The 57,671-nt window shown below is 58.5% G+C and carries 53 protein-coding genes (1 of these 53 running past the window's edge); 27 read left to right on the forward strand and 26 right to left on the reverse strand.

The features are described from left to right. Positions 1–28: 28 nt before the first annotated feature. The 5 genes from miaB to lnt all read left to right on the forward strand — a co-directional run bounded on the left by miaB (position 29) and on the right by lnt (position 5,436). On the forward strand, positions 29–1,357 hold the full coding sequence (gene miaB, locus Q1W15_RS14055) for a tRNA (N6-isopentenyl adenosine(37)-C2)-methylthiotransferase MiaB (RefSeq protein ID WP_300729531.1): 1,329 nt from the start codon (positions 29–31) through the stop codon (positions 1,355–1,357). A 182-nt stretch (positions 1,358–1,539) separates the two neighbouring features. Then, the gene (locus tag Q1W15_RS14060) at positions 1,540–2,559 is read left to right on the forward strand and encodes a PhoH family protein (RefSeq protein ID WP_300729533.1); all 1,020 of its coding nucleotides are present in this window, start codon (positions 1,540–1,542) and stop codon (positions 2,557–2,559) included. Beyond that, complete coding sequence (ybeY, locus tag Q1W15_RS14065) at positions 2,552–3,013, forward strand: rRNA maturation RNase YbeY (RefSeq protein WP_300729535.1); 462 nt, start codon at positions 2,552–2,554, stop codon at positions 3,011–3,013. Before Q1W15_RS14060 ends, ybeY begins: the two co-directional genes overlap by 8 nt. 38 nt (positions 3,014–3,051) lie before the next feature. Further along, positions 3,052–3,891 carry an HlyC/CorC family transporter gene (locus tag Q1W15_RS14070; RefSeq protein ID WP_300729537.1) on the forward strand — a complete coding sequence of 280 codons (840 nt, stop codon included), beginning with the start codon at positions 3,052–3,054 and terminating at the stop codon, positions 3,889–3,891. A 21-nt stretch (positions 3,892–3,912) separates the two neighbouring features. After that, the gene (gene lnt, locus Q1W15_RS14075) at positions 3,913–5,436 is read left to right on the forward strand and encodes an apolipoprotein N-acyltransferase (protein WP_300729539.1); all 1,524 of its coding nucleotides are present in this window, start codon (positions 3,913–3,915) and stop codon (positions 5,434–5,436) included. 44 nt (positions 5,437–5,480) lie between these two features. On the opposite strand, the gene Q1W15_RS14080 is transcribed toward lnt, so the two are convergent. After that, positions 5,481–6,242 (reverse strand): YdcF family protein, encoded by a 762-nt coding sequence (locus tag Q1W15_RS14080; protein WP_300729542.1) that lies wholly within the window; start codon positions 6,240–6,242, stop codon positions 5,481–5,483. A gap of 117 nt (positions 6,243–6,359) precedes the next feature. Next, positions 6,360–6,644 (reverse strand): hypothetical protein, encoded by a 285-nt coding sequence (locus Q1W15_RS14085; protein WP_300729544.1) that lies wholly within the window; start codon positions 6,642–6,644, stop codon positions 6,360–6,362. A gap of 234 nt (positions 6,645–6,878) precedes the next feature. Here Q1W15_RS14085 and leuS point away from each other — a divergent pair, with 234 nt between their 5' ends. The 5 genes from leuS to Q1W15_RS14110 all read left to right on the forward strand — a co-directional run bounded on the left by leuS (position 6,879) and on the right by Q1W15_RS14110 (position 12,881). Next, a complete protein-coding gene (leuS, locus tag Q1W15_RS14090; RefSeq protein WP_300729546.1) occupies positions 6,879–9,485 on the forward strand; it encodes a leucine--tRNA ligase in 2,607 nt (868 codons plus the stop codon). Between the two features lie 87 nt (positions 9,486–9,572). Continuing rightward, complete coding sequence (gene lptE / locus Q1W15_RS14095; RefSeq protein WP_300729548.1) at positions 9,573–10,178, forward strand: LPS assembly lipoprotein LptE; 606 nt, start codon at positions 9,573–9,575, stop codon at positions 10,176–10,178. A gap of 44 nt (positions 10,179–10,222) precedes the next feature. Further along, positions 10,223–11,260: a DNA polymerase III subunit delta gene (holA, locus tag Q1W15_RS14100; RefSeq protein WP_300729550.1), complete on the forward strand. Its 1,038-nt coding sequence runs from the start codon at positions 10,223–10,225 to the stop codon at positions 11,258–11,260. A gap of 116 nt (positions 11,261–11,376) precedes the next feature. Beyond that, positions 11,377–11,526 (forward strand): alternative ribosome rescue factor ArfA, encoded by a 150-nt coding sequence (arfA, locus tag Q1W15_RS14105; protein ID WP_003444166.1) that lies wholly within the window; start codon positions 11,377–11,379, stop codon positions 11,524–11,526. A gap of 50 nt (positions 11,527–11,576) precedes the next feature. Next, the gene (locus Q1W15_RS14110; protein WP_300729552.1) at positions 11,577–12,881 is read left to right on the forward strand and encodes a lytic murein transglycosylase; all 1,305 of its coding nucleotides are present in this window, start codon (positions 11,577–11,579) and stop codon (positions 12,879–12,881) included. A 436-nt stretch (positions 12,882–13,317) separates the two neighbouring features. On the opposite strand, the gene Q1W15_RS14115 is transcribed toward Q1W15_RS14110, so the two are convergent. The 13 genes from Q1W15_RS14115 to Q1W15_RS14175 form a co-directional block, all read right to left on the reverse strand. Beyond that, the gene (locus tag Q1W15_RS14115) at positions 13,318–14,262 is read right to left on the reverse strand and encodes an LD-carboxypeptidase (protein WP_300729554.1); all 945 of its coding nucleotides are present in this window, start codon (positions 14,260–14,262) and stop codon (positions 13,318–13,320) included. 4 nt (positions 14,263–14,266) lie between these two features. Then, positions 14,267–15,259, reverse strand: coding sequence for a lipoyl synthase (lipA, locus tag Q1W15_RS14120; RefSeq protein ID WP_300729703.1), 993 nt, complete (start codon positions 15,257–15,259; stop codon positions 14,267–14,269). 49 nt (positions 15,260–15,308) lie between these two features. Then, positions 15,309–15,962 carry a lipoyl(octanoyl) transferase LipB gene (lipB, locus tag Q1W15_RS14125; RefSeq protein WP_300729556.1) on the reverse strand — a complete coding sequence of 218 codons (654 nt, stop codon included), beginning with the start codon at positions 15,960–15,962 and terminating at the stop codon, positions 15,309–15,311. Further along, entirely contained in the window at positions 15,962–16,237 is a 276-nt protein-coding gene (locus Q1W15_RS14130; protein WP_300729558.1) for a DUF493 domain-containing protein, read from the reverse strand. Before Q1W15_RS14130 ends, lipB begins: the two co-directional genes overlap by 1 nt. A gap of 78 nt (positions 16,238–16,315) precedes the next feature. Continuing rightward, positions 16,316–17,473, reverse strand: coding sequence for a D-alanyl-D-alanine carboxypeptidase family protein (locus Q1W15_RS14135; RefSeq protein WP_300729560.1), 1,158 nt, complete (start codon positions 17,471–17,473; stop codon positions 16,316–16,318). A 169-nt stretch (positions 17,474–17,642) separates the two neighbouring features. Further along, on the reverse strand, positions 17,643–18,632 hold the full coding sequence (locus Q1W15_RS14140; RefSeq protein ID WP_300729562.1) for a septal ring lytic transglycosylase RlpA family protein: 990 nt from the start codon (positions 18,630–18,632) through the stop codon (positions 17,643–17,645). After that, positions 18,632–19,642 (reverse strand): lytic murein transglycosylase B, encoded by a 1,011-nt coding sequence (gene mltB / locus Q1W15_RS14145; protein ID WP_300729564.1) that lies wholly within the window; start codon positions 19,640–19,642, stop codon positions 18,632–18,634. The genes Q1W15_RS14140 and mltB overlap by 1 nt, the downstream gene beginning before the upstream one ends. A 17-nt stretch (positions 19,643–19,659) precedes the next feature. Next, complete coding sequence (gene rodA, locus Q1W15_RS14150; RefSeq protein ID WP_300729705.1) at positions 19,660–20,763, reverse strand: rod shape-determining protein RodA; 1,104 nt, start codon at positions 20,761–20,763, stop codon at positions 19,660–19,662. A gap of 34 nt (positions 20,764–20,797) precedes the next feature. Beyond that, positions 20,798–22,690 (reverse strand): penicillin-binding protein 2, encoded by a 1,893-nt coding sequence (gene mrdA / locus Q1W15_RS14155; protein WP_300729566.1) that lies wholly within the window; start codon positions 22,688–22,690, stop codon positions 20,798–20,800. A 12-nt stretch (positions 22,691–22,702) separates the two neighbouring features. Next, on the reverse strand, positions 22,703–23,170 hold the full coding sequence (rlmH, locus tag Q1W15_RS14160; RefSeq protein WP_003444191.1) for a 23S rRNA (pseudouridine(1915)-N(3))-methyltransferase RlmH: 468 nt from the start codon (positions 23,168–23,170) through the stop codon (positions 22,703–22,705). Positions 23,171–23,179: 9 nt separating this feature from the next. After that, the gene (gene rsfS, locus Q1W15_RS14165; RefSeq protein WP_300729570.1) at positions 23,180–23,674 is read right to left on the reverse strand and encodes a ribosome silencing factor; all 495 of its coding nucleotides are present in this window, start codon (positions 23,672–23,674) and stop codon (positions 23,180–23,182) included. A 70-nt stretch (positions 23,675–23,744) separates the two neighbouring features. Next, positions 23,745–24,389 (reverse strand): nicotinate-nucleotide adenylyltransferase, encoded by a 645-nt coding sequence (gene nadD, locus Q1W15_RS14170; protein WP_300729706.1) that lies wholly within the window; start codon positions 24,387–24,389, stop codon positions 23,745–23,747. 46 nt (positions 24,390–24,435) lie between these two features. Then, complete coding sequence (locus tag Q1W15_RS14175) at positions 24,436–25,707, reverse strand: glutamate-5-semialdehyde dehydrogenase (protein WP_300729572.1); 1,272 nt, start codon at positions 25,705–25,707, stop codon at positions 24,436–24,438. 176 nt (positions 25,708–25,883) lie between these two features. On the opposite strand from Q1W15_RS14175, the gene Q1W15_RS14180 reads away from it, so the two are divergent. Next, entirely contained in the window at positions 25,884–26,561 is a 678-nt protein-coding gene (locus Q1W15_RS14180; protein WP_300729708.1) for a DNA-3-methyladenine glycosylase, read from the forward strand. A 41-nt stretch (positions 26,562–26,602) separates the two neighbouring features. Next, on the forward strand, positions 26,603–27,919 hold the full coding sequence (locus Q1W15_RS14185) for a bifunctional DedA family/phosphatase PAP2 family protein (RefSeq protein WP_300729574.1): 1,317 nt from the start codon (positions 26,603–26,605) through the stop codon (positions 27,917–27,919). Positions 27,920–27,935: 16 nt separating this feature from the next. Here the strand turns inward: Q1W15_RS14185 and Q1W15_RS14190 are convergent, their stop codons facing one another. From Q1W15_RS14190 to Q1W15_RS14200, 3 genes are read right to left on the reverse strand one after another with little or no spacing between them, the layout of a single operon-like run. Beyond that, positions 27,936–28,538, reverse strand: a complete 603-nt coding sequence (locus Q1W15_RS14190) for an LON peptidase substrate-binding domain-containing protein (protein WP_300729576.1) — start codon at positions 28,536–28,538, stop codon at positions 27,936–27,938. Positions 28,539–28,548: 10 nt separating this feature from the next. Continuing rightward, entirely contained in the window at positions 28,549–29,265 is a 717-nt protein-coding gene (locus Q1W15_RS14195; RefSeq protein ID WP_300729578.1) for an LrgB family protein, read from the reverse strand. Continuing rightward, positions 29,262–29,624 (reverse strand): CidA/LrgA family protein, encoded by a 363-nt coding sequence (locus Q1W15_RS14200; protein ID WP_300729580.1) that lies wholly within the window; start codon positions 29,622–29,624, stop codon positions 29,262–29,264. Before Q1W15_RS14200 ends, Q1W15_RS14195 begins: the two co-directional genes overlap by 4 nt. Before the next feature lie 190 nt (positions 29,625–29,814). Between Q1W15_RS14200 and Q1W15_RS14205 the strand changes: the two genes are divergently transcribed. From Q1W15_RS14205 to Q1W15_RS14230, 6 genes are all read left to right on the forward strand, one after another. Further along, positions 29,815–31,512 (forward strand): C13 family peptidase, encoded by a 1,698-nt coding sequence (locus Q1W15_RS14205; protein WP_300729582.1) that lies wholly within the window; start codon positions 29,815–29,817, stop codon positions 31,510–31,512. A 48-nt stretch (positions 31,513–31,560) separates the two neighbouring features. Then, positions 31,561–32,202 carry an oxidoreductase gene (locus tag Q1W15_RS14210; RefSeq protein WP_300729584.1) on the forward strand — a complete coding sequence of 214 codons (642 nt, stop codon included), beginning with the start codon at positions 31,561–31,563 and terminating at the stop codon, positions 32,200–32,202. Positions 32,203–32,406: 204 nt separating this feature from the next. Then, positions 32,407–32,979 (forward strand): fimbrial protein, encoded by a 573-nt coding sequence (locus Q1W15_RS14215; protein ID WP_300729586.1) that lies wholly within the window; start codon positions 32,407–32,409, stop codon positions 32,977–32,979. 63 nt (positions 32,980–33,042) lie between these two features. Beyond that, a complete protein-coding gene (locus Q1W15_RS14220) occupies positions 33,043–33,780 on the forward strand; it encodes a molecular chaperone (protein WP_300729588.1) in 738 nt (245 codons plus the stop codon). An 87-nt stretch (positions 33,781–33,867) separates the two neighbouring features. After that, a complete protein-coding gene (locus tag Q1W15_RS14225) occupies positions 33,868–36,387 on the forward strand; it encodes a fimbria/pilus outer membrane usher protein (protein ID WP_300729590.1) in 2,520 nt (839 codons plus the stop codon). Between the two features lie 19 nt (positions 36,388–36,406). After that, positions 36,407–37,522 carry a fimbrial protein gene (locus tag Q1W15_RS14230; RefSeq protein WP_300729592.1) on the forward strand — a complete coding sequence of 372 codons (1,116 nt, stop codon included), beginning with the start codon at positions 36,407–36,409 and terminating at the stop codon, positions 37,520–37,522. A gap of 9 nt (positions 37,523–37,531) precedes the next feature. Here the strand turns inward: Q1W15_RS14230 and Q1W15_RS14235 are convergent, their stop codons facing one another. From Q1W15_RS14235 to Q1W15_RS14250, 4 genes are all read right to left on the reverse strand, one after another. Continuing rightward, positions 37,532–37,819: a YceK/YidQ family lipoprotein gene (locus tag Q1W15_RS14235; protein WP_300729595.1), complete on the reverse strand. Its 288-nt coding sequence runs from the start codon at positions 37,817–37,819 to the stop codon at positions 37,532–37,534. Further along, positions 37,812–38,441 (reverse strand): flavin prenyltransferase UbiX, encoded by a 630-nt coding sequence (ubiX, locus tag Q1W15_RS14240; protein WP_300729597.1) that lies wholly within the window; start codon positions 38,439–38,441, stop codon positions 37,812–37,814. The genes Q1W15_RS14235 and ubiX overlap by 8 nt, the downstream gene beginning before the upstream one ends. After that, positions 38,438–39,787: a UDP-N-acetylmuramate:L-alanyl-gamma-D-glutamyl-meso-diaminopimelate ligase gene (gene mpl / locus Q1W15_RS14245; RefSeq protein ID WP_300729599.1), complete on the reverse strand. Its 1,350-nt coding sequence runs from the start codon at positions 39,785–39,787 to the stop codon at positions 38,438–38,440. The genes ubiX and mpl overlap by 4 nt, the downstream gene beginning before the upstream one ends. Before the next feature lie 98 nt (positions 39,788–39,885). Further along, positions 39,886–41,787: a sigma-54-dependent Fis family transcriptional regulator gene (locus Q1W15_RS14250; protein ID WP_300729601.1), complete on the reverse strand. Its 1,902-nt coding sequence runs from the start codon at positions 41,785–41,787 to the stop codon at positions 39,886–39,888. 341 nt (positions 41,788–42,128) lie between these two features. Between Q1W15_RS14250 and Q1W15_RS14255 the strand changes: the two genes are divergently transcribed. From Q1W15_RS14255 to Q1W15_RS14290, 8 genes are all read left to right on the forward strand, one after another. Further along, a complete protein-coding gene (locus Q1W15_RS14255) occupies positions 42,129–43,649 on the forward strand; it encodes an aldehyde dehydrogenase family protein (RefSeq protein ID WP_300729603.1) in 1,521 nt (506 codons plus the stop codon). A gap of 170 nt (positions 43,650–43,819) precedes the next feature. Further along, complete coding sequence (eat, locus tag Q1W15_RS14260) at positions 43,820–45,268, forward strand: ethanolamine permease (RefSeq protein WP_300729605.1); 1,449 nt, start codon at positions 43,820–43,822, stop codon at positions 45,266–45,268. Positions 45,269–45,319: 51 nt separating this feature from the next. Then, positions 45,320–46,720, forward strand: coding sequence for an ethanolamine ammonia-lyase subunit EutB (locus Q1W15_RS14265; RefSeq protein ID WP_300729607.1), 1,401 nt, complete (start codon positions 45,320–45,322; stop codon positions 46,718–46,720). Positions 46,721–46,722: 2 nt separating this feature from the next. Next, positions 46,723–47,532, forward strand: a complete 810-nt coding sequence (gene eutC / locus Q1W15_RS14270; protein ID WP_300729609.1) for an ethanolamine ammonia-lyase subunit EutC — start codon at positions 46,723–46,725, stop codon at positions 47,530–47,532. Positions 47,533–47,788: 256 nt separating this feature from the next. Beyond that, positions 47,789–48,436, forward strand: a complete 648-nt coding sequence (locus Q1W15_RS14275) for a DedA family protein (protein ID WP_300729611.1) — start codon at positions 47,789–47,791, stop codon at positions 48,434–48,436. 15 nt (positions 48,437–48,451) lie between these two features. Further along, positions 48,452–49,267, forward strand: a complete 816-nt coding sequence (locus Q1W15_RS14280; RefSeq protein ID WP_300729613.1) for a zinc-dependent peptidase — start codon at positions 48,452–48,454, stop codon at positions 49,265–49,267. A gap of 86 nt (positions 49,268–49,353) precedes the next feature. Then, the gene (gene ppa / locus Q1W15_RS14285; RefSeq protein ID WP_131652069.1) at positions 49,354–49,881 is read left to right on the forward strand and encodes an inorganic diphosphatase; all 528 of its coding nucleotides are present in this window, start codon (positions 49,354–49,356) and stop codon (positions 49,879–49,881) included. Between the two features lie 232 nt (positions 49,882–50,113). After that, positions 50,114–50,860: an XRE family transcriptional regulator gene (locus tag Q1W15_RS14290; RefSeq protein WP_300729617.1), complete on the forward strand. Its 747-nt coding sequence runs from the start codon at positions 50,114–50,116 to the stop codon at positions 50,858–50,860. Between the two features lie 566 nt (positions 50,861–51,426). Here the strand turns inward: Q1W15_RS14290 and Q1W15_RS14295 are convergent. The 4 genes from Q1W15_RS14295 to Q1W15_RS14310 all read right to left on the reverse strand — a co-directional run bounded on the left by Q1W15_RS14295 (position 51,427) and on the right by Q1W15_RS14310 (position 56,554). Continuing rightward, positions 51,427–53,166, reverse strand: a complete 1,740-nt coding sequence (locus Q1W15_RS14295; RefSeq protein ID WP_300729619.1) for an IlvD/Edd family dehydratase — start codon at positions 53,164–53,166, stop codon at positions 51,427–51,429. Positions 53,167–53,269: 103 nt separating this feature from the next. Continuing rightward, positions 53,270–54,571 (reverse strand): MFS transporter, encoded by a 1,302-nt coding sequence (locus Q1W15_RS14300; protein ID WP_300729620.1) that lies wholly within the window; start codon positions 54,569–54,571, stop codon positions 53,270–53,272. A 64-nt stretch (positions 54,572–54,635) separates the two neighbouring features. Continuing rightward, positions 54,636–55,523 carry an NAD(P)-dependent oxidoreductase gene (locus tag Q1W15_RS14305; protein WP_300729621.1) on the reverse strand — a complete coding sequence of 296 codons (888 nt, stop codon included), beginning with the start codon at positions 55,521–55,523 and terminating at the stop codon, positions 54,636–54,638. Positions 55,524–55,537: 14 nt separating this feature from the next. Continuing rightward, entirely contained in the window at positions 55,538–56,554 is a 1,017-nt protein-coding gene (locus Q1W15_RS14310; RefSeq protein WP_300729622.1) for a 4-hydroxythreonine-4-phosphate dehydrogenase PdxA, read from the reverse strand. A 302-nt stretch (positions 56,555–56,856) separates the two neighbouring features. On the opposite strand from Q1W15_RS14310, the gene Q1W15_RS14315 reads away from it, so the two are divergent. Continuing rightward, positions 56,857–57,671: the 5' portion of a LysR family transcriptional regulator gene (locus tag Q1W15_RS14315; protein ID WP_300729624.1), read on the forward strand. It continues 115 nt past the right edge of the window; only the first 815 of its 930 coding nucleotides appear in the window; the start codon lies at positions 56,857–56,859; its stop codon lies off the right edge, out of view.

The raw sequence follows: 57,671 nt of genomic DNA on the forward strand, positions 1-57,671 counted from the left end.
GGTTCTTTGAACCACTTGATGAACACCCATGGCCAAGAAGCTTTACATCGAAACCCACGGTTGCCAGATGAATGAGTACGACAGCTCACGCATGGTCGATCTGCTGGGTGAACATCAGGCCCTGGAAGTCACAGCGCGCGCTGAAGACGCTGATGTCATCCTGCTCAATACCTGTTCCATTCGTGAGCGTGCCCAAGACCGCGTGTATTCGCAGCTGGGCCGGTGGCGCGAGCTGAAACTGGCCAACCCAGAGATGGTGATTGCCGTCGGCGGTTGCGTGGCCAGCCAGGAGGGCGCGGCCATTCGCGACCGCGCCCCTTACGTGGACGTGGTTTTCGGCCCGCAAACCTTGCACCGTTTGCCGGAAATGATCGACGCAGCCCGCATCACCAAGCTGCCGCAGGTCGATGTGTCGTTCCCGGAAATCGAGAAGTTCGACCATTTGCCCGAGCCGCGTATTGATGGGCCGAGCGCCTACGTGTCGGTGATGGAAGGCTGCAGTAAGTACTGCACGTTCTGCGTGGTGCCTTACACCCGAGGCGAAGAGGTCAGCCGGCCGTTCGATGACGTGCTGAGCGAGGTGCTTCACCTGGCCGAGAACGGTGTACGCGAAGTTACATTGCTGGGGCAAAATGTTAACGGCTATCGCGGCTTGACTGAAGATGGCCGCCTGGCAGACCTGGCAGAACTCATTCGGGTGGTCGCGGCCATCGACGGGATTGAGCGCATTCGTTACACCACTTCACACCCGCTGGAGTTTTCGGACAGCCTGATCCAGGCCCACGCCGAGGTACCGGAACTGGTGAAGCACCTGCACTTGCCGGTGCAATCGGGTTCCGACCGCATTCTGTCGGCGATGAAACGCAACCACACGGCATTGGAGTACAAATCCAAGTTGCGCAAACTGCGCGCCGCCGTGCCAGGCATCTGCATCAGTTCCGACTTTATCGTCGGCTTCCCGGGGGAAACCGAGAAAGACTTCGAACAGACCATGAAGTTGATTGAGGACGTGGGTTTCGATTTCTCCTACTCCTTCGTGTACAGCCAGCGCCCGGGCACTCCGGCGGCCGACCTGACTGACGACACACCCGAAGCGCGCAAAAAGGAACGCCTGAACGCGCTGCAACACCGCCTGAACCAGCAAGGTTTTGAGATCAGCCGCCAAATGGTCGGCTCCATTCAGCGGATTTTGGTCACCGATTACTCGAAAAAAGACCCTGGCGAACTGCAGGGCCGCACCGAAAACAACCGCATTGTTAACTTCCGCTGTGATAACCCGCAGTTGATCGGGCAATTTGCCGACGTTCATATCGATGCCGCCCAGCCGCACTCCCTACGGGGCTCGCTGCTGAACTGAGGTCGAACACTGTAGCGACCGCTGGTCGCTGGTCGACGCTCGCGTGCTCGCGCTCTTTTAAAAGATCGCGAGCACGCTCGCTCCTGCAGAGCGGCAATGATTTATCGCGGCCCTTTCGCGCATGACCTGCTAGCGTTATCCTTCAGCTCATACCCATTGCCTTAGGGCGGCTAAAAGCGACCTTGAACGCACCCATCGAACCACATCGTTTCCTCCTCGAGCCCTTTGAGGCTCGCCGCTTCGCTAATCTGTGCGGGCAATTCGACGAGCATTTGCGCTTGATCGAGCAACGCCTTGCGATCGAGATCCGCAATCGCGGCAATCAGTTCGAATTGATCGGCGATCCAAAAACCACCGCGACCGCAGAAAACCTGCTGCGTCGCCTGTACCGCGAAACCCAGGCCACAGAGCTTTCGCCGGACATGGTGCACCTGTTCTTGCAGGAATCCGCTGTCGAAGAGCTCGCCAGCAACCCGGTGGCCGAAGCCAGCGTTTCACTGCGCACCAAAAAGGGCATGATCCGCCCTCGCGGGATCAATCAGCAGCGCTACGTGAAGGAAATTCTCGGTAACGACATCAACTTCGGTATTGGCCCGGCCGGTACAGGCAAGACTTACCTCGCCGTGGCCTGCGCCGTTGATGCACTGGAGCGCGAGCAGATCCGCCGCATCCTGCTGGTGCGCCCGGCGGTTGAAGCGGGCGAAAAGCTCGGTTTCCTGCCCGGCGACCTGTCGCAAAAAATCGACCCGTACCTGCGCCCGCTGTACGACGCGCTCTACGAAATGCTGGGCTTCGAATACGTGGCCAAGCTGATCGAACGTCAGATCATTGAAGTGGCACCGCTGGCTTATATGCGCGGCCGTACACTGAACAACAGCTTCATTATTCTCGACGAAAGCCAGAACACCACCGTTGAGCAGATGAAGATGTTCCTGACGCGTATCGGCTTCGGCTCTACTGCGGTCATCACGGGCGACATTACTCAGATCGACCTGCCCAAGGGCACCAAGTCCGGCCTGAACCATGTCATCGAAGTGCTCAAGGATGTTCCGGGTATCAGCTTTACCCACTTCCAGTCCAAGGACGTGGTGCGGCACCCGCTGGTGCAGCGCATCGTCGAAGCCTATGGCCGTTATGAGCAGGAAGCCGCCGACAAACTGGCCGCTCTGCCTGCTGCCAAGGATTACCGCAACGATGCTTGAGCTAGACCTGCAATTGGCAACCGAGGCTAGCGCCCCGACCGAAGCCCAGTTCCGCCAATGGTGCGAACTGGCCCTGCGCCAGCGCACAGCGGACTCAGAAATGACCATTCGTCTGGTAGACGAAACCGAGGGCCGCGAGCTTAATCACACTTGGCGCGAAAAAGACTACGCGACCAACGTGCTGTCCTTTCCGGCAGACGTGCCCGACGAGTTCCTGGATATCCCGTTACTGGGCGATCTGGTGATTTGCGTGGCCGTGGTCGAACGCGAAGCTGCTGAACAAGGCAAATCCCTTGAGGCCCACTGGGCCCACCTAGTGATTCATGGCTGCTTGCATCTTCTGGGTTACGACCATATAGAAGACGAAGAAGCCGAAGAAATGGAAGCACTGGAACGAACGTTGCTTGCAGAACTGGGTCATCCGGACCCGTATGCAGACGACGACACTGATTAACACCCACTGAAATAACCAAGGGATACGAGTAAATCGCTATGAGCGAAGACCGATCGAGCAACGGGCAAAAGTCATGGTTGGGTAAGCTGACCCAGGCCTTTGCCCATGAGCCGAAAAACCGCCAGGAGCTGCTTGAGCTGCTGCGCGAAGCACATCAGAACAAACTGTTGGACAGTGAAGCGCTGGCCATCGTCGAAGGTGCCATTCAAGTGGCTGACCTGCAGGTTCGGGACATCATGGTCCCGCGTTCGCAGATGATCAGCATCAAGGCGACCCAGACACCTCGCGAATTTCTCCCGTCCATCATCGATGCCGCGCACTCGCGCTACCCGGTGATCGGCGAAAGCCACGATGACGTCCTGGGCGTCCTGCTGGCCAAGGATTTGCTGCCGTTGATCCTTCAAGAGAACGGCGACAAGTTCAATATCAAGGACTTGCTGCGTCCGGCGACATTTGTTCCCGAGTCCAAGCGCCTTAATGTATTGCTGCGTGAGTTTCGCGCCAACCATAACCACATGGCCATCGTCATTGACGAATACGGCGGCGTGGCGGGCCTGGTGACGATTGAAGACGTGCTGGAACAAATTGTCGGTGACATCGAAGACGAACACGATGTTGAAGAAGACAGCTACATCAAGCCGCTGCCCAGCGGTGACTTCTTGATCAAGGCACTGACCCCGATCGAAAACTTCAACGAGTTCTTCGACACCGAATACTCCGATGACGAGTTCGACACCGTGGGTGGCCTGGTCATGAGTGCATTCGGGCACCTGCCCAAACGCAATGAGATCACCGAAATCGGCCCCTATCGATTCCGCATCCTGAATGCCGATAGCCGCCGGATTCATTTGATCCGCCTCACGCCTGTCGCCCGCTAAACACCACCACCAAGGATTGAAATGCGCTGGATAACCTCCCCCGGCTGGCCCGGTAACTTGCTGGCCGTGGCGGCCGGCGCACTGACAACCCTGGCGCTGGCACCTTTCGATATCTGGCCTTTGGCGCTGGTGGCCTTGGCCCTTTTCTACCTCGGCCTGCGCGACCTGTCCCCCAAGCAGGCGCTTGGCCGTGGCTGGTGCTACGGTTTTGGCCTGTTTGGCGCGGGTACCAGCTGGATCTACTACAGCATTCACCACTTCGGTGGGGCTTCGGTACTGCTGGCCGGCTTTCTGATGCTGCTGTTCACGGCCGCTATCGCCTGGTTCTTTGCCCTCCCCGCCTGGCTGTGGGCCCGCTGGATACGCCGCAACGAAGCACCGCTGGCCGACGCACTGGCATTTGCCGCACTGTGGGTCGCCCAAGAAGCGTTTCGGGGCTGGTTTCTCACCGGTTTCCCTTGGCTCTATTCGGGCTACAGCCAGCTGGACGGGCCCTTGGCCGGGCTCGCACCGCTCGGTGGCATGTGGCTGATTTCTTTCGCGCTCGCGTTAACTGCCGCTTTGTTGTGCAACGTTACGCGCCTGCTCAAAACCCGACGCCTCACCTTTATTGGCCTCGGCCTGTTGTTACTGGCCGGCCCTTGGTGCATCGGCCAGGCCCTTAAACATCACGCCTGGACCAGCCCTTCGGGTGAACCGCTGAGTGTGGCGGCGATTCAGGGCAACATTGAACAAAGCATGAAATGGGATCCCGCGCAGCTCAACGCGCAACTGGCCCTGTACCGCGACCTGACATTGAGCTCCCGACGTGTCGATTTGATTGTCTGGCCCGAAACGGCCATCCCGGTGCTCAAGGAAAACGCCGAAGGCTACCTGAGCATGATGGGAAACTTTGCCGCCGACCGCCATTCCGCACTGATTACCGGTGTGCCCATTCGCCAGGAAGTGCGCCACGAACCCCGCTATTTCAACGGCATCACCGCCGTGGGCGAAGGCGATGGTATTTACCTGAAACAAAAACTGGTGCCCTTTGGAGAGTACGTTCCGCTTCAGGATGTGCTGCGTGGGCTGATTGCATTCTTTGACCTGCCCATGTCGGACTTTGCCCGCGGCCCTTCCGACCAGCCGATGCTGCAAGCCAAGGGTTATCAGATTGCGCCGCTGATTTGCTATGAAGTGGTCTATCCGGATTTCGTGGCAGGCCTGGCCGCCCAGAGCGATATTTTGCTGACCATCAGCAACGACACCTGGTTCGGCACTTCAATCGGCCCGCTGCAACACTTGCAAATGGCGCAAATGCGCGCGTTGGAAGCCGGTCGCTGGATGATCCGTGCAACCAACAACGGCGTCACCGGGCTGATCAACCCCTTCGGTCAAATCACGGCGCAGATCCCGCAGTTCGAGCGCGGCATTCTGTATGGCGAAGTGGTGCCCATGCACAACCTGACGCCTTACCTGCAATGGCGCTCATGGCCGCTGATCGTTCTGTGCTGCGTGCTGATCGGCTGGGCACTGATCACCCGACGGATGGCCAAGACCCTCTGAGTGATGGCCCGCAGAACGGACAGTGCCGCTCTGCGGGCCATTACTCAGCGATAGAACAACGGGTAGGCTATCTGCCCAACCACCTCGTTGAGCAATAAGCCAGACTGACCGATTGACTTGTACTCGGGCAGCCACCCACCCAACGGCCGCGCATTATCCCCGCTCAAAAACCCGACAGGCGCGGGCACAACCTCGAACCCGGCCTGTTCAAAGCTCCAGACCGAGCGGGGCATATGCCAGGCATGCGTCACCACGACCACCCGCTTGATGCCCAGGGGCAGCAGCATATCGGCTGACAGACGGGCGTTTTCCCATGTGGTACGGCTCTGCCCTTCCTGCCAGCGTACCGTCACACCAAAGTCATCGCGCAGCGAATCAGCCATGATCTGCGCCTCACTGAGTGGCTGACCAAAGGGCGCGCCACCCGTCACCAAGACCGGAAGGCCCGAAGCCTTGGCCAAGCGGGCGGCGTAACGCTGTCGCTCCAACCCGATACCGGTGGGCTGATCGCTGCCCCAGGCAGGATCACCCTGTTCGCGCCCTGAACCCAATACCACAATTGCATCGGCACGCCCCGCCAGTGTGGCCCATTGGCTTTGAACCAGGGCCGGCTCACGCTCAATCGCCCGCGCGCCCCACTCCACCACCACAGGCAGGCTCATCAGCCAAAAGCCGCCCAGCCCCAGAAAAAACAAGACACCTGCCAGTCGTGGGCGAGTACACCGCAACCACCAGGCGAGCAACAAAAGCAGCAAAAACAGGCCTGGCGGCAAAAGAAGGGATTTAACGAAATATCGAACAGGCATCGGGCATCTCCATAGATGCCCGAAGCCTAAGGGGGTTGAAGGGGCGTATCAACAGGGCAGATTCATCACTCGCACACCTGTTGCCTCAATCCGGGACCTGCGTGTTGCGCAACCGCCCTACTTTCCCTGCACCCTGTCTTTAAGCCAGATGACCTTGGCTGTATGGGTGGCACTTTCTACATTCATACTGCCTTGCGAGCGTTTATCAGCCTCACGCCCGATCCGGTTCAAATACACGTTGATCAACTCCAGCTCGGCACGGCTCAAACCTCGCAATTCCAAATCGGCAGGGCGCTCACCCCTTAGTCGCACTGCCGTTCTTGCTGAATCAAGAGCCACACTCAAACGATCAATCAAACGCTCATACACCTCCGTTGTTGCGCTTCGTTGCAACTCTGCCATCCGTTCACCTCATGAAGGAAATATCTATCCCCAAGGAGAGCTTAGACCTGCCTGTCAGAGCAGTAGGCTGTAGCGACCAACGGAGTGATTAGACAATCAGGGTTTCCCTCGATAGAGGGGGGTCATGTATGCTACCTGACTTCCTGTAACTCCTACTCCAGCCTGACCGGGCCAAGCAATACCCGGCGCTAAGTTGAAGAGGATTAGGCCACCCATTCATTAGTACAAGTAGCCATGCACGAACACTATCAGCCCCGTGAAATAGAAGCCGCCACCCAATCCTTCTGGGACACTCAAAAGTCCTTCGAAGTCAGCGAAGATCTAGGCAAGGAAACCTACTACTGCCTATCGATGTTCCCTTACCCGAGCGGCAAGCTACACATGGGGCACGTGCGTAACTACACCATCGGTGACGTGATCTCGCGTTACCAGCGCATGCTGGGTAAAAATGTGCTGCAGCCGATGGGCTGGGACGCCTTTGGCATGCCGGCCGAAAATGCCGCGATGAAAAACAACGTCGCGCCGGCCAAATGGACCTACGAAAACATCGCCTACATGAAAACCCAGCTACGCAGCCTGGGCCTGGCCGTTGACTGGTCCCGCGAGATCACTACCTGCAAACCCGACTACTACCGTTGGGAACAATGGCTGTTCACTCGCCTGTTCGAAAAAGGCGTGATCTACCGCAAGAACGGCACCGTCAACTGGGACCCGGTCGACCAGACCGTGCTGGCCAACGAGCAAGTAATCGATGGCCGCGGATGGCGTTCCGGCGCGCTGATCGAAAAGCGCGAAATCCCGATGTACTACTTCAAGATCACCGCGTATGCGGATGAACTGCTGGAAAGCCTCGACGACATGCCCGGCTGGCCCGAGCAAGTCAAAACCATGCAGCGCAACTGGATTGGCAAATCCCGCGGCATGGAAGTGCAGTTCCCTTACAACGTCGACTCCATCGGCCAGGAAGGCACCCTAAAAGTCTTCACCACCCGCCCGGACACCCTGATGGGTGCCACCTATGTCGCCGTGGCAGCCGAGCACCCGCTGGCCACTCTGGCCGCGCAAAACAACCCTGAGCTGCAAGCATTTATCGCTGAATGCAAGGCCGGCAGTGTTGCCGAAGCCGACATGGCAACCCAGGAAAAAAAGGGCCTGCCCACGTCGCTGTTCGTCGAACACCCGCTGACTGGCGAAAAACTCACGGTATGGGTCGCCAACTACGTGTTGATGCACTACGGCGACGGCGCAGTAATGGCTGTTCCGGCACACGACGAGCGCGACTTCGAATTTGCAACCAAGTACAGCCTGCCGATCAAGCCGGTCGTGCGCACCGGTGCGGGTGACGAAACGCCAGCACCGTGGCAAGACGCCTACGGCGAGCGCGGCACATTGATCAACTCCAGCGAATTCGACGGCCTTGATTTCGACGCCGCCTTCAGCGCGATTGAAGCTGCCCTGACGGCCAAAGGCCTTGGCCAGTCGCGCACTCAGTTCCGCCTGCGCGACTGGGGCATCAGCCGCCAACGCTATTGGGGCTGCCCGATCCCGATCATCCACTGCGAAAGCTGCGGTGACGTGCCGGTGCCGGAAGACCAATTGCCGGTGATATTGCCGGAAGACGTCGTGCCGGATGGTGCAGGTTCGCCATTGGCCCGCATGCCTGAGTTCTACGAGTGCGCCTGCCCGAAATGCGGGGCGCCGGCCAAGCGTGAAACTGACACCATGGACACCTTTGTCGAGTCGTCCTGGTATTACGCGCGCTACGCGTCGCCGCACTATACCGAGGGCTTGGTTGAAAAATCAGCGGCTGATCACTGGTTGCCGGTTGATCAGTACATCGGCGGTATTGAGCACGCGATCTTGCACCTGCTGTACGCGCGCTTCTTCCACAAGCTGATGCGCGACGAAGGCCTGGTCAGTTCCAACGAGCCGTTCAAGAACCTGCTGACCCAAGGCATGGTGGTCGCAGAGACCTATTTCCGCTCGCTGGACAACGGCGGCAAGGACTTTTTCAACCCGGACGACGTGGAAGTCGAACGTGATGCCAAGGCCAAGATCATCGGTGCCAAGCTCAAGTCGGACGGCCTGCCGGTGGAAATCGGCGGCACACAGAAGATGTCCAAATCGCTGAACAACGGTGTCGATCCTCAATCGATGATTGAGCAGTACGGGGCAGATACCTGCCGCCTGTTCATGATGTTTGCCTCGCCACCTGACGCAAGCCTGGAGTGGTCCGATGCTGGCGTAGAAGGTTCGCATCGCTTCCTCAAGCGCGTCTGGCGTCTGGCCCATGCGCACGTTGGCCGTGGTCTGCCGGGCAAACTGGATATCGCCAGCCTGAACGACGAGCAAAAGATCATCCGCCGCAGCACCCACCTGGCCATCAAGCAAGCCAGCCAGGACGTGGGCCAGCACCACAAATTCAACACGGCCATCGCCCAGGTGATGACCCTGATGAACGTGTTGGAAAAAGCGCCGCACGCCACCGAGCAAGAACGCGCCCTGGTGCAGGAAGGCCTGGAAACGGTTGCCCTGTTGCTGGCTCCGATCACCCCGCATATCAGCCACGAACTGTGGAACCAACTGGGCCACATCGGTGCGGTCATCGACGCTCCGTGGCCGATGCTGGACGAAAGCGCGCTGGTGCAAGACACCCTGCAACTGGTGATTCAGGTCAACGGCAAGCTGCGTGGCCAGATCGAAATGCCAACCGGCGCTACACGTGAAGACGTTGAAGCGGCTGCCCGCGTCAATGAAAACGTGCTGCGCTTTACCGAAGGGCTGACGATCCGCAAAGTGATCGTAGTACCCGGCAAGCTGGTCAATATCGTCGCGAGCTAATAGGAACAGGTGCCTGCTGAACACAGGCACCCAACTAGACCTTTAAGGCTGCCGAGGCAGCCTATCCGGTTTCAAGGGGAGCTACACATGATCAAACGCAACTTGCTGGTGATGGGCCTTGCTGTTCTGTTGAGCGCCTGCGGCTTTCAACTGCGCGGCACCGGCACCAATCAGCTGACGATCACCGAACTCGACCTCAGTGCACGTAACGCTTATGGCGATACCGTGCGTGAACTGCGCCGCGAGCTGGAAAACAATGGTGTGAAAATCACACCCAACGCGCCGTACAAGCTGATTCTGACCAACGAGCAAGAAACCCGCCGTGCTGCCAGCTACACCGGCATCAACAATAATGCGGAGTATCAGCTCACCAAAGTGCTGAGTTACGAGATTCAGGGCCGCGATCACCTGCCGCTGCTTTACAACAAGCTCGAGGTGAACAAGGTTTACCTGCATGACGGCAACAACATCGCGGGCTCCAGCCAAGAGCAAACCCTCATTAGCAAGGAAATGCGCCGCGACCTTATTCAGCAAATGATTCTGCGGCTGGAGCAACTGACCCCGGCCAAGCTGGAGAAGCTTCAGCAGGTCGCGGATGAGAAAGCAAAAGCACAAGCTGACGCCCTCGAGGCCGCCCGCAAGGCTCAAGACGAAACCCCTCAACAGTCGCCCCTCGAAGTCCCTAACTTCTAAGGCACACGGGGCACCCCAGGTGCCCCGCTACTTATCAAGCCCTTATGAAACTCGCCCCCGCCCAACTCGCCAAACACCTGCAAGGCAACCTGTCGCCTGTGTATATCATCAGCGGCGATGACCCGTTGTTAAGTCAGGAAGCGGCCGATGCCATTCGCAGCGCCGCGCGACAACAAGGCTACGACGAACGCCAAGTCTTCAGCGCCGACGCCAGCTTTGATTGGGGTTCACTGCTGCAAGCCGGAGCCAGCATGTCGCTGTTTGCCGAAAAGCGCCTTCTGGAACTGCGACTACCGTCAGGCAAGCCCGGTGACAAAGGTGCGGCGGCGTTAATCGAGTACTGCTCACGCCCCGCCGAAGACACCTTGTTACTGGTCAGCCTGCCAAAGCTCGATGGCAGTGCGATGAAGACCAAGTGGGGTAAAGCGCTTATCGACGGTGCGCAGACTCAATTCATACAAATCTGGCCCGTTGATTCCCACCAACTCCCGCAATGGATTCGTCAGCGCCTTTCTCAAGCCGGGCTGTCAGCCACCCATGATGCGGTGGAACTGATTGCTGCACGGGTTGAAGGCAACTTGCTCGCAGCGGCCCAGGAAGTTGAAAAGCTCAAGCTGATGGCTGAAGACGGGCAGATCACGGTCGAGACGGTGCAGGCCGCCGTGGCGGACAGTGCGCGCTTCGACGTGTTTGGCCTGGTGGATGCCATTCTCAACGGTGAAACTGCGCACGCCTTGCGCATGCTTGAAGGCTTGCGCGGCGAAGGGGTAGAACCACCGGTTATCTTGTGGGCGTTGGCGCGGGAACTGCGGGTACTGGCCAATATTGCATTGCAATACAGCCAGGGCACACCGCTGGATAAAGCCTTCAGCCAGGCTCGGCCACCCGTGTGGGAGAAACGCAAATCATTGATGAGCAAAGCGTTGCAACGCTATTCGGCACAGCGCTGGGCGCAGTTGTTAATGGATGCACAGCGCATTGATGCGCAAATCAAAGGCCAAGCGGCGGGGTCCGCATGGAGCAGCCTAAGCCGATTGACCCTGTTGATGTGTGGGCAACGGCTGAACCTACCCGCCGAATAGTCCCCACTCATAGCTGCCAAGCCTTCACAGCCCAGTGCGTTCCGACAAGGGCACTGGACAGCTTGAAAAAACTGGCCGATGATTTGCGCTTGTTCCACTCAAGCGAGACCTCCACCATGAGCAAGCGCCCCAATAAGGCCAAATCCATTGTCGCCCAACCCTTGTTCCGCAGCCGCCAGGAACGCCCCGCCAAAGGCAAAGGCAGCTACCGCCGCGAAGCCTTCCAGTCGAGAGACCGGGAGGCTTTTTACTTTCTGGCTGCCTGACGGCGAGAATGATAAGGTCTGCTTCTGTTTTGCATTACCTGGACCTGCGCATGCCCTTAAGTCATAAACGTGGTTGGCCAATGCGCCAACTGATTGCCGCTTCCAGCGTCATTCTTTTAGTCGCCTGCGCCGAAAAGCCCACTGCAGCCGATGCTCAGCCCTTGCCTGTCACGCCAGCCGCTGCGGCGGTAAGCGCACCTGTCACCAACACCGAAATGCCTGATATCCAGCCCGCTCAAAGTTTCAGTGAGTGGCAGGCCAATTTTCGCGTGATTGCACTTAACGCCGGTATCAACGCGCAGGTATTCGATAACGCCTTTAACGGCATGACGCCCGACATGAGCGTCATCAAGGCCGATCGCAGCCAGCCCGAGTTCAGTCGCCCCGTGTGGGAATACCTCGACGGTGCCCTGTCACCGCTGCGCGTTCGCAACGGTCAGCGTTTGCTGGAGCAAAATGCCGAGTTGCTGAGCCGTATCGAGCAGCGTTATGGCGTCGACCGTCAGGCACTGGTTTCGGTGTGGGGCATGGAAAGCAACTTTGGTACGTTCCAGGGTAACAAGTCGGTTATCCGCTCGCTCGCCACACTCGCCTATGAAGGCCGCCGCCCGGATTTCGCGCAGAGCCAATTGCTGGCCGCGCTGAAAATCATCCAGGAAGGCGATATCCAGCCCGATAAAATGCTGGGCTCCTGGGCCGGTGCCATGGGGCAGACCCAGTTCATTCCCACCACTTACGAAACCCACGCCGTGGATTTCGATGGCGATGGCCGTCGGGACATCTGGAATAGCTCGGCAGACGCTTTAGCTTCAACCGCGCACTACCTGCAAAGCTCTGGCTGGAAGCAAGGCCAGCCCTGGGGTTTTGAAGTCAGCGTGCCGGCGGGCTTTGACTATGCACTGGCCGATGGCACCGTGCGAAAAAGCGTCGCCGAATGGCAAAAGCTGGGCGTGATCGTGCCGGCCAACGTTACAGGGGCGCAGCCGTTGAGTGCCACCCTGCTGCTGCCTGCGGGCTATCGCGGCCCGGCCTTCCTTGTACTGGACAACTTCCGTGCGATTCTTCGCTACAACAACTCCTCGTCCTATGCATTGGCCGTGGGGTTGTTGTCTGAGCGGTTCAATGGTAGGGGAACCATTAAAGGGGATTGGCCCAAGGATGACCTGCCATTAAGCCGCTCTGAACGCGTCGAACTGCAGACGCTGCTCAATGCCCGCAACCACGATGCGGGCAACCCTGACGGCATCATCGGTGCCAACACCCGCAAGGCGATTCGCAATGCACAGCAAGCACTGGGCTGGCCAGCCGATGGCTACCCTAATCACGCATTGTTAGAGAGTTTGCGCAACCGCTAAGGCCTTGATGGAGCGACCTCTCCTACGGATGGCAGCGTTTGTGGGAACGAGCTTGCTCGTGATCTTTTGATCTTTAAAAGATCGCGAGCAAGCTCGCTCCTACGCGGGCCCCTTGAACCACGCGGGCCTCGCGCCGGTTTTGCGCAGCGGGACCACAGAGCAAGGCCTGTAGGAACGAGCTTGCTCGTGATCTTTTGATCTGGTTTTTGATCTAAAGGGCCCCCTTAAACCACGCTGGCCGATCGCGGCGGCCCACAGAGCAAGGCCTGTGGTGAGGGCATGCCGAGCCCCAGCGAGGCACCGAGTGGTAGGGGCATGAGCGTTTGGCCACTTTGCGCTTTTTCAAAGTGGCACGGCGTAAAGCAGGAACCTTAAGTGGCGTCATTGAGCGTTTAAAGGTCAAAAGATCGCGAGCAAGCTCGCTCCTACCGCTTGGTTATACGACTACGGGTTGCTGCAGTGTCAGTTGCTGGGTATCGGCATCCAATTGCACCTGAGCGCCCATCGGTAACGTCAGGTTCGGATCACAGTGGCCACTGCGCCACCCGGACACTATCGGAATGCCTAACGGCCCCAGTTCCTGCTTGAGCAGGCGCTCCAGAGACGCAGTATCAACCCCGTCAAAATCCCCCACCAAGACTCCACGCAACCGGTTGAATTTTCCCGCCAGACGCAAGTGCGTCAGCAGGCGGTCAACGCGGTACAAAGGCTCGTTGACGTCCTCGATAAACAGAATGATGCCGTCATCATCCAGTTCGTAAGCGGTACCCAGCGTGGCGCAAATCATCGACAAGTTACCGCCCATCAAGCGCCCACGAGCGCGGCCCGGTGCCAGGGTTGTCAATGGAAAGGCGGCCGGGTGCTCCAGTGCCGGCGGCTGTTGGCCGCTGAGCATGTGCAGCAGAGAAGACTCGGTCGGTGGCTGTTTATCACCCAGCAAGTCAGCATTCAGCATGGGCCCATGAAAGGTCACAAAGCCGGCATAACGCGTGATCGCCAGGTGCAGCGCGGTGATGTCGCTGTACCCCACAAATGGCTTGGGATGCCGACGTAAAAGCTCAAAATCCAGGCCATCCAGCAAACGCGGGCTGCCGTAACCGCCACGCAGGCAGAAAATGGCATCTACGCTGCTGTCCGCAAACGCGGCGTGCAAATCGGCTAACCGTGTGGCGTCTGCACCCGCCAGGTAGCCGTCCCGCTCCCAAACCCCCGGATACACCCGAAGCTGATAGCCCCGTGCATTCACCCACTGGGTAGCACGATCAAGATCAAGTGCTGCGGGACCGGCCGGTGCGATCAAACCGATCACCCCGCCAGAAGGGAGCGCGGGCACCGCGCTGTGAGTCTTGAAAGAGACCTGCGCGGTGAGCCGCTTGCTCATGGGTTCAGGCGCCAACCAGCATGGTCTTGACCAGCTTCGCTTGCTCGTCTGCGTGGTACGACGAACGCACCAGCGGGCCGGAGGCGACGTTTTTAAAGCCCATTTTGTACCCTTCTTCGGCGAACCAGGCGAAGGTGTCAGGGTGCACGAAACGCTGTACGGGCAAGTGGCTACGCGACGGTTGCAGGTATTGACCCAATGTCAGCATGTCGATGTCGTGCTCGCGCATGCGCTTCATCACTTCAATCACTTCGTCGTCGGTCTCGCCCAGGCCCAGCATCAAGCCGGATTTGGTTGGAACGTGCGGCATCATTTGCTTGAAGCGCTGCAGCAGCGTCAGCGACCACTGGTAATCCGAACCCGGGCGCGCAGCCTTGTACAGACGCGGAACCGTTTCAAGGTTGTGGTTGAAAACGTCTGGCGGCTCGGCGGCGGTGATCTCCAGCGCTACATCCATACGGCCCCGATAGTCAGGCACCAGGGTTTCCAACAGCACATTCGGCGACAATTTACGGATTTCGCGGATGCAGTCAGCAAAGTGCTGAGCACCGCCGTCACGCAGATCGTCGCGGTCCACAGACGTGATCACCACATACTTTAAACGCAAGTCGGCGATGGCGATGGCCAGGCTTTCCGGCTCGTTGACGTCGAGCGGCTTCGGACGACCGTGCCCTACGTCACAGAACGGACAGCGACGCGTGCAGATGTCACCCATGATCATGAACGTGGCCGTACCGCCAGAGAAGCACTCGCCCAGGTTCGGGCAGGAAGCCTCTTCGCATACGCTGTGCAGTTTGTGCTTGCGCAGCAATGCCTTGATGCGGTCGACTTCGGGCGACACGGGAATGCGCACACGAATCCAGTCGGGTTTCTTTGGCAGTTCGGTGGTCGGAATAATCTTGACCGGGATACGCGCAACCTTCTCGGCACCGCGCAATTTAACGCCGGTCTCAACCTTGGAGCGGGCCTCATTCGCACGGGCCACACGTTCAGAGATATCCAGCGTAGGGATGAGGGTTTGAACAGCGTCTTGCGCAGTAGTCATATCAATCGATTCCGCCCGTCAGGGTCGTCTGCTCAGCATAGTCGAGGTGTTTGACCAACTGCGCACGCAGCCGGTCACCTACCTCGGCAAATTCAATCGGCCCTGCCTCGTCACGCAGCTGGGTCATCGCCAGCCCTGCATAACCACAGGGGTTAATCCGTCGAAACGGTTCCAGGTCCATGTCCACATTCAGGGCCAGGCCATGGAAAGAGCAGCCATTGCGAATCCGCAGGCCCAGAGACGCGATTTTCGCGCCATCCACATACACACCCGGCGCATCAGGCTTGGCCGCCGCGTTCACGCCATAACTGGCAAGCAGCTCAATCAGACAGCGCTCCATCCGATTGACCAGCTCTCGCACACCAAAACCCAGCCGGCGCACGTCAAGCAATAGATAGGCGACCAACTGGCCGGGGCCATGATAAGTCACCTGACCGCCGCGATCCGACTTGACCACCGGAATAGTGCCCGGCAACAGCAAATGCTCGGCCTTGCCCGCCTGCCCCTGGGTAAACACCGGCGGATGCTGCACCAGCCAGACTTCGTCGGGCGTATCAGGTGCCTGCTTGCGTTCGTCGGTGAAACGTTGCATCGCCAGCCAGGTGCGCTCGTAGTCAAGCTGGCCCAGTTCGCGAAACCCCAGGACTTGCGGCATCACAACACCATATGCACGAAGCCGGTGGCTCGCAGTTCGCTATTGATGTTGTACAACTGATCCTGATCGGTGGCCACAATATGCAACTGGATCGTCGTGTACTTGCCGTTGGTGCTTTGACGCTCGTCGATACGCTCGTCGTTGATTTTCGCGTGTTTCAGGACGATCTCAATGATCTTGTCCTTGTTGCCCACACCTGTATCACTGATCACCTTAACCGGGTAATCCGTTTGAGGAAATTCGATCTTTGGCGCCTTTACTTCGGTATCGCTCATGGCGTATTGGCCTCGTAAGCCCGGAACTACAGACATGGCCCCGACAGGATATGTACGGGGCCACACAGGTGGGTGCAATCAGTTGAACATGCCGTAGAAGAATAGACGGATGCTATCCCACACGCGTCGGAAAATGCCACCTTCCTCAACAGGCTCCAGTGCAATCAAGTCAGCACTGTGTACCACTTTATCGTCCAGTTTGACTTCGACCTTACCGATCACGTCACCTTTGGCAATAGGGGCCTCCAGCTGCGGGTTCATGGTCATGCTTGCGGCCAGCTTTTTCAATTGGCCTTTAGGCAGGGTCATGGTCAAGTCATTCGCCAAGCCGGCTTTGACCTGGCTGGTCGTGCCTTTCCAGACCGGTGCTTGCGCCAGTTCAGTGCCCTTCTGGTAGAAGGTCTGGGTTTCGAAGAAACGGAAACCGTAGGTCAGCAACTTCTGGGTTTCAGCCGCGCGCGCGGCTTCACTGGTGGTGCCGAACACAACAGCGATCAGGCGCTGGCCATCACGAACGGCCGAAGACACCATGCAGTAGCCCGCTTCGTCAGTGTGGCCGGTCTTCAGGCCATCGACGGTCTTGTCACGCCACAGCAACAAGTTACGGTTAGGCTGCTTGATACCGTTCCAAAAGAACTCTTTTTGCGAGTAGATCGCGTAGTGAGTCGGGTCCTCGTGAATGATCGCACGCGCCAGCAACGCCATGTCATGCGCCGACGAATAGTGCTCCGGGTTTGGCAGCCCGGTCGGGTTCATGAAGTGACTGTTGGTCATGCCCAGATCGCTGACCGTCTTGTTCATCATGTCGGCAAACGCATCTTCACTGCCGGCAATGTGCTCGGACAGCGCCACGCTGGCGTCGTTGCCCGACTGGATGATGATCCCGTGCAGAAGGTCGCTGACCGATACCTGCGAACCCACCTTGATGAACATCCGCGAGCCACCGGTGCGCCAGGCATTCTCGCTCACGGTAACCGGGTCGTTTTCGCCGATCTGGCCACGACGGATTTCCAGGGTTGCGATGTATGCGGTCATCAGCTTGGTGAGGCTGGCGGGAGGCAGACGCTGGTCGCCGTTGTTCTCAACCAATACGTTACCGCTGTTGGCATCCATCAAAACGTAGGATTTGGCAGCCAGCTGTGGCGGCGACGGCATCATTTCGGCTGCCCAGGCAGCAGGCGTGATGATCAGCGGTACAAGCAGGCACAGGCGTTTGGCAAAGGTGGTGATGTTCATCCGTCTCTCGAAATGGTTAATGGCAACTTACCCTCACGGGCAAAACTGTTCTGACAACCGTGTGACAGGCTGTCGCGTATTCAGTTGCACGCCGACCCACGCAGGGCTCTTGTTATAGGGCTCTACAACTGCGTTTGGCCCCCAGTTTCAAGGGCCAACGCTTTTAATCCTACTGATCCGTTACAACGCTTGGCTGGCCCAGATTGGCCTGTCGCACGCTGTTTTGCATGTTCTGTACTTCACCTGCCGAGGCAATCGGCCCCAGGCGCACACGGTGTAGCGTTTGCTGGTTACGCACAATCGAGCTGATAAACACCGGCGCACTGACCATGCCACTGAGTTTGGACCGAAGCAACTCGGCGGCATCCGGATTGGCGAAAGCGCCGACCTGCAGGTAGGTGCCCTGGCCATGCGGAGCGGTTTGAGTCGGTATGACGGCTGCCGCATGTTGCTGGGGCGGCGGTGTCCATTGCTCAACCTTGGTTGTGGAAACCACTGGGCCCGACGTATTTTGAGCCATCTTGGGTTCGTTGAGCATCAGCGGTGCCGGGCGCCCACGCTGCGCCCACCACTGCTGCGGGTCGATACCCTCGACCTTGACCCGCGCGGTGCCGGTTTCGGCATAGCCGAGTTTTTTCGCCGCCGCATACGACAGATCGATAATGCGATCCGAGTAGAACGGGCCACGGTCGTTCACCCGCAGGATCACGACCTTGCCATTGTCCAGGTTGGTCACCTTGACATAGCTGGGTAGCGGCAACGTCTTGTGGGCCGCGCTCATGCCATACAGGTCGTAGACCTCGCCATTGGCGGTGTTCTGCCCGTGAAACTTGGTGCCGTACCAGGACGCCGTGCCCGAGGCCACATAGGTCTTGGACTCTTGTATCGGAAAGTAGGTCTTGCCCAGCACCGTGTACGGGTTGGCCTTGTACGGCCCGGTGTGCAGGGTTGGCGTGGCATCCGGAATGCGTGACACGTCAACATCCCACCATGGCGCACCGTCCTTGTGGGCACGGTTGATGTCCAGCCCTGGGGGCGAACTGATACCGCCTGAAGTTTTCGGGGGGGGCGTACGAGTGCTGGAGCAACTCACGACCAGCAACGCCAGCGTGGCGCAGACAGTGAGTTTTAACGATGTGCGAAGTACTAAAAACGGCATTACTTGTTGCCCCGTGCTTGAACCAGCAGGTCGGACAGTTGATGGACTGCCATCGCGTACATCACGCTGCGGTTGTAACGCGTGATCGCATAAAAATTCTTCAGGCCCATCCAGTATTCAGGGCCATTGTCGCCCTCAAGACGGAACGCAGTGACCGGCCTGTCATCGCGAAGCGCATCATGACCCGACCAGCCCAGCGCCCGCAACTCCCCGACGGTTTTGACCGGCTCGATGCCTTGGGTCAACCCCTCGTCGGCGCGGCCGCCTTTTACGTCAGCCCGAACCACCACTGGCTCACCGGCGACCCAACCATGACGCTTGAAGTAACTGGCCACGCTGCCAATGGCATCGTCCGGGTTGCTCCAGATGTTGATATGACCATCGCCGTCGAAGTCCACGGCATAGGCGCGAAAGCTGCTCGGCATGAACTGCGGCAACCCCATCGCCCCGGCGTAAGAACCCTTGAGGGTCAGCGGGTCGACTTGCTCTTCACGGCTCAGCAGCAGGAACTCGCGCAGCTCCTTGCGAAAAAACTCGGCACGGGGCGGGTAATCGAACCCCAGGGTCGACAGTGCATCAATGACGCGATAGCTGCCGGTGTTACGACCATAAAAGGTTTCAACGCCGATGATCGAAACGATCACCTGAGCCGGAACACCGTATTCCTGCTCGGCACGCGCCAGGACCGCTTCGTGTTCACGCCAGAAATCGACACCGCGCGCGATGCGGGCGTCCGAGATGAAGATCGGACGGTATTCCTTCCATTGTTTCACTCGCTCGGCAGGGCGCGAGATGGCATCGAGGATGACTTGCTTGCGCTCAGCCTCGCGAAAAACGCCCATCAGTTGCTCGCCGGCAAACCCGTAGTCACGGGTCATCTCAGCGACAAACTCAGCCACTTGCGGCGAGCCCTCATAGTCGCCGGCCACGGCTCCCGGCGCGGCCCCGAACAGGCCCATAAGGCCCATCCACGACGCGTATCGAGCGGCACGGCCACGCATTGCTAGCATTAAATTCTTCACCTTAATCAAACTTGGGCAATCCATTTACGGTGTGTGTGGATCGACATCAAAACCCCAAACGCTGACAGCAGCGTCACGAGCGAAGTTCCGCCGTAACTAATGAACGGTAGTGGCACGCCCACCACCGGCAACAAGCCACTGACCATACCGATGTTGACGAAAACATACACAAAAAACGTCATGGTCAGGCTGCCTGCGAGCAATTTGCCAAACAAGGTCTGCGCCTGGGCAGTGATCACCAGGCCGCGACCGATCAGCAGCAGGTAAATCAACAGCAGGGCACAAATGCCCACCAGGCCGAACTCCTCCCCCATGACCGCAATGATGAAGTCAGTATGGCTTTCCGGCAGAAAGTCCAAGTGCGACTGAGTCCCCAGCAACCAGCCCTTGCCAAACACGCCGCCCGAGCCGATCGCAGCCTTGGACTGGATAATGTTCCAACCCGTGCCCAACGGGTCGCTTTCCGGGTCGAGGAAGGTCAATACCCGTTGCTTCTGATAGTCATGCATCACGAAAAACCACATGGCAATCGCCACCGGCACTGTCGCGGCCAAAACACTGAGGATCCAGCGCCAGCGCAGCCCCCCCATAAACAGCACAAATGCACCGCCGGCCAGCACTAACAACGCCGTGCCCAAGTCCGGCTGACGCACGATCAGGGCAAAGGGCACGCCGATCAGCATCAGACTGACAGCCACATGCTTGAGCTGCGGCGGCAAAGTGCGTTTGGACAAGTACCAGGCAATGGTGGCCGGCATCAGAATTTTCATGAATTCTGATGGCTGGAAGCGAATGACCCCGGGGATGTTGATCCAGCGTGTAGCTCCCATGGCGTTATGGCCCATCACATCGACCACCACCAGCAGCAACACCCCGATCAGATAGCCGATCGGCACCCAGCGCGCCATAAAACGCGGCTCCAACTGGGCAATGATAAACATCGAAACCAGCCCGATACCAAACGACGTGGCTTGCTTGGTGAGCAAGTCCCAGCTCTTGCCGCTGGCCGAATACAGCACAAACAAGCTGCCCGCCGCGAGGGTCAGTAGCAGAATCAGCAGTGGGCCATCGATGTGCAAACGCTGCAACAACGTCGCACGTCGGCGCATCACATCCTCGCTGGAGAGGATGCGGTCAAAATTACTAATCATTGGCCGTCACCTCTGCCTTTGAAGGGCTGGCGTACTCGGGTTTGAGCTTGCCGTCTGCATCCAGCAACCAGGCATCCATCACCTTGCGCACCACCGGCGACGCTACCCGGCTGCCCGCCTCGCCGTTTTCAATCATGACCGAGACCGCGATTTGCGGGTTATTGGCCGGTGCAAAGCCAACAAACAAGGCGTGGTCCCGATGGCGTTCCTGCACTTTGGAACGGTCGTACTTCTCGCCCTGCTTGATCGCCACCACCTGCGCTGTACCACTTTTACCCGCGATCAGGTATTGCGCGCCCACGCCCGCCACGCGGGCGGTTCCGCGCGGGTTATGCACCACTTGTTGCATGCCGTGATTGACCTTGGCCCAGTTGGAAGGGTCTCGCAGCACGATATCCGGCATCGGATTCGGATCTACCGGCGGTACGCCTTCGATGGTCTTGGCCAGGTGCGGGCGATTCCACTTGCCTTTGCTTGCGATCAACGCCGTCGCCTGCGCCAGTTGCAAGGGCGTGGACTGCATATAACCCTGGCCAATGCCCAGGATCAGCGTCTCGCCCGGGAACCAGGCCTGACGCCGGGTCGCACGCTTCCAGTCCCGTGATGGCATCAAGCCCGCCGACTCTTCGAACATGTCGAGCGAGACCTTTTGACCAATGCCGAACTGGTTCATGTAAGTGGACAGACGATCAATGCCCAGCTTGTGGGCAAGGTCATAAAAGTAGGTGTCGTTGGAACGCATGATGGCCGAGTCCAGATCGACGTAACCATCACCCGTGCGGTTCCAGTTTCGGTACTTGTGATCGTAATTGGGCAGTTGGTAATAACCGGGATCATAAACCCGCGAAGTACCCGTGATTACGCCACTGTCGAGTCCAGCAATCGCTACCGCTGGCTTGATGGTCGAACCCGGCGGGTACAGGCCGCGCAAAATCCGGTTGAACAACGGCCGGTCGATCGAATCGCGCAACTCTGCATAAGCCTTGAAACTGATGCCGGTGACGAACAGGTTGGGGTCGAAGCTCGGTTGGCTGACCATCGCCAGCACTTCACCGGTCATCGGGTTCAGCGCAACCACCGCGCCACGCCGGCCAGCCAGCGCTTCTTCAGCGGCTTCCTGCAATTTGATATCGAGGCTTAAAACGATGTCTTTGCCAGGAATCGGGTCAGTGCGCTTGAGTACACGCAGCACACGCCCGCGGGCATTGGTTTCAACTTCCTCGTAGCCTACCTGACCGTGCAACTCGGACTCGTAGAAACGTTCGATACCCGTTTTGCCGATGTGATGGGTGCCGCTGTAATTGACCGGATCGAGGGTTTTGATCTCTTTTTCGTTAATACGCCCCATATAACCCACAGAGTGCGCAAAGTGCGCACCTTGCGGGTAATGCCTGACCAATTGCGCAACCACCTCTACACCCGGCAAGCGAAATTGGTTCACCGCAATTCGCGCGATCTGTTCTTCATTGAGTTCAAAAAGAATGGGCACCGGCTCAAACGGCCGTCGCCCCTGCTTCATGCGTTTCTCAAACAGGGCACGGTCCTCTGGCGTCAGTTGCAACACCTCGATAATCACATCGAGCACGTGCTGCCAGTCGCCCGAGCGCTCACGGGTCATGCTCAGGCTGAAGCTGGGCCGGTTGTCCGCAATCACCACACCATTGCGGTCAAAAATCAGCCCGCGGGTCGGTGGAATAGGCTGGACATGTACCCGGTTATTTTCGGACAACGTCGAGTGGTAGTCGTACTGCACCACTTGCAGAAAATACAGGCGTGCGATCAGCACACACAGCAATGCCACCACCACAATTGCACCGACCACGACACGTCCACGCACCAGGCGGGCGTCTTTCTCGTGGTCTTTAAGGCGAATCGGCTGGGTCATTCAGGACGCTGACTATTTGTGGTAAGGGTGCCCGGACAGCACGGTCCAGGCGCGATACAACTGCTCACCGATCAGAATCCTTACCAACGGGTGCGGCAACGTCAGCGGCGACAACGACCAGCGCTGATCGGCACGGGCACAAACTTCCGGGGCCAGCCCTTCAGGGCCGCCCACCATAAAGTTCACCGTGCGCGAGTCCAGGCGCCAGCGGTCGAGTTCAACCGCCAGTTGCTCGGTACTCCACGGCTTGCCATGGACTTCCAGAGTCACAATCCGCTCCCCGGGGCCGACCTTGGCCAGCATGGCTTCGCCTTCCTGGCGGATAAACCGGGCCACGTCAGCATTCTTGCCTCGGGTGTTGAGCGGTATCTCCACCAGTTCAAGCGCCAACTCGGATGGCAGACGCTTGGCATATTCATGCCAGCCTTCTTCCACCCACTTGGGCATACGCGAACCGACAGCAATCAGACGCAGGCGCACAGCGAACCCTTATTCCTGGTCTTTGTTGAGCTTGAGGAAGTGCTCGTGGGTGTTTTCCGGGCTGTGGTGAGCCGCGCTGCCGGCACGGCTTTGCTCGGCACCGGCCCACAGGCGCTCCAGGTCGTAGAACTGGCGGGCGCTGGCGGTCATCATGTGAACGATCACATCGTCCATATCCAACAGTACCCAGTCGCTGTCGCCCTTGCCTTCTTCGCCCAACGGCTTGACACCCAGTGCCTTGACCGCTTCGCGGATCTTGTCCAGCATCGCGCCGATCTGGCGGTTCGACGTACCGGTGGCGATGATCATGTAGTCGGTGATGCTGTGCTTGTCGCGCACGTCGATCACTTGAATGTCCTGAGCCTTGACGTCTTCCAGAGCCGTCACTGCCACTTTGACCAGTTCTTCGCCTTTCAGGATTTCAGTGGGCAGGGCTTTTTCCGGCAACGGCGCGCTCTTGAAGGTGCCTTTGCGCTTTACTTTGCTTACATCTTTGTCAGTCATATAAAACTCGTTTTGCTCGTATGTTCGGGCGGCTCAATACACGTCAAATCGTGCCTTGAACCACACCTTTTCAGTTCGACGCACGGTAAAGCCCGTGCGCATCGATGTAGGCCAGGACCGCGTCGGGCACCAGATAACGTACCGACTTACCGCTGGCCAGCAGTTGACGGATCTGGGTGGCGGAAACCGCGAGCGGTGTCTGCCAGACGAATGCAATCTGTCCGCTCGGCCCCTTCAGGGCTAGCGGGTCGCTTACCGAGCGCGCTGCCAGCAGGTTGCGCAAGGCATCCGGCGGTTCGCTGTCGGCATCCGGGCGCTGTAGCACCAGGATGTGGCAATGCTGGAGCAACTCTTCCCAGCGGTGCCACATGGGCAGGCCGCAAAACGCGTCCCAGCCCAGCAATAAAAACAACTGGTCATCCGCGGCCAGTTCAGCCCGCATCAGTTCCAGGGTATCAATCGTGTAGGACGGCTTGTCCCGCTGTAGCTCCCGGGCATCTACGCTTAGCGTAGCTACGCCAGCAACCGCACACTCAACCATCGCCAAACGGTCTTGAGCCGACACCTGCGGCGTGTCCCGGTGAGGAGGCCGGGCGTTGGGGGTCAGGCGCAGTTCATCGAGCGCCATCATCTCTGCCACTTCAAGGCCACCGCGCAAATGCCCGATATGCACCGGGTCAAAGGTTCCACCCAGCACGCCTATGCGCCGGGGGATCGCTTCGCTGCTCGGAGCCATCACCCCCGGGTTCAGGTCGACCAAGTCAGACCGGCTCCTGACCGCGTAACTGGCCGTCACCGACCACAATGTACTTCTCGCAGGTCAGACCTTCGAGGCCTACCGGGCCGCGGGCGTGCAGCTTATCAGTAGAAATGCCAATCTCCGCACCCAATCCGTATTCAAATCCATCGGCGAAGCATGTCGGAGCGTTGAGCATCACGGAACTGGAGTCCACTTCAGCCATAAAACGCCGGGCCTGGCCCTGATGTTCAGTCACAATGGCATCGGTGTGGTGTGACCCGTAATGATTGATGTGTTCAATCGCCTGATCCAGCCCGTCAACGATGCGAATCGACAGAATCGCGTCCAGGTATTCGGTGTGCCAATCGTCTTCCGTGGCCGCCACCACCTCGATCAATGCCTGGGTACGTTCGCAACCGCGCAGTTCCACACCCTTGGCGCGAAACTGCTCGGCCATCGCTGGCAAGAACTGCGCAGCCACGGCCTGGTCAACGAGCAAGGTTTCCATCGCCCCGCAAATACCGTAACGGTAGGTTTTGGCATTGAAGGCAATACGCTGGGCCTTGGGCAGATCCGCATGGGCACTGACGTAGACATGACAAATGCCGTCAAGATGCTTGATCACCGGCACCCGGGCGTCACGGCTGACCCGCTCGATCAGCCCCTTGCCGCCACGCGGCACGATGACATCCACGTACTCGGGCATGGTAATCAGCGCGCCCACGGCCGCACGGTCGGTCACTTCAACCACTTGCACCACCGCTGGCGGCAGCCCGGCCTCGGCCAAGCCTTGCTGGATACAGGCGGCAATCGCACGGTTGGAGTGAATGGCCTCGGACCCGCCCCGCAAAATGGTGGCATTGCCTGACTTCATGCACAGACTGGCCGCATCGATGGTCACGTTCGGCCGTGACTCATAGATGATGCCGACTACACCCAGCGGCACACGCATCTTGCCGACCTGAATCCCGGACGGGCGATAGCTCATGTCGCGAATCGCCCCAATCGGGTCCGGCAAAGCGGCCACCTGACGCAAGCCGACAATCATGCTGTCAATGCGGGCCGGAGTCAGCGCCAGGCGCTCCAGCATCGCGGGCTCAAGGCCATTGGCCCGGCCAGCGGCCAGGTCCCGCTCATTGGCGGCAATCAATTGCGGCCTGGCCGCATCCAATGCAGCAGCAGCACCGTGCAGAGCACGGTTTTTTTGCGCCGTACTGGCACGGCCGATCACACGGGAGGCTTCGCGGGCAGCGCGACCCAGGCGGGTCATGTAGTCAAGAACGGACTCAGTCATGGTCTCAATGGTCTTGGCAAAGGGGAAAGCGGCCGATTATAGCGGTCCCGCCGCCTCACGCCCAGCGGTGGCAGGCGGATGGTCAAAAACGGCTGTAAATTCACCGCGTTCAGCCCTGATTAAGCATGACTTGCTATGATTCGCCACTTTTCAGCCATCCACTGGCCGCCCTGACGATGCCCATTGTTCTGCCTGATTCATTTTTCGACCGTGACGCTCAATGCGTCGCCCGTGAACTGCTGGGAAAAGTGATCCGCCACCGTGTCAACGGCCTGTGGCTCAGCGCCCGCATTATCGAAACCGAAGCCTATTATTGCGCCGAAAAAGGCAGCCATGCCTCGCTGGGCTACACCGAAAAGCGCAAAGCGCTGTTTCTCGACGGCGGCCATATCTATATGTATTACGCTCGGGGCGGCGATTCGCTGAACTTCAGCGCACAAGGCCCTGGCAACGCGGTGCTGATCAAGTCTGCCTACCCCTGGGTGGACAAGCTGTCTGGCCCCGCTAGCCTCGCGCAGATGCAAGCCAATAACCCCGACACCCACGGTCACCCGCGCCCCACTCACAGGCTGTGCGCCGGGCAAACCCTACTGTGTAAAGCCCTTGGCCTGAAGGTCCCGGAATGGGATGCAAAATGTTTCGACCCGGAACGTTTGTTCGTTGAAGACGTCGGAGAACAACCCTCGCGCACCCTCCAGACCACCCGATTGGGCATCCCTCACGGCCGGGACGAGCACTTGATGTACCGCTTTGTGGACGCGGACTACGCGGTGTATTGCACCCGTAACCCGCTACGCCGAGGGCAGGTTGAAGGGAAGGATTACAGCGTGCTGACGAATACACCTGCCTGTTAAGGCAGCTTGTCTCACTCACTTTTTAATAAGGAAACGGGAACATGGGCCCTTGGCTCGACAGCATCACTGGCTGGCTCACAGCTAACCCCCAATGGCTGGGCCTCGCCGTTTTTATTGTCGCGTGCGTGGAGTGCCTGGCGATCGCCGGGATTATCGTACCGGGTACCGTTTTGCTGTTTGCCATCGCCGTCCTGGCGGGCAGCGGTGCCCTGTCGTTGGGCGAAACCCTGTTGCTGGGTTTCTTCGGCGGCTTGCTGGGTGATGCCGTGTCTTACTTTCTTGGCAGACGCTTCCACCAGAACATTCGCCGCTTACCACTGTTGCGCACACACCCTGAATGGATGAACGGTGCCGAGAGCTATTTTCACAAATACGGCATCGTCAGCCTGTTGGTCGGGCGCTTTATCGGCCCGCTTCGGCCCATGCTGCCGATGGTCGCCGGTATGTGCGACATGCCGCTCCCCCGGTTTATCGGGGTCAGCCTGCTGGCGGGCGCGGGCTGGTCGGTGGCCTACCTGCTGCCCGGCTGGGCGACAGGAGCCGCCATTCGCCTGCCACTGCCCGAAGGCTTTTGGCCACAGGCCGCCATTGTCGCGGTCGGCCTCGCTGCGCTGCTGGGGCTGAGCATCAATGCCAGTGTTCGCCGCCAGCCCCGATCTACATTGCTGATCGGCGCGTTAAGCCTGATTTTGCTGCTGGCCGTATTTGTGGGCTACCCCTATATGACGGCCTTCGACCAGGGCATCAACGCCCTCGTCCAGGAGCATCGCAGCAGCGGCGGGGATACCGCTGCCGTGCTGATTACGCTGGTGGGCAACTTCCGCACGCAGTTTATGGCCGCTGCGCTGGTGTGCGTGATTCTGCTGCTCACGCGGCAATGGCGGGCGATGATTTTCTTCGGCGGGGTTACCTTGCTGACCGCGCTGACCAACACCGGCACCAAGCTGTTTTTTGCCCGGGGCCGCCCTGACGTGCTGCTCGACCCGCTGACCAGCTACAGCATGCCCAGCGGGCACAGTTCCGGTGCCTTTGCGTTTTTTGTGGCGCTGGCGATTCTGGCCGGGCGTGAACAGCCGCAGCGCATGCGCGTCACCTGGGTGTTGCTGGGCTGCCTGCTGGCAATGACCGTGGCTATGTCACGGGTCTATCTGGGGGCCCATTGGCCCACCGACATTACCGCCGGTGCCCTGCTCGCCATCACCGTCAACGCGTTTGCGCTTGCGTTGAGCCAGCGCTTCATGCCGCTCAGCCCGATCCCACAGAAGGTCTGGTGGCTGATCCTGCCGGCATGCACCTTACTGTTCGGCTTCGTTATGCTGCACCACCTCTCCACGGAGTTGCTGCGCTACGCCTATTGAGGGGCGCGCAACAGGCTCAGTTGAGCCGATCCGGCAGCGCATCGCCCTGCATCTCATCGAGCAAGGCCTGGATACCGTCCAAGCGCTGCTGCGGATCTTCGACGTACAGGAGGTCAATCTTGTCTTGCTCGGCGAAAGGCAGCAGATACGCCAGTTGATTGGCCAGCGAATGCTGGCTGCTGACGTCAGTGTCCATGTTCAACGCCGCCACCATCGGGTGTTCGGCCAAGACCTGAAGCAAGGCCAGTAGATCCAGATCTTCATCGTGCAGCGGCTGTTCAGGCATTTCCTCCAGCCACTCCACCTGCGCCACCAGCAACTGATCGCGCTGCAACTCGGTACCCAACACCTCAAAGCGCCGCCCGCCTTCGACCCGTATCCCCAGCAAACCGTTGTCCTGGCGCTGAAAGTCACGGATCAACGCTTCACAGCCTATATGGGCTATTCCAGACGGGGCTTGCCCCACTTCGTTGCCTTCCAGGATGCACACCACGCCAAACCCCGCGCCTTGCTTCAGGCAACGGGCAATCATGTCCAGGTAACGCGCTTCAAAAATCTGCAGGTCCAGCACACAGCCTGGGAACAGCACCGTTTTCAACGGAAATAGCGGCAACGTCATAGGGTTATCCTTACGCCAAGAGGCTAACGGCCAGCGGCAAGAAAACGGCCGTGCCCACGCCCATCAGGCTCATCGCCAACGCGGCAAAAGCGCCGCACTCTTCACTTTCCTGCAAGGCCACCGAAGTGCCCACCGCGTGAGCTGTCATGCCCAGTGCCATACCGCGGGCTTCAGGGCTGTGCACCCTTAGAAGCCGCAGCAAGCCAGGCCCGGTAATGGCCCCGATGACCCCGGTAATTAGCACAAACACGGCCGCCAACGCGGCAACCCCGCCCAGTTGCTCAGCCACCAGCATCGCGATGGGCGAAGTGACCGACTTGGGTGCCAGTGTCATGAGCACCCTATGCTCGGCCCCGAACCACCACCCCAGCAACACCACCAGCACGGTCGCAAAGACCCCTCCAATCACCAGCGTAGTAAAAATGGGCCAGAACAACTGCCGAATGCGCCGCAGGTTCACATACAGCGGTACCGCCAGCGCCACCGTGGCGGGCCCGAGCAGAATCGCCATAATGTCGGTGCTCTTGCGGTACTCCGCATAGGACAACCCGCAACTGAGCAGCACACCAATCACCAGCAACATGGAAGCCAGCACGGGCTGCAGGAAGATCCAGCGGGTTTTCTCATAAGCGGCGAGTACCAACTGGTAGGCCCCCAGGGTAATGCCGATACCGAACAGCGGGTGATGAATCACCGACTGCCAGGCGTCTTGCCACGCCAGGGTCATGGTCGATCCTCCGGGTGAATATGGCCTTTGAGCAGCCGCTGCATCAACACCCCGACAAATGCCATCGAAAGCAGCAGTGAAAGTACCAACGCCCCGGCAATAGCCCAGAAATCGGCCGCAATCACAGACGCATACACCATCACCCCGACAGCCGGCGGTACCAACAGCAGCGGCAAATAACGCAACAGGCTGCTGGCCGCCTGGCTCAGGGGCTCGCCCACTTCGCCGCGCACCATCAGAAACACCAAAAGCAGCACAAGCCCGATAATCGGGCCCGGCAATACGGGAATGAATAAATGATTAAGGGCGGTACCCAACAATTGAAACAGCACCAGCCAGGTCAGGCCGCGTAACAGCATCTCTCATCTCCAGCGAACTTTTTTTGCTGCGCATTATAAACACGTCGCTTGTACGTACCGCTTGGCTAAAGCGCGCAGCACCCGACGGCGGTTCAGACCGCCGACGAATATAATCGGATGTTTCATCTGCCCCTATAGACAGCTTTTATGGCTGCGGCATACTCGTCGGTCTAACTACCCGGATCCCGTTATGCGCCCATTTGCTCCCCTGGCTTTGACTCTGCTGCTGACGGCTTGTGGCGAGGGCGAATCGTTTTTGCCAGCCGATGCCCGCCTACCTGATGGCGGGCGCTATCGAGGCGAAATCGTCAATGGGCTGCTGCAAGGGCAAGGCCGCATCGACTATCCAAATGGCAGTTGGTACGCCGGCGACTTTCAACAAGGCCAATGGCACGGCGAAGGCGAATGGCACGCCAGCAATGGCGATGTCTATCGCGGGCATTTCGAGCAAGGCCTGTTTAACGGCCAAGGCAGCCTGACCACCCACGACAGCCTCTACGTGGGGGGCTTCAAACAAGGCCGGCGCGAAGGCGAAGGCACGCTCAAACAAGGTGACATGAACTACCGCGGCCAGTTCAAGGACGACCAGTTTTCCGGCATCGGCCACCTTGAACTCGAAGACGGCAGCCAATACCAGGGCCAGTTTGCCCACGGCAAACCCCATGGCGAAGGCAAGCGCAGTGACACCAGTGGCAATGAGTTCAGCGGCCAGTTCGTCAATGGTCAATTGGAAGGCACGGGCATTTATAACAGCGCCGAAGGTGATCAGTACGAAGGCGGGTTCAAGGACAACCAGCTTAACGGCAAGGGCCGCTATGAAAATGCGGATGGCGACGTCTGGACCGGCGACTTCAAGGACGGTGCCCTGACCGGCAAGGGCGAGCTGATTGGCATCGATGGCTCCCATTACCGCGGCCAGTTCAACGAATGGCGCTTCAATGGGCCCGGCCACATGCGCCTGGCGGACGGCAGCAGCTATGTCGGCGAATTTGCGGCCGACACCTACAACGGCCAAGGCACCCTGACCTTGAGCGATGGCACCGTGCAAAAAGGCTATTGGCTGAACGGCCAGCGCATCCGCGATGCCAAAGGGGCCGTGCTGCCTGACCCGCTTGAACTGGGCCTGCTCAACCAAGGCAAGTTGCTGAACCAGGCGCTGGCCGCCGTCCCCGCGTCAACCCCGGCCATTGACCTGTACAGCCTAGTGCTGGCGGGCGACGGTAAACAAAGCGTGTTCCTGCGCGAGGCCGACTACGTGAGCGATATGCTCGCCAGCCGCTTCGGCAGCCGTGGCCACATTAACCTGGTCAACCACCGCGACCACTTGACGGACAGGCCAATGGCTACCCGCGAGAACCTGCACCGCGCCGCCGAGACGCTGGCCGAACGCACCGGCCCCGAAGACCTGGTGTTTATTTACCTGACCAGCCATGGCACCCAGGAGCATGAACTGGTGTTGGACCAGTCCCGAATGGAACTGGCTGACCTGTCGGCCAACGAGCTCGCCGCCGCGCTTGCACCGCTGAAAAACCGCGATAAGATCATTGTGATTTCATCTTGCTACTCCGGCGGCTTCATCCCGGCGCTCAAGGATGAAAAGACCCTGATCATGACCGCCTCTCGAGCGGATCGCGTATCCTTTGGGTGTTCGGAGGAAGCCGACTTCACTTACTTTGGCAACGCATTGTTCGCACAAGCGTTAAACCAGACGGATGACCTGCAGAAAGCCTTCAAACTGGCCGAAAGCTTTATAGCTGAACGCGAACAGGAAGACGGTTATGAGGCCTCCGAGCCGCAACTGTGGGCACCGGCAGGCGTGCTTAAACATTGGCAACGCCTGCGCCAGCAACAGGCCAAGCAGGCGCTGCAGCTTCCCCCCGCAAAATAGCAAGGCTGCCAGTAATGGCTAAGCTGACTGGATCAAGGGAGAACACCTATGTACTTGACACCTCAGCACATCCTGCTCGCAGGCGCGACAGGCCTGACAGGCGAACTGTTACTGGACCGCCTGCTCAATGAACCCACCATCTCCCGGGTATTGGCCCCTTCGCGACGACCGCTGGCCAAGCACCCTCGCCTGGAAAACCCGGTGGGCGACCCGGCCGTGTTCCTGCCTCAACTGAGCGGGCGTGTCGACCTTGCTTTCTGCTGCCTGGGCACCACGATCAAACAAGCCGGCTCGCAAGAAGCCTTTCGCGCCGTCGACCACGACATGGTCGTCGCCTTTGGCAAGCGGGCAAGGGAAATGGGGGCACGCCACTTGGTGGTGGTCAGTGCCATAGGGGCCGACCCCAAGTCCTCAGTGTTCTATAACCGGGTCAAAGGCGAAATGGAGCAATCACTGCGCGCCCAAGACTGGCCGCAACTGACCATCGCCCGCCCTTCGCTGCTGATTGGTGAACGCCTTGAAGAGCGGCTGGCTGAAAAAATTGCCGGGCCTCTCTCAAAGCTGATTCCCGGTAAGTACCACGGCATTGAGGCCTGCCAGTTGGCACGGGCGTTATGGCGCCTGGCACTGGAAGAACAGAACGGCGTTCGAGTTGTCGAATCCGACGGTCTGAGAAAACTGGGCAAATAGCCGTCCCTATCACCTTGAAACTCCATCTGATGAGCGGGGGTGATCGACTCCCCGCTTTCCAACTCCGTCAATAATCCTGTAACACCTGTCGCGATTGGCTGATCAAGTCCTACAAAAAAATAAATATATGGGAATTATCTTACAAGCATACTGTAATTCTACCGATAAGGTCACTCGACCCTATTCACAAGAATCACTGCCACCATGAAATCCTTAATTCTGACTTCTACGCTTCTGGCCACTGCTATGCTGCACACCTCTGCCTATGCGGCAGGCGACGGCATTATCAACTTCACTGGCAACATCACCAACTCGACCTGCACCGTTAACGGCTCCAACAATGCAACCATCGATATAAACATGGGCACTGTTGCAATCAGCGAATTAAGTGACGGGAACGGCACTGACTTTGGTGCTGAAACCAATATCAACATGAATATCGACTGCAAAGATGCAGGTGGCTTGACCGCTATTACGATGAAGTTTGCACCTCACTCCGGCAGTGGCGTCAATAAAGTTGACTCACGTTTGCTTCGAGTGGACCGCGAAAATGCAGGCGTCGGAATCGGCATTCTCGACGCGGATAACAAACTCATCGACTTGGGCGGCATTGCTGAAACACTGCCTGTCACACTCGACATCACACCCGGAACGCCCGAAACCGGGCGAGCGAAGATGGTCCTTCGCGCCGCCTATATCCGCGCAGTTGCAGGCGCGGACCTGCCCGTGGCCGGAAGTGCTAACGGCGAACTACCGTTTACCCTCTCCTACCCTTAACACCTTTCAACTTCAACAGGGCGCTTGCAGCCCTGTTACCGACGTCAAAGAGCACCCTCTGTTATGCGTGGCATGAACGTGTGGAAGATTATCTGTGCCGTGTTAGCTGTGAGCATTTATAGCAATGCGCACGCAGCGCTGGCACTCAGTGCGACCCGCTTGATTCTTGAGGAAAAAGACAATCAAGTCAGCGTCACCGCACGCAATCACGGAAAACAGCCCATTGCACTGCAATCCTGGCTTGAACAAGGCGAGAAAAAGCCCAATGAAATTCCTTTGGTTGTGACCCCATCACTCGCACGATTACCCGCCAACCAACCGCAAGTACTCAGGTTGCTTTATCGCGGCCAGGGCATGCCCAGCGATAAAGAGTCGGTGCTGTGGCTTAACGCTCAGGAAATTCCTCAAGTAGCTAAAACCCAAAACACCTTACAGATTGCAATACGCCAGCGAATCAAAGTCTTCTATCGACCGAAAGGACTGCCTGGCGATGCCAATGACGCCCCCACTTTATTAACCTGGCAATTGGGAAAACAAGGCGATCAATCTATCGTTACTCTGAACAACCCTTCTGCCTATCATGTGTCACTGTTAAGTGTTGACGGTATAAAACCATATAAAGACATGGCCGCTCTTATGATTAATCCTGGTGACTCTACCATCATCCCGATTGAATCCCTGGCCGAGCACGCCGAACCCATTGTGCACTTTAAAACCGTCAATGATTGGGGCGCTCATATCCCTTACGACGTCAAACTCAAGCTAAACAGCACTCGCTCAGCTTCTCTCTCCGCGCAATAGCCTTCATCCATACAACGCAAACCGTCTTTATTTTCAAGCAGGTTAAATGTGCCTAGTTCTTTAATGCTGTCTGTGATGTATATCTCCATGCGGTGGGTTTTTAACCACACGGCGTTAAACCCTCGATGTCATAACGGGCTGCTCATACTGTCTGTATTATTATTGACGCTCGACGCCTCGGCCGCAGAGTCACAAACGCCCGAGTTCAATCTGAAGTTCCTCCAAGGCACCACAATGTCTCAGGACACCCCTGAGACGCTGAACACCTACTTGAATGGTGCCAGCATCCCCCCGGGCGAGTATTCGGTTGACCTCCACATTAATAACAACCGCGCACCGCGCCAGACGGTCACGTTTGAGCGCAACCCAAACAGTGGCGCTGTAGAAGCCTGTATTAGCCAGGCGCAAATGATGCAATGGGGCCTGGATATTGATCGGCTGATACGTGCGGGGACCGCCCTTACGGATACAGGCCTTTGCCCTGACTGGAACACACTGATTGAGCATTACAACGCGCAGTTCAACGCGCAACGCCAGGAGTTACACGTCAGCTTCCCTCAAGCATTAATGAGCAAAGAGGCTCAAGGCTATATAGACCCACAACTGTGGGATGCCGGCATTACCGCAGGCTTTATTGACTACAGCTTGATTGGCCGTAGCGCCAGCATCAACCATGTCACTTCTCGGTATGCCAATGCAGGGTTGCGCAGCGGTCTTAATCTGGGTGAGTGGCGACTGAGAAATGAATCGGCTTATAGCCTCTCCAACGATCAGAAGTCCGAATTTCAAAATAACCGGACTTATGCGCAACGGGATATCACTTCGCTTCAAAGCCAGCTAACCCTGGGCGCGACATACACCAGTAGCCAAATTTTCGATAGCGTGCGCTTCAAAGGCGTGCAGGTGCAAACAGACGAAAACATGCTCCCCGAGAGCAGACGCGGGTTTGCTCCGGTGGTTCGCGGTATCGCACAAAGCAATGCAACCGTTGAAGTACGCCAGAACGGGTTCCTAATTTATAACGAGAACGTCCCGCCCGGTGCTTTTGAAATCACCGACGTCTACCCCAGTGGCTCTAACGGCGACCTGGAAATCACCGTTATTGAAGCGGACGGGCAAAGAACAGTCTTCGCCCAGTCGTTTGCCACCTTGCCGCAAATGGTCCGTCGAGGCATGGTCCGATACAGTCTGGCAGCCGGGGAATACGACAATGTACAAGGAGGCGAGCACAGTCCCAAACTTGCCCTGGCCGGACTCACTTATGGCCTGACCGACGATCTCTCGGTATTTGGCGGCGTACTGGGAGCCGAAGGGTTTCATGCTGAAAACCTGGGAGTGACAAAAAACACGCCTTACGGTGCGTTCTCAACAAACATCACACGCTCAAACAGTAAAAATGACGCCACCCCCCACACCGGCCACAGCCTGCAACTTAACTATGTAAAAACCATTACGTCGACAGACACAACCTTCAGCCTGGCCGGTTATCGTTTTTCCAGTGATGGCTACCGAACACTTTCCGAACACGTGGCCGATCAAAGTGCGGCGCGAAATACCCTGCCGGTCGGCCGCACGCGCGCACGCCTGGACGTCACTATTAATCAAACGCTGGGTAACCGCGAATACGGGTCCATTTATTTAAGTGCCAATGAGCAAAGTTATTGGAACCTTACGGGCCGCACTCAACAACTCAATCTGGGTTATGCCAACTCTTGGCGCTCTCTCGACTACAGCATTAACGCCACTTACTCCCAATACCCGCAAGGTTCCAATTATAACAATCCGTCCCAACTGCTGTTTACGGTGTCGGCCCCCTTGGGCGAATCATCCAGGGTTCGCAGCTATTCCACCCTGACGGCGCTAAAAGGAGGCGGCTATAAGGCGCAAACGGGTATTAGCGGTGCCCTGCCTTCAGTCAATGATACCTATTACAACGCGCAGTTTTCACACGACTCGCAGAACGAAAAAAGTGGGCTGCTGGGTATCAGAGCCACGACACCCGCTGCACGTTTTAATGCCAGTTACAACCAGGGCCGCAACTCCAACTCAGTCACGTTGGGGGCCAACGGGTCGATAGTTTCTCACGCGGGCGGTATTAATCTGGGGCAGTCTCTGAGTGAGTCGTTCGCTCTGGCACATGTTCCCGGCGCACAAGCCGGCACACGAATCGGCAATTATTCCAGCGTCACCGTCGGCAACAATGGTTATGCCGTCATTCCCTCGACACGGCCATACCGCTACAACTGGATCAACTTGAATACCCAGGATCTGACTGCGGACATAGAGCTGGAAAACACGATGCAACAACTGATCCCTCGACGCGGCTCAATCACCCGCAGTTCGTTCAAAACAGTAACCGGGCGACGGGTTCAAATGGAATTGGTGGATGCCAGTGGCAAGCCGCTGGCGTTCGGCTCAACCGTCACGAATGAATCAGGCCTGCCTTTAGCAGTGGTCGATCCCGACGGGTATGCATTAATCATGGCTGAACAACGCACCGGTACCGTAGTGGTGAACCACGCTACCCGCACCTGTCGCGGCACGTTTGTACTACCACCCAAGAGCCCCGACGTTCGCTATGAGCAAATCAGGCTGATTTGTCATTGATGCACGCCATCGACAAGCTGTGGATAACCGTATTTCCACACGCACGACTGGCATTTCATTGATTGAGTTTTATAGGCAGCGGAATATTAACGCGATGAATACATATTTAACCGTCAAGCCGATATGCGCATGGGTACCACGCGCCCTTACTTGCCTCAGTGTACTGCTGGCTATCTCGCTAACTAATAGTGCTCAGGCTAATAACTCATGCCGCAATTCAGCAGGCACCAGCCCTGGCAATAATATGGGAATATTCAAACTCAACTCCCTGCAGCCCTATTACTCTGTCCCCGTCGGGGGTGTGCTGGGCACAGCCAGTTTTTCAACAACAATGAGCTGTTTCGGGGTAAGTACCACCTTCCCTTTTGTGATTCAAACATCCCCGGCCAGTGCACCTGTATCAGGGAATAGCATTTGCTCAACGCCTCTGGATGGTGTTGGTGTTCGTTATCGGGACAGCATCGGAACGCCAATTGCCTGCAATGGGTTCAAGAACATCAGCTACACCTATAGCCCCGTACCAGGCCGTATCTACACACCCTACTTAGGTGTGGCAGCTGAATTCATAAGAACGAAAGTAACAACCAACTTACCTGCGGGGGCGCACACGTTATTGATGCCACCGACAACTCGCCTGCTGGCTCACCTCTCAGGTGTAGACAACAGTCGAAACTGGGGCACACTTATGTTTGATGCCCCTATTGCGCTGATTGTCTCAAAGTGCACATTTGCAGAAGCCACGACCACTGTGGACTTTGGCCTGGTGCCCCGCGGGGAACTCGACTCAGCCGCTGAGACATTCGATATACAAATAAGCAGTTGCGGGGATGAAGCCGCCGCGCGGGAGTTCAATAACGCCATGAGTATTGAATTCAAGTCATCAGCCATTTTGCCCAACGGTACACTGGCCAATAAAACCTGTTCTGGCTGCGCAAAAAATCTGGCGATTGCCGTCAAGACCAAAAGCGGGACGCCAGTACCTCTCAACCAGCGTTACAGAATGGCCAGCGGGACGTTTACGCTGGACGGAGAAACCATCAAACATCACTTCCAAGCCGGACTCACCCATCATGGCGGGAGCGTGACGGGCGGCAGCATCAATACGTTGATGACGGTTGTGCTGTCGCCCATCTAAACAGGTTGCCTACAACCCACCGTGGGCCTGAAACCCTACACCCAACACCGTCAAGACCGACAACGGCAGCACCACGGTGTCGAGCAAGGCACTGGCGGGTAAATCCAGGCCAGGGTAACGCGGGGCTTCGGCGCCAAAGCGGTCTTGAGCGCAACAACCGCCCTGCAACGCATACAGGTCCAGCCGAGTGCCCGAATACACAATGGGTGCCCCCGGCTTGGCCGCGTTCAGCGTTCGAACGCTGGCGCAGCCGCCGAGCTGAAACACAACCAACAGAGCCAGCAGCGCCTTATTCATCGCCGCCCACATGGTGCTCGCCCCAACGCGGGAGCATGTCTTGCGGGATGTTGAGCAGGTTAAGAATGCGCGCCACCACAAAGTCCACCAGGTCGTCGATGGTTTGCGGTTGGTGATAAAACCCTGGCGAGGCAGGCAAAATAATTGCGCCCATGTTCGAGAGTTTGAGCATGTTCTCCAGGTGAATACTGGAGTACGGCGCTTCGCGCGGCACCAAAATCAATTGGCGACGCTCTTTAAGGGTCACGTCGGCAGCCCGCTCTACCAGGTTATTGCAGGCCCCGGTCGCGATGGCCGATAGCGTACCCGTGGAGCACGGCACTACCACCATCGCCGCCGGCGCGCCGGAGCCTGAAGCCACCGGCGACATCCAGTCTTCCTTGCCATACACCCGAATTTGCCCGGCCGCAGCGCCGGTGTATTCGGTCAGAAAGGTCTGCATGGCCTGTGGTTTAGGCGGAAGCACGACATCCGTTTCGGTCGCCAACACCAGTTGCGCCGCCTTGGAAATCAGGAAGTGCACCTCACGGTCTTCGCGTACCAGGCAATCGAGCAGCCGTAGCGCGTAGGGCATGCCTGACGCGCCGGTCACGGCCAGGGTGATGCGTTCAGGGCCGCTCATTGCAGGGCGTCCGCCAATTTACCGTGCAACCCGCCAAACCCGCCGTTGCTCATGATGACCACGTGAGTGCCCGGCCTCACCCGGTTTTTCACATCCGCAATAATGGCCTCCAGCGAATCGCAGACTTGCGTGGACACCGGGCTCGACGCCACGGTCGCGGCCAGGTCCCAGCCCAGATTGCCCGGCGCATACCACACCACGTGATCCGCCTGGACCACGCTGCCCGGCAAACCGTCACGGTGTGCACCCAGCTTCATGGAGTTGGAGCGCGGCTCAATCACGGCAATCAGCGGGGCGTCACCAATGCGCTTGCGCAGGCCGTCGAGTGTGGTGGCAATGGCCGTCGGGTGGTGGGCAAAGTCGTCATAGATCGTGATGCCGCGCACCTGCGCCACTTTCTCCATACGCCGTTTTACGCTTTTGAACGCGCTCAGGCCGTCAATGGCCAGGCTCGGCACCACGCCCACATGACGGGCGGCAGCCAGAGTCGCCAGCGCGTTGGCCACGTTGTGTTGGCCGGTCATGTCCCACTCAACCGTGCCTTGCACGGCACCGTCGAACAACACCTCAAACCGCGAGCCGTCATCGCTCAGCAAGCGAGCTTGCCATTGGCCATCAACGCCCGTGGTCTGCACCGGAGTCCAGCAGCCCATCTCAATCACACGCTGCAGCGCAGGTTCCGTGGTGGGATGAATCACCAGGCCTTCGCTGGGAATGGTGCGCACCAAATGGTGGAATTGACGCTCAATCGCCGGCAAGTCCGGGAAGATGTCAGCGTGATCGAATTCCAGATTATTCAGGATCGCGGTACGCGGGCGGTAATGAACAAACTTTGAACGCTTGTCGAAGAACGCGCTGTCATATTCATCGGCTTCCACCACAAAGAACGGCGTATCGCCCAGGCGGGCCGACACGGCAAAGTTCTGCGGTACGCCACCGATCAGGAAACCCGGGGCCATGCCCGCGTGTTCCAACACCCAGGCCAGCATGCTGCTGGTGGTGGTTTTACCGTGCGTACCGGCCACCGCCAGCACCCAGCGGCCTTGCAGCACATGGTCAGCCAGCCATTGCGGGCCAGAGACATAAGGCAGCCCTTTATTGAGCACGTACTCAACTGCCGGGTTGCCCCGCGACAGAGCATTGCCGATCACCACCACATCGGGGGCAGGATCGAGTTGCACCGGGTCATAGCCCTGGGTCAACTCAATACCTTGAGCTTGCAGTTGGGTGCTCATTGGCGGGTAGACGTTAGCGTCGGAACCGGTCACATGATGGCCCAGTTCCTTGGCCAGAACAGCCAGCGACCCCATGAAAGTGCCGCAAATACCCAGAATATGAATGTGCATAAATGACCTCGAAAATCATCGGCGAAGGGTAGGTTTTTAAGTCGCCAGCTGCAAGCGGCACGCTGAAGCCTTACGAGGTACCTGCTTTTACTTGCGGCTTATTGCCTGGCGCTCGCCGCTGTTTTAATCCCATGCTTGCGCAATTTTCTATACAGGGTGTTGCGGCTCACCCCCAACTGTTGCGCGGTCTGGGTCATGTGCCAGCGGTGCTGCTCCAGCGCGGCCAGCAGAGCTTGTTTTTCAGCCCCTTCCAGCGGGTGTTGCACCTTCAACGCCGCCGCGCCGGGGGCCTGACGAATGGCAATCGGCAAGTCAGCGAATTCAATCACCTCGCCTTCGCACAGCGCCGCCAGCGTGCGCAACACATTGCGCAACTGACGCACGTTGCCAGGCCACTGGAAATCCAACAAGGCCTGGCGCGCTTGACGGCTCAGTAACAGGTGCTGGCCCGCAGCCTCTTCGGCCAGTAAAAAGTCCAACAGTTGCGACTTGTCGGTCCGCTCGCGTAATGCGGGCAACGCCACTTCCAGGCCGTTAAGGCGGTAAAACAAGTCTTCACGAAAGCTGCCATCCGCAACCCGCTCCAGCAGGTTGCGGTGCGTCGCGCTCACAATTCGCACATTGACGGCCTGCGGTTCGCCGCCAATCGGCACCACCATTCGGTCTTCCAGCACCCTTAACAGGCGGGTTTGCAGCACCAGTGGCATATCGCCAATTTCGTCCAGAAATAGCGTGCCGCCATCCGCCTGTTGCAGCTTGCCCTGCATACCGTCCTTGCGCGCGCCGGTGAAACTGCCGCCGCGATAACCGAACAGTTCGCTTTCGATCAGGCTTTCCGGAATGGCTGCACAATTGAGCGCAACAAACGCCTTGCTGCTGCGCTGACTGGCCTGGTGCACGGCCTTGGCAAACGCCTCTTTGCCCGAGCCCGTTTCGCCATTGATCAATAGCGGCACATCCCGCTCGAACACACGCAGCGCACGGCGAAAATCCGTTTGCAAGGCGACATCGCCCAGGCAAATGCCGCTCAAGCGCGGTGCCTGCTGCGCGACAGGGGTTACGGGCACCAATGCGGTACGAGGCTGGCCGCGCAATGTCGCATAGAGTTGCCGACCCTCCCGGGTGCGCAGCGGCCAACTGGCGCTGGCTTGGGGGCTGGCACGGGCGAACAGTTCATCGCTGGGGCAATCAAAGACATGCGTCACCGGCTGGCCCACCAAAGCGCTGCGCATATACCCCAACAAACTCAGCGCACTCTGGTTGACCGCACTGATCACGCCATCGCCATCAAACGCCAACAGGCCTTCCGTGAACAGCCCCGCAGCGTCCGCCTGCACATGAAAGCGCAGCAACCACTGGTGCTCGACGTGGCGCATAAAATAGCTGTTTTCAATCAGGCGGGCCGACAGGTTGACCAGTGCCAGGGTGTGAAATGGGCTCTGGCCAGAGGCCACATGGCGCGCCGACGACACATCAAGCACTGCCAACAACTCACCGCGCGGGTCGAATACAGGGCTGGCCGTACAGGTCAGCCCCGTATGACGACCGCGAAAGTGTTCGTTCTGGTGGATGGTCAGCGCCTGGCGCTCGACCACACAGGTACCAATACCGTTGGTGCCTTCCCGCGCTTCGCTCCAGTCTGCACCGAGCCATAGACCAGCCCGCTCGAACACGGTGCGCTCGGCGGGTGCGGTGACGCAATTGAGGATGACGCCGCGGGCATCGGTGAGCAACACCGCATGCCCGGCCCCCGAAAGCTGCTGATGCAGGCTGTTCATTTCATGCCCGGCAATTTGCAGCACCTGCTGCAAGCGTTCGCGGCCCTCAAGGATGCGGCCGTGTTCAAGTACGGTGGGGGCCATAGTGTGCGCGGGGTCGAGGTGGTAGTCCTCCAGGCAGCGTTGCCAGGAGCGAACAATAGAAGGGTCGCAGCCTTGGGGACGGCCCTGCGTGATATCCAAGACTTGCCGGGCATGCCGACTCAAATCCGTGCTGTGCATTGTTAGTGTGCTCCGCTCTGTCACGCCCGCTTCAACCCTGCCAGGGGCCCACTCACCCCGCATAGCCGCCAGGCCAATCCAAACCGAAAGGCCAGCATCCTCCTGCGCCCACTGCATTGCAATGGGGAGCTGACTCACGGGTCATGACCTGTACCGTTTATGGCACAAAGTGTCACTGGCACTGTGTCACCCCAGTGACACTCACGTTGCACACTATCGCGCAACAAAATCGCAGGCCATTGAATTTAAAGGATTTAATAAATGTGGCCCAGCCCTTGCTCCAGTCCAGGGCAGCGCCACAGCGCGTCCTCCCATAAGCACAAAAAGCCAGGAGACACACCATGCGTTACGCACAACCCGGTACTGAAGGCTCTATCGTCTCGTTCAAGAGCCAGTACGGTAACTACATTGGCGGCGAATTCGTGGCACCCGTCAAAGGTCAGTACTTCACCAACACGTCACCGGTGAACGGCAAGGCCATCGCTGAGTTCCCTCGTTCCACTGCCGAAGACATTGAAAAGGCCCTGGATGCCGCTCATGCCGCTGCCGATGCCTGGGGCGCGACCTCTGTTCAGGCTCGCTCGCTGATCCTGCTGAAAATCGCAGACCGTATTGAACAAAACCTCGAATTGCTGGCCGTCACCGAAACCTGGGACAACGGCAAAGCCGTGCGCGAAACCCTGAACGCCGACGTGCCGCTGGCCGCCGATCACTTCCGTTACTACGCCGGTTGCATCCGCGCCCAGGAAGGCAGCGCCGCCGAGATCGATGGCAACACTGTGGCCTATCACATCCACGAACCCCTGGGCGTGGTCGGGCAGATCATTCCGTGGAACTTCCCGCTGCTGATGGCCGCCTGGAAGCTGGCACCCGCCCTGGCCGCTGGCAACTGCATCGTGCTCAAGCCGGCCGAACAAACGCCGCTGAGCATCACCGTGTTTATGGAACTGATCGGCGACCTGCTGCCGCCGGGCGTGCTGAACGTGGTGCAGGGCTTCGGCAAAGAAGCAGGCGAGGCACTGGCCACCAGCAAGCGCATCGCCAAAATCGCGTTCACCGGCTCAACGCCTGTCGGCGCACACATCATGAAATGTGCAGCGGAAAACATCATCCCGTCGACCGTTGAGTTGGGCGGCAAGTCGCCGAACATTTTCTTCGCTGACATCATGCAAGCCGAGCCGGCCTTTATTGAAAAAGCCGCTGAGGGCCTGGTCCTGGCCTTCTTCAACCAAGGTGAAGTGTGCACCTGCCCATCCCGTGCACTGGTACAGGAATCGATCTACGACGACTTCATGAAAGTGGTGATGCGCAAGGTTGAGGCCATCAAGCGCGGCGACCCGCTGGACACCGACACCATGGTCGGCGCTCAGGCGTCCGAGCAGCAATTCGATAAAATCCTGTCCTACCTTGAGATCGCCAAAAACGAAGGCGCTGAACTGCTGACCGGCGGCGCAGTGGCCAAACTCGAAGGCGACCTGGCAACCGGCTATTACATCCAGCCGACGCTGCTCAAGGGCACCAACAAAATGCGCGTGTTCCAGGAAGAAATCTTTGGCCCGGTGGTCAGCATCACCACCTTCAAGGACGAAGCCGAAGCGCTGGCCATTGCCAACGACACCGAGTTCGGCCTGGGTGCCGGCCTGTGGACCCGTGATATCAACCGTGCCTACCGCATGGGCCGCGCCATCAAGGCCGGTCGTGTATGGACCAACTGCTACCACCTGTACCCGGCACACGCCGCGTTCGGGGGCTACAAGAAGTCCGGTGTCGGCCGTGAAACCCACAAAATGATGCTCGACCATTACCAACAGACCAAAAACCTGCTGGTGAGCTACGACATCAACCCGTTGGGCTTCTTCTAACGCTTTACCCCTTGTTGGGGCGGGCTTGCTCGACGGTCTCTTAACGATAAAAAGACCGCGAGCGAGCTCGCACCTACCGTTAAAAACGCTCTATATCGGGCCTTCTGGCCCGGCTCTTGCTTTACGCCTCGTCATGATTTCTAAAATTATAAAAGAACAGGTGACTGCACATGCCAAGCGAACCGATTGCCGCACCAGCGGCTCCGTCTTCTGTCGACTTTGAAAAGGTTGGCTCCGAATATTTCCAACAACGAGAACTGAAAAAAGGTGCTGCGGGCTGGGTCCTGCTGGTGGGCCTGGGCGTGGCCTATGTGATTTCCGGTGACTACGCCGGCTGGAACTTCGGCCTGGCCCAAGGCGGCTGGGGCGGGATGTTTATCGCCACATTGCTGATGGCAACCATGTACTTGTGCATGTGTTTTTCGCTGGCCGAGCTGTCATCCATGATCCCCACCGCCGGAGGTGGCTACGGCTTCGCCCGCAGTGCTTTCGGGCCCTGGGGCGGTTTTCTGACCGGCACGGCGATCCTGATCGAATACGCCATCGCCCCGGCTGCCATTGCGGTCTTTATTGGTGCGTATTGCGAGTCGCTGTTCGGGATTGGCGGCTGGATGATCTATCTGGCGTTCTACATCATCTTTATCGGCATCCACATTTTTGGGGTGGGTGAGGCGCTCAAGCTGATGTTCATCATCACCGCCGTGGCCGCCATTGCGCTGGGCGTATTCCTGGTGGCGATGGTGCCGCACTTCAGCGTCGCCAACCTGCTGGACATTCCGGTCACGCAAGCCAAAGGGGCCAGCCCGTTTCTGCCATTCGGCTATGTCGGCGTGTGGGCCGCCATTCCTTATGCCATCTGGTTTTTCCTCGCCGTAGAAGGTGTGCCGTTGGCTGCCGAAGAAACCAAAAACCCCAAGCGCGACCTGCCACGCGGACTGATCGGCGCGATGCTGGTACTGGCGACCTTCGCTCTGCTGATTCTGGTGATCGGCCCTGGCGGCGCGGGCGCGCATCATCTCATGGCTTCGGGCAACCCGCTGGTGGAAGCGCTGAGCAAAGCCTACGGCGGCTCGACCTGGATGGGCGGCTTCGTGAACCTGGTGGGATTGGCGGGCTTGATCGCAAGTTTCTTCTCGATCATTTATGCCTACTCGCGTCAGATCTTCGCCCTGTCCCGTGCAGGTTATTTGCCACGTAAGCTGTCAGAAACCAATAAGAGCAAAGCGCCGGTGCTGGCCCTGATCATCCCCGGCATTATCGGCTTTGGCCTGTCACTGACCGGCCAGGGCGACCTGCTGATTCTGGTGGCGGTATTTGGCGCAACGATCTCTTATGTGTTGATGATGGCCGCGCACATCACCTTGCGTATCCGCCGCCCCAAAATGGAGCGTCCGTACCGCACACCGGGCGGTATCTTCACATCAGGCATCGCGTTGGTGCTGGCCTGCGTTGCCGTGGTCGCCGGGTTCCTGGTAGACCCTCGCGTGGTGGTTGGCGCGGCGGTGATCTATGGCGTATTAATTGCGTACTTCGCGTTCTACAGTCGCCACCACTTGGTGGCCGGCACACCGGAAGAAGAATTCGCGGCCATTCAACAGGCCGAGAAAACCTTGCACTAACCGCTGAGTGTCCCGCCAGGTGCCCGGCACCTGGCGTTAAGGAGCCCTTGTATGGCCATTTTTTCTCACGCGGCAGGCACACAGACCTACCGTTTTGACAGCCTGAAAGACGTCATGGCCAAGGCCAGCCCAGCTCGTTCCGGGGACTTTCTGGCGGGTGTCGCGGCGCAAAACGACGGTGAACGCGTCGCGGCGCAAATGGCACTGGCTGATATCCCGCTATCACACTTCCTGCAAGAAGCGCTGATTCCTTACGAAACCGATGAGGTGACCCGGCTGATCATCGACAGCCATGACGCCGCCGCTTTCGCGCCTGTCAGCCACCTGACCGTGGGCGGCTTTCGGGACTGGTTACTCAGTGATGGTGCCGATGAACACAGCCTGCGGGCGTTGGCCCCTGGGCTGACCCCGGAAATGGCGGCCGCCGTGTCGAAGATCATGCGCGTTCAAGACTTGGTCCTGGTGGCGCAGAAGATCCGCGTCATCACCCGCTTTCGCGGCACGATGGGGCTGCGCGGGCGGCTCTCAACCCGCCTGCAACCCAACCATCCCACCGACGACCCCGCCGGCATCGCTGCCAGCACCCTGGACGGCCTGTTGTACGGCAACGGCGACGCCATGATCGGCATCAACCCGGCCACAGACAGCATCGCCTCCATTTGCGACCTGCTAAAAATGCTCGACGCCATCATTCAGCGCTACGAGATCCCCACGCAATCCTGCGTGCTGACCCACGTCACCACCTCCATCGAAGCGATTAACCGCGGCGTGCCACTGGACCTGGTGTTTCAGTCCATTGCCGGTACAGAGGCGGCCAACGCCAGTTTCGGCATCAACCTCAATGTGCTGCAGGAAGGCTACGAGGCCGGCTTGAGCCTTAATCGTGGCACGCTGGGCAATAACCTGATGTATTTCGAAACCGGCCAGGGCAGCGCCCTGTCGGCCAACGCGCACTTTGGCATGGACCAGCAAACCTGCGAAACCCGGGCCTACGCCGTGGCGCGGCATTTCAAGCCGTTTTTGGTCAACACTGTGGTCGGCTTTATTGGCCCCGAATACCTGTACAACGGCAAACAGATCATCCGCGCCGGGCTTGAAGATCACTTCTGCGGCAAATTGCTGGGCGTGCCGATGGGTTGCGACATTTGTTACACCAACCACGCCGAGGCGGATCAGGACGATATGGACACCTTGCTCACCTTGCTGGGTGTGGCCGGGATCAACTTCATCATGGGCATTCCAGGGTCGGACGACATTATGCTCAACTACCAGACCACATCGTTTCATGACGCCTTGTATGCCCGTAAAACCCTGGGCCTCAAACCAGCCCCCGAGTTTGAGCAGTGGTTGAGCAAGGTCGGCATTTTCACCCAGACCGATGGCCGGATTGAATTCGGCCATCAACTGCCACCCGCCTTCCGTCAGGCGCTGGCCCACTTGGGAGGGCGATAACCATGAGCGACACCCCCACCGACAGCCTGAACCCATGGCGCGAACTGCGCCGCCTGACGCCTGCGCGTATTGCCTTGGGGCGTACCGGCACCAGCCTGCCAACCCAGGCACAGCTGGATTTTCAGTTTGCCCACGCCCAGGCCCGTGATGCGGTGCATTTACCCTTTGATCACGCGGGCTTGAGCCAACAACTGGCCGAGCGCGGGCACGACACGCTATTGCTGCACAGCGCAGCCCCCGACCGTCACCGTTACCTGCAGCGACCGGACCTTGGGCGCATGCTCAATGACGCGTCCGTGCAAACCCTGCGCGACCACGCCCTGGCCAACCCCGGCGGAGTCGATGTGGCTATCGTGGTCGCGGACGGTCTATCGGCACTCGCGGTTCATCGTCACACACTGGCCTTTTTGGCCCGCATGGAAGAACACACCCGCACTGAAGGCTGGAGCCTGTCGCCGGTGGTGCTGGTGGAACAGGGGCGGGTCGCGGTGGCCGATGAAGTGGGCGAACTGTTGGGTGCGCGTATGGTGGTCATGCTCATTGGCGAGCGTCCCGGCCTCAGTTCACCTGACAGCTTGGGCCTGTACTTCACTTACGCACCCAAAATCGGCCTGACCGATGCGTATCGCAACTGCATCTCGAACGTACGGCTCGAAGGTTTGAGCTATGGCATGGCCGCTCACCGGCTGGCTTACTTGATGCGCGAGGCCTGCCGCCGCCAATTGTCCGGGGTCAACCTGAAAGACGAAGCCCAGGTGCAAACCCTCGAATCAAACGTGCCGAATGAAAACTTCCTGCTTAAAGGCGAGTAAACAACTAAGGCCCCTTCAAGGAGCAGGCGGTTGAAACTCCACGGCTTGCAACCTTGAAGCGCCTGCTCCTGCCCCCTTTCACCCTCAATTGCGACGGGCAATACATGCTTCGCTACAAACTCCGCCTGCAGAGTTCGCGGCAATCCGTATAATCCCTCCCATTCAAAATGTACGAAAAAACTACATTGCTTGTAGTTAAATACCCCTCCTCCCCGCACAGGCCTGCTGAGTCGGGTCATCAACACAGGTGCTTTACATGGATTTCAACCCGATCGACATTATCTTGCACCTCGATGTGTACCTCGATTTGCTGGTAACCAATTACGGGCCGTGGATCTACGCCATCCTGTTTCTGGTGATCTTTTGTGAAACCGGTCTGGTGGTTATGCCCTTCTTGCCGGGTGATTCCTTGCTGTTTATCGCAGGTGCCGTAGCGGCGGGCGGTGGCATGGACCCGGTGCTGCTGGGCGGCTTGCTCATGTTGGCCGCGATTCTGGGTGACAGTACCAACTACGTCATTGGGCGAACGGCCGGCGAACGATTGTTCAGCAACCCGGACTCCAAGATCTTCCGCCGCGATTACCTGGAAAAAACCCACGACTTCTACGAACGTCATGGCGGTAAAACAGTGACTATGGCGCGCTTCCTGCCCATTTTCCGCACCTTCGCGCCGTTTGTGGCCGGTGTGGCGCGCATGTTCTACCCACGCTTCTTTATGTTCAGCGTGTTTGGCACCATCTTGTGGGTCGGCGGTCTGGTGACCTTGGGCTACTTCTTCGGTAACGTTCCGTTTATCAAGAGCAACCTGTCATTGCTGGTCGTAGGCATCATCCTGTTGTCGCTGGTACCGATGATTATTGGCGTCATCCGTAGCCGCATGGGGCGTACCCCTTCCAAGGCCTGATCAGGACACATCACCATGTGGTCTTTAAGTGAATGGCGGCGCCAGCGGATTCTGGCGCAACACCCGGTCGCGCCCGACCTTTGGCATGAGGTGCGCCAGCACCTGAGTATCCTCGACGGCCTGACCGACGAACAGGACAAATGGCTGCTTGAACACAGCGTGTTGTTTCTGCAGAACAAACACCTGACGCCCATGCCCGGCGTAGAACTCACCGATGAAGGCCAGCTATTGCTGGCCGCGCAGGCGCAACTGCCGCTGCTCAACCTCGGGGATCTGGACTGGTATCAGGGGTTTCACGAAATTGTGCTGTACCCCGATGACTTCATCAGCCCCCAGCGCCATCGCGACTCCAGTGGTGTTGAACACGAATGGCAAGGCACGCACAGCGGTGAGGCCTGGCAGCACGGCCCAGTCGTGCTGGCCTGGCCCGGCGTACTCAGCAGTGGTGGCTGGGAAGGCTACAACCTGGTGATCCACGAACTGGCGCACAAGCTGGACATGCTCAACGGTGCTGCCAACGGCATGCCGCCGCTGCACCCGCACATGGTCATCAGTGACTGGACGCAGGCCATGCAACAGGCCTTCGACCACCTCAATAACTACCTCGACCATCACGCCGCCGACCACGCTCCGATTGACCCTTACGCGGCCGAAAACCCGGCCGAGTTTTTTGCGGTCACCAGCGAGTACTTTTTCAGTGCGCCCGACCTGCTGAACGCTGTCTATCCGAAGGTTTATCAGCAACTTGGCCTGTTTTATCGCCAGGACCCGCTGGCGCGTCTCACCCAATTGCAAAATGAACACCCGCACTACCGCGCTGCCCAAGCGTGACGCCGTAATACTAATACGCCTATAATCGCCGCCACTTTTTGGCCACATCGGCCAAGTAAACTGGCCTACAACGGGGGCACCGCCCAATGAGCTACAGCAAGATTCCGGCTGGCAAAGACCTGCCGAATGACATCTACGTCGCTATCGAGATCCCGGCTAACCACGCGCCGATCAAATATGAAATCGACAAAGACAGCGACTGCCTGTTCGTTGACCGCTTCATGGCAACCCCGATGTTCTACCCCGCCAACTACGGCTTCATCCCAAACACCTTGGCTGACGACGGCGACCCCCTCGACGTACTGGTCGTGACCCCTTACCCGGTCGCACCCGGTTCCGTTATCCGCGCGCGCCCGGTTGGCATTCTGCACATGACCGACGACGGCGGCGGCGATGCCAAAGTGGTTGCAGTCCCGCACGACAAGCTGTCCCAACTGTACGTTGACGTCAAAGAGTACACCGACCTGCCACCTCTGCTGATCCAGCAGATCCAGCACTTCTTCGAGAACTACAAAGACCTCGAAAAAGGCAAATGGGTGAAGATCGACGGTTGGGGCGACGCAGAAGCCGCTCGCACCGAGATTATGAAGTCGGTTGCGGCCTACAAAGGCTAAGCGCTGCTGAACAGGCAACGACCGCCTGCTCAAACATAAAAACCCCGGTTCACCGGGGTTTTTTTACGCCTGCTTAAACACCTCGAAACAGCCTGTTCATCACTCACAAATACACGTTATAGAAGAGCAGGAAATTTCCTCTGCACACCTCAGAAACGTCCTATCTTCTTTGGGTTTTTTTGAACGTTTGGTTTATTTAAACGAGTCGGACTAGTCCGTAAACTCCTCGTTCATGAATACATCCGGTGATCGCCTCAGAACACTCCTTCGAGAGTGCCGTTTATCCGCCTCGGACTTCGCGGCCAATCGCCGCGTTACGCCGCAGCACGTCAATAACTGGTTCAAGCGCGGCATCCCCATGGCACGTCTGGACGAAATCGCTGAACTGCTGTGCGTCAATAGCCGGTGGCTACGCACAGGTGAAGGCACCAAGCACCCTGGAACACCTATCGTGAACGATACGGCGCGAGCACCGACGCTTTACCCAAAGCCCAGCATCAACGGCACGACCACAGGTACCGGCACGGTCAACGTTCCGTTTTACAGTGAAGTGCTGAGCACCTGCGGGACTAAAACCCTGGTCGCTGAAATACCGGGCTGCTCCGTTCAACTGAGCAGCTCGATCCTGAGTGCCGTGAACGTCAGCCCTGACCAAGCCATGTGCGCGCCCATGATCGGCAACAGCATGGCGCACAAGATCAAGGAAGGGTCGACCGTGGCGATTGATCGCAGCTTGACCCAAATAGTGGATGGCGAAATTTACGCCCTTGAACTGGACGGCATGCTGTGGATCAAATACGCCTATCGCCTGCCCAACAACGGCCTGCGCTTGCGCAGCCACAACGACCAGGAATACCCGGACGAACTCTTCAGCGCCCGGCAAAAAGAAGAACAAGGCCTACGCATACTGGGCTGGGTATTTTGGTGGTCCACCGTGAACAACCCGCGCCCGCCTGTGCCCAACACACTGGAACACTAGGCAGCCGAGACGGCTTATAGAACACCCGATATCGGTTTTTCGCTGGGAAAAACCGCCAATACCCCGTATGCTTCGCCGCACTTAAACACCCCTGCGCCTCAACGCAGGCCTGGTTAAAGGGCAAAAACCCCAACACCTGGCCGCCACGCACGGGATGTACCGATTGCAGGCGAGCACGGTTTGCCAAAAACAAACCAAACCCGCCCCCGAGAAGCCGGCCACAAGCCGGCTTTTTAATGCCTGAACATCCAGCAAATAATAAGGGCCTTGTGTAGCGCACCCGCATTGCCCCGCCACCCATGAGTTGGCCATTCATTCGGGCGAAACGCTGGCTGTGACCCCCACACAGTCTTACCGTGATTCAGCGCTGCAATTGAATACGGTCTCATCAATTCAATGACGGGCTAGCGGCCGCTTGTGCCGAGGACAAACCAAATCCTGTGTGCGGGGTTAGTTGGCCACGACACGCGAACGCGTAGACGGTGAAGCAGTGGGCCTCCTCTGCTGGAGTCGCCCATTGCCTGAGCCGCACACCAAGGCCTGTGTGCCGCTCAGCAACGCCACCCTCAGTGAGAGTGGGACGGCACTGCTGAGCCGCGACAGCCGACGAGAAAGTCAAAGTCGCAGCCTTCATCGGCCTGTAAGACGCGGTCGATGTAAAGGCTCGCATAGCCGCTCGTGAACAGGGGTGCACGGGTGTCTGGCTGAAGTGTTTTCAGGCGCTCTTGCAGTTCTGCATCACTGATCTCCAGGTGCAGGCGGCCACCGGCACAGTCCACTTCAATGATGTCGCCATTGCGCACCGCCGCGAGCGGGCCACCCGCCGCCGCTTCAGGGGCCACGTGCAAAACCACCGTGCCGTAGGCGGTGCCGCTCATGCGGGCATCAGAAATACGCACCATGTCAGTGATGCCTTTGGCCAGCAGTTTGGGAGGCAACCCCATGTTTCCAACCTCTGCCATGCCGGGGTAGCCTTTCGGGCCCGCATTCTTGAGGACCAGCACACAGTTTTCGTCTACGTCCAGGTCCGGGTCGCCAATACGGGCTTTGTAATCATCAAAGTTCTCGAACACCACGGCACGACCCCGGTGTTGCATCAACGCCGGCGTCGCCGCAGACGGTTTTAGCACCGCGCCACGCGGCGAAAGATTGCCGCGCAAAATACACAACCCTCCATCTGCCACCAACGGATTGTCGAGCGGGCGAATAACCTCGTCGTTGTATTGCGGTGCCTGCTGGCAGTTTTCCCACAGGCTTTTACCGTTAACGGTCAAGGCATCCGGGTTGGGCAAAAGCCCGGCTTCGCCCAAACGCCGAATCACGGCGGGCAAGCCCCCGGCATAGTAGAAGTCTTCCATCAGAAAGCGCCCGGAGGGTTGCAGGTCTAGCAGGGTCGGTACATTACGGCCAATACGGGTCCAGTCTTCCAGGCCCAACGCCACCCCGATACGGCCGGCAATCGCCTTGAGGTGGATCACGGCGTTGGTGGAGCCGCCGATGGCCGCATTGACGCTGATGGCGTTTTCAAAAGCCGCTTTGGTCAGCACTTTGGACAGGCGCATGTCATCTTTCACCATGTCGACAATCCGCATGCCGGACAGATGGGCCAGGACATAGCGGCGCGAGTCGACAGCTGGGATGGCGGCGTTATGGGGCAATGAAGTCCCCAGCGCTTCGGCCATGCAAGCCATGGTGGACGCCGTGCCCATGGTGTTGCACGTGCCCGCCGAACGAGACATGCCCGACTCCGCTGACAGAAACTCGTCCAGGCTGATCTGGCCTGCCTTATAGGCCTCATGCATCTGCCACACCACGGTGCCGGAGCCGATGTCCTTACCCTTGTGCTTGCCGTTGAGCATCGGCCCGCCGGTCACCACCAAGGCGGGCACGTCGCAGCTGGCCGCCCCCATCAGCAGTGCGGGGGTGGTCTTGTCACACCCGGTCAGCAGCACGACGGCATCAATGGGGTTACCCCGGATAGCCTCTTCCACATCCATGCTCGCCAGGTTGCGGGTGAGCATGGCTGTGGGGCGCAAATTCGATTCGCCACTGGAGAACACCGGGAACTCCACTGGAAACCCGCCCGCCTCCAATACCCCTTTCTTGACATGCTCGGCTATTTTGCGGAAATGCGCATTACAAGGCGTCAACTCAGACCATGTATTACAAATACCAATAATGGGTTTGCCTTGAAACTCATGATCGGGAATACCCTGATTCTTCATCCAACTGCGATACATGAAACCATTTTTATCAGACGTGCCAAACCATTGCGCTGAACGCAAGGCTCTTTTGAACTCAGTCATCGCGGTTCTCTTTATTTAGAATGTTGTTCGCCCAACCTTAAACGGGATTAATCGAACAACTTAGCGTTGGGTATCCGGTTATAGACGCCGGTCTTTATTAATATCAGTGCCCTACTGCGGGATGTGCGGAGCCATGAGTTATTTCGGGCTCGGCTTCAAGTTTGATATCGGGCCGAATGAAGAATGTCAGAACAATGCCTATGCCCAACAGGCATAACGAGCCGGCAAAGGGCAGCGTCCAGTTACCGGTTTTATCCACCACATAGCCGAAGATGATGGGCGAGAGAATGCCCGCAACGGCAGAACCCGAGTTCATCAGGCCGGCGGCTATGCCGATGTGTTTCGAGGTGATGTCCATCGGAACAGCCCAGATCGGGGCAATGGTCAGTTCCAGGAAGAAGAATGCCAGGCTCAGGCAGGCCGCCATCACGAACAGTGAATCGACCATCATCACCGGTATAAGGAAAATCAGCGCCCCACTAAAGGCGAGGATGATGACGTTGCGGCGTGCCGCCACCAGATTGTGCGTGCGCTTGAAAATACGATCGCTGAGCAAGCCGCCGACCGTGTTACCCACCACACCGGAGAGAAAAACACCCGCCGAAAACAATGCAGAGCTTTTGAGATCAAGCCCGCGACCGTGCATGAAAAAGGTTGGCAACCAGGTGAAGAACAACCATCCGCTCCAGCCGTAGCAGAAATACACCCCCATGGTCGGCCCCATACGCTTGAGCAGGCGCACCCAAGGCGTCGGCTCCCGAACCGCCGAGGCCGCAATCACACTTTCAACCGGTAAAAGGGCTTCCTCGGTCTTGGTCATGCCGGGATGCTTGCGCGGGTTATCACGGAAATACCACGCGAAGATCACCAGCCACACAGCGGTCAACACGCCCACGATCAAGAACGAGCTGCGCCAGGAGCCGACCGCGACCAACATGGCCACCAACGGGGGCGTCAGGGCATTGCCCAACCGGGAAAACGAGTGGGTCAGCCCCTGAACAAACCCGCGCTGGCTGGTAGGAAACCAGGCCGACATGGCTTTGGCCTGGGCAGGCAAGGCTGCTCCCTCACCCACGCCCAGCAACATGCGCGCCAGCACCAGCGACACGAGGCCGCCAGAAAAACCGGTGGCCAGCGTTGCGATGGTCCAGATCGAGGCGCACACCAATAATGTTTTCTTGGCACCCAGCCGATCACTGAGCCACCCACCAATAACCTGGAATATGGCATAGGTATAAGCGAACGCAGCGAATATAAGACCCAGGTCGGTATTGCTGAGCCCCAAATCATCTCGAATAAGGCCGGCAGAAGCGGAAAGATTGACGCGATCAAGGTACATGATGAAAGACATCGCGCACATGATCGCGAGGATGTATCGGCTTATCTTGGGTATCTTGTTGGTCATTGCCATATCACCTTGTTATTAATATTGTCGGGCTGCCCGAAGGCGCTGGCACACGGGTTTACTGTTATGGGCTAAAGGTTTTAATGTCGGGACCGTTAAGGTGTTCGAACTGCAACCACAGCGCACTGTGATCAACGTCCCCTTCTCGCAGCACCAGGTCAGCGAACAGGTCGCGCACCAAGTGGGTTAGAGGTGTTTGGAAACATGATTCGCTGGCCGACTCAAGGGCGTTATCCAGATCTTTGAGCTGCATAGTGGCCCGCGCTCGGGGCGTGAAATCACGCTCGATCATCCGTTGACCATGAAGCTCCAACACGCGGCTTTGAGCGAACCCCCCGCGAATGGCCTGGCGGACCAGAGCAGGGTCGGCACCGCCACGCGCAACCATTTGCAGGGCCTCACACACCGCCGCGATGTTAATCCCGACGATGATCTGGTTCGCCAGTTTGGCCAACTGCCCCGAGCCGTGCGGCCCCACCAGCGTGGGGTTGCCCATGGCGTGCAGAACGGCCTGTACGCGACTGAAAACCGAGGGCTCACCCCCCACCATAATGGCCAGGCCACCTTGCTCAGCCGCCGAAACACCGCCCGAAACCGGGGCGTCGAGGTGATGGATACCGCGCTCAAGCAACCTGCTCGCGTGGTCACGGGCCTGCTGAGGCTTGATCGAACTCATGTCGATGACCACGGCACCCGGAGCCAGCGCTTGGGCGACACCGCTGTCGAACAACACCTCGCTGACGATCTCGCCATTCTCCAGCATGCAGACCACCACCTCGGCTCCGCTGACGGCTTCTACGGGGGTCGCGGCCCATAGCGCGCCGTGCGCGACAAGTGCCTGCGCCTTGGCCGCGCTGCGGTTCCATACCCGCACAGGAAAACCCGCGGCCAACAAGCACCGCGCCTGGGGGGCCCCCATGAGGCCGGTTCCCAAGAAAGTAATATTCAACATCACCACCTCCGCCCTTAGCGGGCCGCTTGCCGATGGGCCTTGGCCATGCGCACACAAATATTGAACGCTTGTTGCAGCCCTTCGATATTGGCGATGCCACGCCCGGCGATATCAAACGCGCTGCCACTGGCAGAGGTGGCCACCGGCACCGGCAACCCCCCATGCAGGGTCACGCCGTTGTCGAACCCCATCAGTTTCATGGCTATTTGCCCCTGATCGTGGAACATCGATACCACGGCATCAAAGTCGCCACGACGTGCAGCAATAAAGACCGTGTCAGGTGAGAAAGGCCCGCGCGCATCCAGGCCCATGGCCTTGGCTTTTTCAATGGCAGGCGCGATCACCTCAATTTCTTCCAGGCCGATCGAACCGCCGTCGCCGGCATGGGGGTTGAGTGCTGAAACGGCTATTCGCGGGCGCTCGATACCGGCTTGGGTCAACGCCGAATGGAGGATCTGCACAGCGTCCACTACACCTTCCTGTGTGATCAGGTCCGCCACTTCACGCACGGGGACATGGGACGTCACCCTTGATGTCCAGAGGTTGTCGGTAATGTTGAATTCACAGACGAACCCCGGAACACAAAAGCGCTTTTGCATGTGGCGCAGTTCGTCTTCCTCGGCCAGCCCTCCCAGGCGCAGGGAGTGCTTGTTCAGCGGCGCAAACAGGATGCCGTGGCACAGCCCCCGGTTAACGGCTGTCAGGGCCACTTCCATGGTCTCGAAGGACGCACGCCCTGCCTCAAGGGTGCATTGGCCCAAAGGAGGTGATTGCCCCTGTAGCACATCCAGGGCCAGCACCGTGGGCCTGCCCGGCTCGAAGCGAATGCTGTCGAGGTCGTGCACCACAAGTGCATTGAGATCAATCCCGGTAATGCGCTGGGCATCCGCGAGCATCACCGGGTCGGTGACAATCAGCAGGTTGGCGGCTTCAAGGTTGGCCTCACGGGCCAGCATTTTGACAGCCATTTCCGGGCCAACCCCTGCAGGGTCGCCCAACAAGATCGCGAGCGTCGGTCGTTGAGTGTTCATACAAGCTCCATTTCAAAGTATTCAGGGCAGGCCGCCCCACGGTAAAAGGCATGCCTGGGGCAGCCCTCACGAGGGTTCAAACGTTGACCGTGGTGGCCAGCCGGGGTGCAGAAAGGGTCAAGGCACAGGCCTTGAAAAACGAAAGATGTAATAAGGGCGCAGGGGGCAACACGAGGAGGGCTTTCAGAGTCACGGTGGTGCTCCAGCGTTATTATTGATCTGCAGACAGGCTAAACAGCCAAGCCATATGAAACCAATCGAATCTCGTCAGCGATCCATATACTTTTGTGTATAGTCACAGCATGAACCCACCTACCGATCTCGCCTTGTTGCTTCGCCTGCGCACCCGCCAACTGGCCTTGTTGAGCCTGTTGGATACCGAGCGCAATCTGGGCCGCGCGGCCATGGCCTTGAACATCAGCCAGCCGGCGGCCAGCAAGTTATTGCAACAAGCCGAAGACAGCTTTGGCGTCGCCCTCTTCGAGCGCCAGCCGCGCGGCATGTCGCCTACACCTCACGGTGAAATCGTGGTTCGTTACGCGCGCAGTGTGATGGCCGACTTCAGTGCCGCTCGGGAAGAATTACAGGCGATCAGTTCCGGTTTGCGGGGAACCTTGCGCATCGGAAGTGTGCCTGGGGCGGTCACCGAATTGGTTGCCCCGGCCTTGGCGGAATACAAGCGACGCCACCCTAAAGTCGCGGTATCCATCACGGTGGACACCAGCGATCTGATGATCCACCAACTGGCGCGCGGTGAAGTGGACTTGGTATTGGGCCGTTTAACGGAAGGGTTCAACCAGGGCGATTATGAGATCCAGCCGCTGCTACAAGAGGGGTTGGTGGCCGTGACGCGACACGACAACCCACTGCTGCAACGCGCACGAATCACCTTCAATGACTTGATGGGGGCTTCCTGGATTCTTCAACCTCACGGCTCACCGCAACGCCTGCGTTTCGACGCCGCGCTGGGCGAAGCTGGGGTCAGCAAGCGCCTGAATATCACTGAAACCGCCTCCACCATTGCGACGACTGCACTGCTGGAGTGTTCGGACATGGTGGCAATCATGCCCGCCTCCCTGGCTCGCCACTATGCGCGGCTTGGCGTACTGGGGGTTCT

Source organism: Pseudomonas sp. (genome assembly GCF_030150285.1).
Classification (GTDB): Bacteria; Pseudomonadota; Gammaproteobacteria; order Pseudomonadales; family Pseudomonadaceae; genus Aquipseudomonas.

Bases quoted from the DNA above. Each gene is read 5' to 3' on its own strand.
- Q1W15_RS14225 (WP_300729590.1), top strand. From the start codon at position 33,868: ATGCGGTGGGTTTTTAACCACACGGCGTTAAACCCTCGATGTCATAAC.
- Q1W15_RS14250 (WP_300729601.1), bottom strand. From the start codon at position 41,787: ATGCACAGCACGGATTTGAGTCGGCATGCCCGGCAAGTCTTGGATATC.
- Q1W15_RS14220 (WP_300729588.1), top strand. From the start codon at position 33,043: ATGCGTGGCATGAACGTGTGGAAGATTATCTGTGCCGTGTTAGCTGTG.
- mpl (WP_300729599.1), bottom strand. From the start codon at position 39,787: ATGCACATTCATATTCTGGGTATTTGCGGCACTTTCATGGGGTCGCTG.
- Q1W15_RS14185 (WP_300729574.1), top strand. From the start codon at position 26,603: ATGGGCCCTTGGCTCGACAGCATCACTGGCTGGCTCACAGCTAACCCC.
- arfA (WP_003444166.1), top strand. From the start codon at position 11,377: ATGAGCAAGCGCCCCAATAAGGCCAAATCCATTGTCGCCCAACCCTTG.
- lipB (WP_300729556.1), bottom strand. From the start codon at position 15,962: ATGCCGCAAGTCCTGGGGTTTCGCGAACTGGGCCAGCTTGACTACGAG.
- Q1W15_RS14215 (WP_300729586.1), top strand. From the start codon at position 32,407: ATGAAATCCTTAATTCTGACTTCTACGCTTCTGGCCACTGCTATGCTG.
- Q1W15_RS14265 (WP_300729607.1), top strand. From the start codon at position 45,320: ATGGCCATTTTTTCTCACGCGGCAGGCACACAGACCTACCGTTTTGAC.
- Q1W15_RS14280 (WP_300729613.1), top strand. From the start codon at position 48,452: ATGTGGTCTTTAAGTGAATGGCGGCGCCAGCGGATTCTGGCGCAACAC.
- lptE (WP_300729548.1), top strand. From the start codon at position 9,573: ATGATCAAACGCAACTTGCTGGTGATGGGCCTTGCTGTTCTGTTGAGC.
- eat (WP_300729605.1), top strand. From the start codon at position 43,820: ATGCCAAGCGAACCGATTGCCGCACCAGCGGCTCCGTCTTCTGTCGAC.
- Q1W15_RS14130 (WP_300729558.1), bottom strand. From the start codon at position 16,237: ATGAGCGATACCGAAGTAAAGGCGCCAAAGATCGAATTTCCTCAAACG.
- ybeY (WP_300729535.1), top strand. From the start codon at position 2,552: ATGCTTGAGCTAGACCTGCAATTGGCAACCGAGGCTAGCGCCCCGACC.
- Q1W15_RS14190 (WP_300729576.1), bottom strand. From the start codon at position 28,538: ATGACGTTGCCGCTATTTCCGTTGAAAACGGTGCTGTTCCCAGGCTGT.
- mltB (WP_300729564.1), bottom strand. From the start codon at position 19,642: ATGCTAGCAATGCGTGGCCGTGCCGCTCGATACGCGTCGTGGATGGGC.
- Q1W15_RS14205 (WP_300729582.1), top strand. From the start codon at position 29,815: ATGCGCCCATTTGCTCCCCTGGCTTTGACTCTGCTGCTGACGGCTTGT.
- Q1W15_RS14295 (WP_300729619.1), bottom strand. From the start codon at position 53,166: ATGACTGAGTTCAAAAGAGCCTTGCGTTCAGCGCAATGGTTTGGCACG.
- leuS (WP_300729546.1), top strand. From the start codon at position 6,879: ATGCACGAACACTATCAGCCCCGTGAAATAGAAGCCGCCACCCAATCC.
- rsfS (WP_300729570.1), bottom strand. From the start codon at position 23,674: ATGACTGACAAAGATGTAAGCAAAGTAAAGCGCAAAGGCACCTTCAAG.
- lnt (WP_300729539.1), top strand. From the start codon at position 3,913: ATGCGCTGGATAACCTCCCCCGGCTGGCCCGGTAACTTGCTGGCCGTG.
- Q1W15_RS14305 (WP_300729621.1), bottom strand. From the start codon at position 55,523: ATGTTGAATATTACTTTCTTGGGAACCGGCCTCATGGGGGCCCCCCAG.
- Q1W15_RS14110 (WP_300729552.1), top strand. From the start codon at position 11,577: ATGCCCTTAAGTCATAAACGTGGTTGGCCAATGCGCCAACTGATTGCC.
- holA (WP_300729550.1), top strand. From the start codon at position 10,223: ATGAAACTCGCCCCCGCCCAACTCGCCAAACACCTGCAAGGCAACCTG.
- Q1W15_RS14115 (WP_300729554.1), bottom strand. From the start codon at position 14,262: ATGAGCAAGCGGCTCACCGCGCAGGTCTCTTTCAAGACTCACAGCGCG.
- Q1W15_RS14180 (WP_300729708.1), top strand. From the start codon at position 25,884: ATGCCCATTGTTCTGCCTGATTCATTTTTCGACCGTGACGCTCAATGC.
- Q1W15_RS14200 (WP_300729580.1), bottom strand. From the start codon at position 29,624: ATGCTGTTACGCGGCCTGACCTGGCTGGTGCTGTTTCAATTGTTGGGT.
- Q1W15_RS14290 (WP_300729617.1), top strand. From the start codon at position 50,114: ATGAATACATCCGGTGATCGCCTCAGAACACTCCTTCGAGAGTGCCGT.
- Q1W15_RS14140 (WP_300729562.1), bottom strand. From the start codon at position 18,632: ATGCCGTTTTTAGTACTTCGCACATCGTTAAAACTCACTGTCTGCGCC.
- eutC (WP_300729609.1), top strand. From the start codon at position 46,723: ATGAGCGACACCCCCACCGACAGCCTGAACCCATGGCGCGAACTGCGC.
- ppa (WP_131652069.1), top strand. From the start codon at position 49,354: ATGAGCTACAGCAAGATTCCGGCTGGCAAAGACCTGCCGAATGACATC.
- Q1W15_RS14070 (WP_300729537.1), top strand. From the start codon at position 3,052: ATGAGCGAAGACCGATCGAGCAACGGGCAAAAGTCATGGTTGGGTAAG.
- Q1W15_RS14175 (WP_300729572.1), bottom strand. From the start codon at position 25,707: ATGACTGAGTCCGTTCTTGACTACATGACCCGCCTGGGTCGCGCTGCC.
- Q1W15_RS14080 (WP_300729542.1), bottom strand. From the start codon at position 6,242: ATGCCTGTTCGATATTTCGTTAAATCCCTTCTTTTGCCGCCAGGCCTG.
- mrdA (WP_300729566.1), bottom strand. From the start codon at position 22,690: ATGACCCAGCCGATTCGCCTTAAAGACCACGAGAAAGACGCCCGCCTG.
- Q1W15_RS14300 (WP_300729620.1), bottom strand. From the start codon at position 54,571: ATGACCAACAAGATACCCAAGATAAGCCGATACATCCTCGCGATCATG.
- Q1W15_RS14275 (WP_300729611.1), top strand. From the start codon at position 47,789: ATGGATTTCAACCCGATCGACATTATCTTGCACCTCGATGTGTACCTC.
- miaB (WP_300729531.1), top strand. From the start codon at position 29: ATGGCCAAGAAGCTTTACATCGAAACCCACGGTTGCCAGATGAATGAG.
- Q1W15_RS14310 (WP_300729622.1), bottom strand. From the start codon at position 56,554: ATGAACACTCAACGACCGACGCTCGCGATCTTGTTGGGCGACCCTGCA.
- Q1W15_RS14255 (WP_300729603.1), top strand. From the start codon at position 42,129: ATGCGTTACGCACAACCCGGTACTGAAGGCTCTATCGTCTCGTTCAAG.
- Q1W15_RS14195 (WP_300729578.1), bottom strand. From the start codon at position 29,265: ATGACCCTGGCGTGGCAAGACGCCTGGCAGTCGGTGATTCATCACCCG.
- Q1W15_RS14085 (WP_300729544.1), bottom strand. From the start codon at position 6,644: ATGGCAGAGTTGCAACGAAGCGCAACAACGGAGGTGTATGAGCGTTTG.
- Q1W15_RS14135 (WP_300729560.1), bottom strand. From the start codon at position 17,473: ATGAACATCACCACCTTTGCCAAACGCCTGTGCCTGCTTGTACCGCTG.
- Q1W15_RS14235 (WP_300729595.1), bottom strand. From the start codon at position 37,819: ATGAATAAGGCGCTGCTGGCTCTGTTGGTTGTGTTTCAGCTCGGCGGC.
- rodA (WP_300729705.1), bottom strand. From the start codon at position 20,763: ATGCGCCGACGTGCGACGTTGTTGCAGCGTTTGCACATCGATGGCCCA.
- Q1W15_RS14210 (WP_300729584.1), top strand. From the start codon at position 31,561: ATGTACTTGACACCTCAGCACATCCTGCTCGCAGGCGCGACAGGCCTG.
- ubiX (WP_300729597.1), bottom strand. From the start codon at position 38,441: ATGAGCGGCCCTGAACGCATCACCCTGGCCGTGACCGGCGCGTCAGGC.